General features: G+C 73.0%; 50 protein-coding genes (1 of these 50 running past the window's edge). 37 read left to right on the top strand and 13 right to left on the bottom strand.

Annotated features, from left to right (window positions below):
- The first annotated feature begins 334 nt into the window (after positions 1-334).
- Positions 335-1201 carry a tetratricopeptide repeat protein gene (locus J7F03_RS08005; protein WP_214948303.1) on the top strand — a complete coding sequence of 289 codons (867 nt, stop codon included), beginning with the start codon at positions 335-337 and terminating at the stop codon, positions 1199-1201.
- 53 nt (positions 1202-1254) lie between these two features.
- On the opposite strand, the gene J7F03_RS08010 is transcribed toward J7F03_RS08005, so the two are convergent.
- The gene (locus J7F03_RS08010; protein WP_214947964.1) at positions 1255-2526 is read right to left on the bottom strand and encodes a DUF1015 family protein; all 1272 of its coding nucleotides are present in this window, start codon (positions 2524-2526) and stop codon (positions 1255-1257) included.
- Positions 2527-2641: 115 nt separating this feature from the next.
- Here J7F03_RS08010 and J7F03_RS08015 point away from each other — a divergent pair, with 115 nt between their 5' ends.
- The 4 genes from J7F03_RS08015 (at position 2642) to J7F03_RS08030 (ending at position 6771) form a co-directional block, all read left to right on the top strand.
- Positions 2642-3736, top strand: coding sequence for an HAD-IIA family hydrolase (locus J7F03_RS08015; protein ID WP_214947965.1), 1095 nt, complete (start codon positions 2642-2644; stop codon positions 3734-3736).
- 85 nt (positions 3737-3821) lie between these two features.
- A complete protein-coding gene (locus J7F03_RS08020; protein ID WP_251071616.1) occupies positions 3822-4865 on the top strand; it encodes an iron chelate uptake ABC transporter family permease subunit in 1044 nt (347 codons plus the stop codon).
- Positions 4862-5938 carry a FecCD family ABC transporter permease gene (locus J7F03_RS08025; RefSeq protein ID WP_374104285.1) on the top strand — a complete coding sequence of 359 codons (1077 nt, stop codon included), beginning with the start codon at positions 4862-4864 and terminating at the stop codon, positions 5936-5938. The genes J7F03_RS08020 and J7F03_RS08025 overlap by 4 nt, the downstream gene beginning before the upstream one ends.
- Positions 5935-6771 (top strand): ABC transporter ATP-binding protein, encoded by an 837-nt coding sequence (locus J7F03_RS08030; protein ID WP_251071594.1) that lies wholly within the window; start codon positions 5935-5937, stop codon positions 6769-6771. The genes J7F03_RS08025 and J7F03_RS08030 overlap by 4 nt, the downstream gene beginning before the upstream one ends.
- A 109-nt stretch (positions 6772-6880) precedes the next feature.
- On the opposite strand, the gene J7F03_RS08035 is transcribed toward J7F03_RS08030, so the two are convergent.
- A complete protein-coding gene (locus tag J7F03_RS08035; protein WP_214947967.1) occupies positions 6881-7228 on the bottom strand; it encodes an SCP2 sterol-binding domain-containing protein in 348 nt (115 codons plus the stop codon).
- Between the two features lie 64 nt (positions 7229-7292).
- Between J7F03_RS08035 and J7F03_RS40900 the strand changes: the two genes are divergently transcribed.
- The 5 genes from J7F03_RS40900 to J7F03_RS08060 all read left to right on the top strand — a co-directional run bounded on the left by J7F03_RS40900 (position 7293) and on the right by J7F03_RS08060 (position 12581).
- The gene (locus J7F03_RS40900; RefSeq protein ID WP_251071595.1) at positions 7293-7613 is read left to right on the top strand and encodes a hypothetical protein; all 321 of its coding nucleotides are present in this window, start codon (positions 7293-7295) and stop codon (positions 7611-7613) included.
- A 7-nt stretch (positions 7614-7620) separates the two neighbouring features.
- The gene (locus J7F03_RS08045) at positions 7621-8436 is read left to right on the top strand and encodes a TlyA family RNA methyltransferase (protein ID WP_214947968.1); all 816 of its coding nucleotides are present in this window, start codon (positions 7621-7623) and stop codon (positions 8434-8436) included.
- On the top strand, positions 8433-9404 hold the full coding sequence (locus tag J7F03_RS08050; RefSeq protein WP_308379218.1) for an NAD kinase: 972 nt from the start codon (positions 8433-8435) through the stop codon (positions 9402-9404). The genes J7F03_RS08045 and J7F03_RS08050 overlap by 4 nt, the downstream gene beginning before the upstream one ends.
- A gap of 221 nt (positions 9405-9625) precedes the next feature.
- Entirely contained in the window at positions 9626-11353 is a 1728-nt protein-coding gene (gene recN / locus J7F03_RS08055; RefSeq protein ID WP_214948308.1) for a DNA repair protein RecN, read from the top strand.
- A gap of 154 nt (positions 11354-11507) precedes the next feature.
- A complete protein-coding gene (locus tag J7F03_RS08060) occupies positions 11508-12581 on the top strand; it encodes a glycosyltransferase family 4 protein (protein ID WP_308379220.1) in 1074 nt (357 codons plus the stop codon).
- Positions 12582-12716: 135 nt separating this feature from the next.
- On the opposite strand, the gene J7F03_RS08065 is transcribed toward J7F03_RS08060, so the two are convergent.
- Entirely contained in the window at positions 12717-14336 is a 1620-nt protein-coding gene (locus J7F03_RS08065; protein WP_214947969.1) for a PucR family transcriptional regulator, read from the bottom strand.
- Between the two features lie 304 nt (positions 14337-14640).
- On the opposite strand from J7F03_RS08065, the gene J7F03_RS08070 reads away from it, so the two are divergent.
- A complete protein-coding gene (locus J7F03_RS08070) occupies positions 14641-16074 on the top strand; it encodes an APC family permease (RefSeq protein ID WP_251071619.1) in 1434 nt (477 codons plus the stop codon).
- Between the two features lie 15 nt (positions 16075-16089).
- A complete protein-coding gene (locus tag J7F03_RS08075) occupies positions 16090-17730 on the top strand; it encodes an NAD(P)/FAD-dependent oxidoreductase (protein WP_214947970.1) in 1641 nt (546 codons plus the stop codon).
- Between the two features lie 32 nt (positions 17731-17762).
- Here the strand turns inward: J7F03_RS08075 and J7F03_RS08080 are convergent, their stop codons facing one another.
- Together J7F03_RS08080 and J7F03_RS08085 are read right to left on the bottom strand one after the other, a co-directional pair.
- Positions 17763-19145 (bottom strand): FAD-binding oxidoreductase, encoded by a 1383-nt coding sequence (locus J7F03_RS08080; protein ID WP_214947971.1) that lies wholly within the window; start codon positions 19143-19145, stop codon positions 17763-17765.
- Between the two features lie 204 nt (positions 19146-19349).
- Positions 19350-21155 (bottom strand): glycoside hydrolase family 15 protein, encoded by a 1806-nt coding sequence (locus tag J7F03_RS08085; protein WP_214947972.1) that lies wholly within the window; start codon positions 21153-21155, stop codon positions 19350-19352.
- A gap of 460 nt (positions 21156-21615) precedes the next feature.
- Between J7F03_RS08085 and J7F03_RS08090 the strand changes: the two genes are divergently transcribed.
- The 13 genes from J7F03_RS08090 (at position 21616) to J7F03_RS08150 (ending at position 36560) form a co-directional block, all read left to right on the top strand.
- A complete protein-coding gene (locus J7F03_RS08090; protein WP_214947973.1) occupies positions 21616-23268 on the top strand; it encodes a CTP synthase in 1653 nt (550 codons plus the stop codon).
- Positions 23269-23378: 110 nt separating this feature from the next.
- Complete coding sequence (locus J7F03_RS08095; RefSeq protein WP_214947974.1) at positions 23379-24011, top strand: NUDIX domain-containing protein; 633 nt, start codon at positions 23379-23381, stop codon at positions 24009-24011.
- 139 nt (positions 24012-24150) lie between these two features.
- A complete protein-coding gene (locus J7F03_RS08100) occupies positions 24151-26115 on the top strand; it encodes a tetratricopeptide repeat protein (protein WP_308379224.1) in 1965 nt (654 codons plus the stop codon).
- A gap of 152 nt (positions 26116-26267) precedes the next feature.
- Entirely contained in the window at positions 26268-27383 is a 1116-nt protein-coding gene (gene ald / locus J7F03_RS08105) for an alanine dehydrogenase (RefSeq protein WP_214948312.1), read from the top strand.
- Positions 27384-27751: 368 nt separating this feature from the next.
- Positions 27752-28870 carry a ParA family protein gene (locus J7F03_RS08110; protein WP_214947975.1) on the top strand — a complete coding sequence of 373 codons (1119 nt, stop codon included), beginning with the start codon at positions 27752-27754 and terminating at the stop codon, positions 28868-28870.
- Positions 28855-29355: a hypothetical protein gene (locus J7F03_RS08115; RefSeq protein ID WP_214947976.1), complete on the top strand. Its 501-nt coding sequence runs from the start codon at positions 28855-28857 to the stop codon at positions 29353-29355. The genes J7F03_RS08110 and J7F03_RS08115 overlap by 16 nt, the downstream gene beginning before the upstream one ends.
- Positions 29356-29523: 168 nt before the next feature.
- Positions 29524-30699, top strand: a complete 1176-nt coding sequence (locus J7F03_RS08120) for a ScpA family protein (protein WP_214948314.1) — start codon at positions 29524-29526, stop codon at positions 30697-30699.
- Positions 30696-31373: an SMC-Scp complex subunit ScpB gene (gene scpB, locus J7F03_RS08125; protein WP_285440419.1), complete on the top strand. Its 678-nt coding sequence runs from the start codon at positions 30696-30698 to the stop codon at positions 31371-31373. Before J7F03_RS08120 ends, scpB begins: the two co-directional genes overlap by 4 nt.
- Positions 31373-32899, top strand: coding sequence for a pseudouridine synthase (locus J7F03_RS08130; protein WP_214947977.1), 1527 nt, complete (start codon positions 31373-31375; stop codon positions 32897-32899). The genes scpB and J7F03_RS08130 overlap by 1 nt, the downstream gene beginning before the upstream one ends.
- Before the next feature lie 142 nt (positions 32900-33041).
- The gene (gene pnuC / locus J7F03_RS08135) at positions 33042-33650 is read left to right on the top strand and encodes a nicotinamide riboside transporter PnuC (protein ID WP_214947978.1); all 609 of its coding nucleotides are present in this window, start codon (positions 33042-33044) and stop codon (positions 33648-33650) included.
- A complete protein-coding gene (locus J7F03_RS08140) occupies positions 33647-34798 on the top strand; it encodes an AAA family ATPase (RefSeq protein ID WP_308379226.1) in 1152 nt (383 codons plus the stop codon). Before pnuC ends, J7F03_RS08140 begins: the two co-directional genes overlap by 4 nt.
- A complete protein-coding gene (locus J7F03_RS08145; RefSeq protein ID WP_214947979.1) occupies positions 34795-35544 on the top strand; it encodes an NUDIX domain-containing protein in 750 nt (249 codons plus the stop codon). The genes J7F03_RS08140 and J7F03_RS08145 overlap by 4 nt, the downstream gene beginning before the upstream one ends.
- Positions 35541-36560: an ADP-ribosylglycohydrolase family protein gene (locus J7F03_RS08150; protein ID WP_214947980.1), complete on the top strand. Its 1020-nt coding sequence runs from the start codon at positions 35541-35543 to the stop codon at positions 36558-36560. The genes J7F03_RS08145 and J7F03_RS08150 overlap by 4 nt, the downstream gene beginning before the upstream one ends.
- Positions 36561-36567: 7 nt before the next feature.
- Here J7F03_RS08150 and J7F03_RS08155 read toward each other — a convergent pair whose 3' ends face one another.
- The 3 genes from J7F03_RS08155 to J7F03_RS08165 all read right to left on the bottom strand — a co-directional run bounded on the left by J7F03_RS08155 (position 36568) and on the right by J7F03_RS08165 (position 38198).
- The gene (locus J7F03_RS08155; protein WP_214947981.1) at positions 36568-37275 is read right to left on the bottom strand and encodes a DNA polymerase beta superfamily protein; all 708 of its coding nucleotides are present in this window, start codon (positions 37273-37275) and stop codon (positions 36568-36570) included.
- 28 nt (positions 37276-37303) lie between these two features.
- Positions 37304-37774: a Rieske (2Fe-2S) protein gene (locus J7F03_RS08160; RefSeq protein WP_214947982.1), complete on the bottom strand. Its 471-nt coding sequence runs from the start codon at positions 37772-37774 to the stop codon at positions 37304-37306.
- Between the two features lie 82 nt (positions 37775-37856).
- Positions 37857-38198, bottom strand: a complete 342-nt coding sequence (locus J7F03_RS08165; protein WP_214947983.1) for a DUF952 domain-containing protein — start codon at positions 38196-38198, stop codon at positions 37857-37859.
- Between the two features lie 137 nt (positions 38199-38335).
- Between J7F03_RS08165 and J7F03_RS08170 the strand changes: the two genes are divergently transcribed.
- The 5 genes from J7F03_RS08170 to der all read left to right on the top strand — a co-directional run bounded on the left by J7F03_RS08170 (position 38336) and on the right by der (position 43038).
- Positions 38336-38785, top strand: coding sequence for a YidB family protein (locus J7F03_RS08170; RefSeq protein ID WP_214947984.1), 450 nt, complete (start codon positions 38336-38338; stop codon positions 38783-38785).
- A 123-nt stretch (positions 38786-38908) separates the two neighbouring features.
- Entirely contained in the window at positions 38909-39997 is a 1089-nt protein-coding gene (locus J7F03_RS08175) for a prephenate dehydrogenase (protein ID WP_214947985.1), read from the top strand.
- Positions 39998-40150: 153 nt separating this feature from the next.
- Positions 40151-40858 (top strand): (d)CMP kinase, encoded by a 708-nt coding sequence (gene cmk / locus J7F03_RS08180; protein WP_214947986.1) that lies wholly within the window; start codon positions 40151-40153, stop codon positions 40856-40858.
- Positions 40859-40914: 56 nt separating this feature from the next.
- On the top strand, positions 40915-41502 hold the full coding sequence (locus tag J7F03_RS08185; protein WP_214948316.1) for a 1-acyl-sn-glycerol-3-phosphate acyltransferase: 588 nt from the start codon (positions 40915-40917) through the stop codon (positions 41500-41502).
- 75 nt (positions 41503-41577) lie between these two features.
- Positions 41578-43038 (top strand): ribosome biogenesis GTPase Der, encoded by a 1461-nt coding sequence (gene der, locus J7F03_RS08190; RefSeq protein ID WP_214947987.1) that lies wholly within the window; start codon positions 41578-41580, stop codon positions 43036-43038.
- 16 nt (positions 43039-43054) lie between these two features.
- Here the strand turns inward: der and J7F03_RS08195 are convergent, their stop codons facing one another.
- A complete protein-coding gene (locus J7F03_RS08195) occupies positions 43055-43537 on the bottom strand; it encodes a hypothetical protein (RefSeq protein ID WP_214947988.1) in 483 nt (160 codons plus the stop codon).
- Between the two features lie 212 nt (positions 43538-43749).
- Positions 43750-44544 carry a hypothetical protein gene (locus J7F03_RS08200; RefSeq protein ID WP_214947989.1) on the bottom strand — a complete coding sequence of 265 codons (795 nt, stop codon included), beginning with the start codon at positions 44542-44544 and terminating at the stop codon, positions 43750-43752.
- Between the two features lie 285 nt (positions 44545-44829).
- On the opposite strand from J7F03_RS08200, the gene J7F03_RS41965 reads away from it, so the two are divergent.
- Both J7F03_RS41965 and J7F03_RS08210 read left to right on the top strand, forming a co-directional pair.
- Positions 44830-45552 carry a transglycosylase family protein gene (locus J7F03_RS41965; RefSeq protein WP_214947990.1) on the top strand — a complete coding sequence of 241 codons (723 nt, stop codon included), beginning with the start codon at positions 44830-44832 and terminating at the stop codon, positions 45550-45552.
- 100 nt (positions 45553-45652) lie between these two features.
- On the top strand, positions 45653-46645 hold the full coding sequence (locus tag J7F03_RS08210) for a YafY family protein (RefSeq protein ID WP_214947991.1): 993 nt from the start codon (positions 45653-45655) through the stop codon (positions 46643-46645).
- Positions 46646-46937: 292 nt separating this feature from the next.
- On the opposite strand, the gene J7F03_RS08215 is transcribed toward J7F03_RS08210, so the two are convergent.
- Together J7F03_RS08215 and J7F03_RS08220 are read right to left on the bottom strand one after the other, a co-directional pair.
- Positions 46938-48023: a phosphatase PAP2 family protein gene (locus J7F03_RS08215; protein ID WP_214947992.1), complete on the bottom strand. Its 1086-nt coding sequence runs from the start codon at positions 48021-48023 to the stop codon at positions 46938-46940.
- A 263-nt stretch (positions 48024-48286) separates the two neighbouring features.
- Positions 48287-49402 (bottom strand): glycosyltransferase family 39 protein, encoded by a 1116-nt coding sequence (locus J7F03_RS08220; protein ID WP_214947993.1) that lies wholly within the window; start codon positions 49400-49402, stop codon positions 48287-48289.
- A 326-nt stretch (positions 49403-49728) separates the two neighbouring features.
- Between J7F03_RS08220 and J7F03_RS08225 the strand changes: the two genes are divergently transcribed.
- Positions 49729-51447, top strand: a complete 1719-nt coding sequence (locus J7F03_RS08225) for an MFS transporter (RefSeq protein WP_214947994.1) — start codon at positions 49729-49731, stop codon at positions 51445-51447.
- A 164-nt stretch (positions 51448-51611) separates the two neighbouring features.
- Positions 51612-52781 (top strand): acyl-CoA dehydrogenase family protein, encoded by a 1170-nt coding sequence (locus tag J7F03_RS08230; RefSeq protein WP_214947995.1) that lies wholly within the window; start codon positions 51612-51614, stop codon positions 52779-52781.
- 46 nt (positions 52782-52827) lie between these two features.
- Here J7F03_RS08230 and J7F03_RS08235 read toward each other — a convergent pair whose 3' ends face one another.
- Positions 52828-53280, bottom strand: a complete 453-nt coding sequence (locus J7F03_RS08235; RefSeq protein ID WP_214947996.1) for a cell division protein SepF — start codon at positions 53278-53280, stop codon at positions 52828-52830.
- A gap of 283 nt (positions 53281-53563) precedes the next feature.
- Here J7F03_RS08235 and J7F03_RS08240 point away from each other — a divergent pair, with 283 nt between their 5' ends.
- The 3 genes from J7F03_RS08240 to J7F03_RS08250 form a co-directional block, all read left to right on the top strand.
- Entirely contained in the window at positions 53564-54712 is a 1149-nt protein-coding gene (locus tag J7F03_RS08240; RefSeq protein WP_214947997.1) for a DUF5685 family protein, read from the top strand.
- 151 nt (positions 54713-54863) lie between these two features.
- The gene (locus tag J7F03_RS08245) at positions 54864-55679 is read left to right on the top strand and encodes a DUF1684 domain-containing protein (protein ID WP_214947998.1); all 816 of its coding nucleotides are present in this window, start codon (positions 54864-54866) and stop codon (positions 55677-55679) included.
- Between the two features lie 193 nt (positions 55680-55872).
- Positions 55873-56686 carry the 5' portion of a S1 family peptidase gene (locus J7F03_RS08250; protein ID WP_214948317.1) on the top strand. Its footprint extends 11 nt past the window's final position, so 814 of the gene's 825 nt are visible here — the first part of the coding sequence; it begins with the start codon at positions 55873-55875; its stop codon lies beyond the right edge, outside the window.

Here is a 56686-nt window from a genome sequence, read left to right on the forward strand (position 1 = left end):
TGACGAGCGTGGTGGCTTCCGCGGCGGTCGTGATGACCGTGGTGGGGACCGTCCGTCGTTCCCGCGCCGTGACGATCGTGGTGGGGACCGTCCGTCCTTCCCGCGTCGTGATGACGAGCGTGGTGGCTTCCGCGGTGGCCGTGACGACCGTGGTGGCGACCGCCCCTCGTACCCCCGTCGTGACGACCGGGGTGGCGACCGCGGTGGGTTCCGCGGCCGTGACGACCGTGGCGGCGACCGCGACTTCCGCGCGGACCGGGATCCGGTCAAGCGGCTTCCGATCGACGACGACGTCACCGGCTTCGAGATCGACTCCGACGTTCGCCAGGAGCTGCTGAGCCTGCCGAAGGGTCTGGCGGAGGAAGTCTCCAAGAACCTGGTCATGGTGGCCCGGCTGATCGACGAGGACCCGGAGCAGGCGTACGCGTACTCGCGCATCGCCCTGCGTCTGGCCTCCCGTGTCGCCGCCGTGCGCGAGGCCGCCGGCTTCGCCGCGTACGCCACGCAGAAGTACGCCGAGGCGATCGCGGAGTTCCGCGCCGCCAAGCGGATGACCGGTTCGGTCGAGCTGTGGCCCGTCATCGCCGACTGCGAGCGCGGCCTCGGCCGTCCGGAGCGGGCGCTGGCCATGGCCGGCGAGCCCGAGGTGCAGAAGCTGGACAAGGCCGGCCAGGTCGAGATGCGACTCGTCGCGGCCGGTGCCCGGCGGGACATGGACCAGCTCGACGCCGCCATCGTGACCCTGCAGAGCCCGGAGCTGGCCTCCAGCTCCGTGCAGCCGTGGACGGCGCGCCTGCGGTACGCCTACGCGGACGCCCTGCTGGCGGCCGGCCGTGAGGACGAGGCGCGCGAGTGGTTCGCCAAGACCCTCGAGGCCGACAAGGACGGGGCCACGGACGCCTCCGACCGGCTCGCCGAGCTGGACGGTGTCGAGTTCGTCGACGCCTCCGCCGACGACGAGGACGGGGCCGACGCCGGCATCGACGCCGATGACGACCTCGATGAGGACGACGACGCGAACGACCCCGAGGTCATGGCGGCGGAGCGTGCCTCCGACCAGGCCGAGTACTACGACGAGGACGACGAGGAGTACGAGGGCGACGCCGAAGTCGACGCCACCGACGAGATCGTCGTCCTGGACGAGGACGAGGACGAGGACGGCCGCGACCGCGATGAGGACCAGGACCGCGACAAGGCCTGAGTGAACTGAGAAAGGGCGGTACCCCACCGGGGGTACCGCCCTTTTTTTGTCCCTCAGTCCAGGCTGCGCAGTACCAGGCCGGTGGCCGGCTTCGGGCCGAAGGAGGTGGACTTGCGGGGCATCGTCACGCCCTGGCGGGCCAGCTCCCGGACGATGGCCTCCCGTACGGGATGCAGCAGGACCGCCGTGCCGCCGTTGCGCTCGGCCATCTCGACGGTGGCCTCGGTGTCGTGGATGTACGTGATCTGGTCCGCGGTGTCGGGGATGTCCCAGAGGGTGTCCAGCAGCGTCGCGTGGAGCACGGTGGCGTCCAGCCGGCGCCAGGCCTCCGGTCGGTCGTGGCGGACCGTGCGGTCGATGAGGGCCGGGTCGGGGTCGGTGACCAGGTGGAACGTGCCATCGCCGGCGAGGAGGAAGGCGTTGCCGCGCTCGGCGGCGTCGTCCAGGGCCTCCATGGCCAGTGGCAGCGGGCCGTCGACCGCTCGGACCCGGAAGTGGCCGTCGAGGGCGGCCAGGGCCTCGGCGAGCGGCAGGCGGCGGAGCATCCGGTGGATGGCGCGCACCTGGAGCGGATAGCGGGCCGTGTCCACGAGGAGGACCAGGCCGAAGTCCCACGCGGTGGGGGAGCCGTGCTCCTCCTGGAGGCGCAGGTACGTCGCCCAGCGGTGGTGTCCGTCGGCGATCAGGGCCTGGCGGTGGCCCAGGTCGGCGGTGATCGCCGCCAGGTCGGCGGGGTCCGTGACGGCCCACAGCCGGTGCCGGAACCCGTCCTCGGTGGTGGTGGCGAAGAGTGGAGCGCTCCGGGACGTGCGCTCGACGACGGCCGTGGCGCCGGCCGCGGGGTCGTCGCCGAGGTAGGTGAGGAGGAGCGGCTCGAGATTGGCCGAAGTGGCTCGCATCAGGCCGGCGCGGTCGGTGACCACGTGGGGCATGACGTCCTCGTGGGGGAGGACGATGCCGGCGTCGGCGGTGGAGAGGGCGAGGGCGCCGATGATGCCGCGCTGGAGCAGGCCGCCCTTGCACTGCTCGTAGACGTAGAGCGCGGGCTCGGGGTCGGCGCTGAGGATGCCGTCGGCGAGCCAGTCGCGCAGGGTGTGCGCCGCCTGCCGGTTGCGCGCGTCGGGGGTGTCGGCCTGCGGAAGGATCAGGCGGACGATGTTGTGCGGGTCGGCGGACTCCAGGTGGTTGAGTCCGTCGGGGCGCACGACCACGTCGTACGGCGGCGAGGTGACGGCGGCCAGGCTGCCGACACGCTCGGGGACATAGCGCAGGCCATGGAACGGGATCAGGCGCAGTCCATGGTCCGCGGTGCCAGATGTGGTCATTGGTGCATCGTAAGACGCGTCTCGCCATGCGGGATGATCGGGGGAGTACGGAAACCGGACAAGATCGATCTCCCCCAGCTACCGCTGGGAGGGGCCCCCAGGAGGAGCGGACACCATGACCCGGCAGAGCAGGACCAGTCCCGCGGGCAGTGAGCGCAGTCTGCACCAGGCGTACGACACGGCCCTGCTGGACCTCGACGGGGTGGTGTACGCGGGCGGGGAGGCCATCGCGCACGCCGTGGACTCGCTCGCCGCGGCCCGGGCCGACGGGATGCGACTCGCGTACGTCACGAACAACGCGCTGCGCACTCCGGACGCGGTCGCGGAGCATCTGAGCGAGCTCGGGATCCCGACGGAGGCGGGCGAGGTGATCACCTCCGCGCAGGCGGTGGCCCGCCTCATCGCCGAACAGGTGGAGCCGGGGTCGAAGGTGCTGGTGATCGGCGGCGAGGGGCTGCGGGTCGCGCTGCGCGAGCGCGGGCTGGTGCCGGTGGACTCCGCCGAGGAGGAGGGCCTCGCGGCGGTCGTCCAGGGGTACGGGGGGCCCGACCTGCCGTGGGGGCGGTTCGCGGAGGCCTCGTACGCGATCAACCGCGGGGTGCCGTGGTACGCCTCGAACACCGATCTGACGATTCCGGGGGCACGGGGGATCGCGCCGGGCAACGGGGCGGCGGTGGAGGTCGTACGGATCGCCACGGGCGCGGAGCCGCAGGTGGCGGGCAAGCCGCTGCCCCCGATGCACCGCGAGACCGTGCTGCGGACCGGGGCGAAGCGGCCGCTGGTGGTCGGGGACCGGCTGGACACCGACATCGAGGGCGCCTTCAACGGGGAGGTGGACTCGCTGCTCGTGCTGACCGGGGTGACCGACGGGGCGCAGTTGCTGCGGGCCGAGCCGAAGTACCGGCCGACGTACGTGGACCGGGACCTGCGGGGGATGCTGACCGGGCAGCCGGAGGTGGTGGCGGCCGGCGAGGGGACCGACGGCGCCGACGGGGGCTTCCGCTGCGGGCGCTGGACCGCTGCGGTCCTCGACGGACGGTTGGAACTGACGCGGGTGCTCACCGTCACGCCGGAGGGGAAGGCCGTGGACGGGCCGGCCGGGGATCCGCTCGACGGGCTGCGGGCGCTGTGCGCGGCGGCGTGGACGCACGCCGGGGACGGCTCTTGCACGCTGGACGCGAGCAAGGCCCTTGACGAGCTGGGTCTGTAGCCGGCGGGCCCGGGCCTTCGGCGGGGCGGTACGGGCCGTTCGCGGGAATCCGGCGGGTAGAGGGTAGGCTAACCTAACTTTCGTGTTGGTCGAGAGTCCCCCCGAACAGAGCGCGGCGCCGGCCGCCGCCACCCGCTCGCGCCACGGCGCGCGAGCCGCCGGTCTGCTGGCCGCCTTCGGCGTGCTGGCGCTGATCGCGGTGGCGAGCATTGCGGTCGGCGCCAAGCAGATGCCGATCGAAGAGGTCTGGCACGGCCTGTTCCACTACTCGGGGACGACCTCCGACGTCGTCGTGCGCGACCTGCGGGTCCCGCGCACCCTCCTCGGACTGCTCGTCGGCCTCGGCCTCGGCCTGTCCGGCGCCGTGATGCAGGCGCTGACCCGCAACCCGCTGGCGGAGCCCGGCATCCTCGGCGTCAACGCCGGCGCCGCGGCCGCCGTCGTATCGGCCATCAGCTTCCTCGGCGCCGACTCGCTGAGCGAGTTCGTGTGGTGGGCCTTCCTCGGCGCCGCCGTCGTCTCGGTCGTCGTGTACGTCCTCGGCGGCAGCCGCAGCGCCACGCCCGTGCGCCTCGCGCTCGCCGGTACGGCGGCCAGCGCGGCCCTGCTCGGCTACATCAACGCCGTGCAGCTGATGGACAGCAAGGCGCTGGACAAGCTCCGCTTCTGGACGGTGGGTTCGCTGGCCTCCGCCAACATGGAGACGGTCAAGCAGGTGGCGCCCTTCCTGCTCGTCGGCGCCGTGCTCGCGCTCACGCTGGGCCGGCCGCTCAACGCCATGGCCATGGGCGACGACACCGCGCGGGCGCTCGGCGCGAACCTGACGCGGACCCGGGTCGGCGCGATGATCGCCATCACCCTGCTGTGCGGGGCCGCGACCGCCGCCTGCGGGCCGATCGTCTTCGTCGGCCTGATGATCCCGCACCTCGTACGGGTCTTCACCGGTCCGGACATGCGCTGGGTGCTCGCGTACTCGGCGGTGCTCTCGCCCGTGCTGCTGCTCGGCGCCGACGTCATCGGCCGGGTCGTCACCCGGCCCGCCGAACTCCAGGTCGGCATCGTCACCGCCCTCATCGGCGGACCCGTCTTCATCTACCTCGTCCGGCGCAAGAGGATGGCCCAGCTGTGACAGTGACCGACGCACCCGGCAAGGCACGCCCCGGCCGGGCCGGGCCCCGGCCGGTGCACCTGCCCGGCGGGATATCGCTGCGGGTGGAGCGGCGGGCGCTGGGCGTGGGGGTGCTCCTGCTGGTGCTCGCGCTGGCGCTGGCCGTCCTGCTCATCGGCACCGGCGACTTCGACATCGCGCCGTGGGACGTCGTACAGACCCTGCTGGGCAACGGCACGCCCGCGCACGACTTCATCATCAACGACCTGCGGCTGCCCAGGGTCCTGGTCGCCCTGCTCGTCGGCGCGGCCCTCGGCATGGCCGGCGCCGTCTTCCAGTCCGTCTCGCGCAACCCGCTCGGCTCCCCGGACCTGCTGGGCTTCGGCTACGGCTCGGCGGTCGGCGCGCTGGTCGTCATCATCCTGTTCAACGGCGGCGCAGGCCAAGTGGCCGTCGGGGCCCTGCTGGGCGGTCTGGTGGCCGGCCTCGCCGTCTACCTGCTCGCCTACAAGCAGGGCATCCACGGGTACCGCCTGGTGCTCGTCGGCATCGGCGCCTCCGCGATGCTGATCGCCGTCATCCAGTACCTGCTGACGAAGGCGCAGCTGGTCGAGGCCACCCGCGCGATGGTCTGGCTGACCGGCTCGCTGGCCGGCCGGGACTGGGCGCAGGTCTGGCCGCTGCTCGGCGTCTGCGCGGTGCTCTTCCCGCTGGCCCTCGGCCAGAGCCGGGCCCTGCGGATGATCGAGATGGGTGACGACGCGGCGTACGCCCTCGGGGTGCGGGTGGAGCGGACCCGGCTGCTCCTGATGGTGGCGGCGATCCTGCTGACCACCGCGGCGAGCGCCGCGGCCGGGCCGATCAGCTTCGTCGCGCTCGCCGCGCCGCAGCTGGCACGCCGGCTGACCCGGTCGCCCGGGGCCGGCCTGCTGACCGCCGCGCTGATGGGCGCCGTACTGCTGCTGGTGTCCGACTGGGCCTCGCAGCGGGCCTTCGGCGCCGACCAGCTGCCGGTGGGCGTGGTGACGGGCCTGGTCGGCGGCGTCTACCTGCTCTGGCTGCTCGTCACCGAGCGCAAGGCGGGACGTATATGAGCAACCAGAGGAGCAGGCAAGTGCAGCGGCTGACCGCGCAGAACGTGACCCTCGGCTACGACCAGCGGGTCATCGCCGAGAACCTGTCGGTGGAGATCCCGGACAACTCCTTCACCGTGATCGTCGGCCCCAACGCCTGCGGCAAGTCCACCCTGCTGCGCGCCCTGTCGCGGATGCTGAAGCCCTCGCAGGGGCGGGTGCTGCTGGACGGGCAGGCCATCGGGTCGATGCCGGCCAAGAAGGTCGCCAAGACGCTGGGCCTGCTGCCGCAGTCCTCCATCGCGCCCGACGGGATCACGGTCGCCGACCTCGTCTCGCGCGGCCGCTACCCGCACCAGGGGATGCTGCGGCAGTGGTCGGGGGAGGACGAGCGGATCGTGAGCGAGTCGATGGCCTCCACCGGAGTCGGCGAGCTCGCCGACCGGGCCGTGGACGAGTTGTCGGGCGGGCAGCGCCAGCGCGTGTGGATCGCGATGGCCCTGGCCCAGCAGACGCCGTTGCTGCTGCTGGACGAGCCGACCACGTACCTCGACATCCAGCACCAGATCGACGTCCTGGACCTGTGCGCGGAGCTGCACGAGAACCAGGGACGGACGCTGGTGGCCGTGCTGCACGATCTGAACCACGCCGCCCGCTACGCCACGCACCTGATCGCGATGCGGGGCGGGAAGGTCGTCGCCGAGGGGCCGCCGGCAGAGGTGGTCACGGCGGAGCTGGTGGAGCGGGTGTTCGGGCTGCGCTGCCAGATCATCGACGACCCGGAGACGGGTACCCCGCTGGTGATCCCCGCCGCGCGGGTGGGCCGTGCCCGTGCGGCGGCTCGCGCCGAGTAGCGGGGGGCGGAGCTGTTCGCCGGGGCTCCGCCCCGGACCCCGCGCCTCGAACGCGGGCGGGGCCGGAGGTGCCCGGCGGGGTTGGATCCGCTCCGCGGGGCCGTTCTTCCTACAGCAGGCTCTTGAGCCGTAGGAGGTCGCGGAAGCCGGCCTCGAGGCGGATCCGGCCGGAGGCCCAGGCCTTGGCGAACTTCAGCTCGCCCGCCACCAGCGAGACCAGGTCGTCGCCGGTCAAGGCGAGCCGGATCTCGGCCTTGGCGGGCGGTGGCCCGGGGACCACCACGTCCACCCGGATCCGGCCTGTGTCGAGGCGGCCCGTGAACGTCCGGTCCAGGTCGGTGATGTGGCAGCTCAGCGAGCGGTCGAGCGCGGTCGCACCGCGCATGTCGCCTTCGGCGCGCGCCAGATTGTCGGAGAGTCGGTCGAGTGCCGCACGGCACTCCTCGGTCGTAGCCATCGTGATCACGACCGTACCGCAGAGCCGTGCGTGGTCGCGGCGCGCTACGGGGTAGCGTCGGGGCATGACCGACGAAGTGCCCGACGCGCCACAGGACCCGCCCGCGCGGGCCGCCGCCGAAGCCTCCGAGTCCGCCGGGACGGCCGCCCGCACCGAGGTCCCGGACGCAGCCGCCGAGTCCGCCGGGCCGGCCGCGCTGGGCGTCGTACGCACCCCCACCGGGCACGCCGAGGTGGACGCCGGGCTGGAGCGGCTGGCGGACGCGGACCACCTCCCGGCGCACGGACACGTCGAGGTGTACGAGGATGTGCACAGGGGGCTGCGCTCCGCGCTGACCGCGCTGGACGCGCCCACCTGCCCCCGTCGTGACGAAAACAGGAGCTGAACCGAACGTGGCAGGAGTGGCACGCCGCCGCCTGGACGCCGAACTGGTACGCCGCAGCATGGCCCGCTCGCGCGAGCACGCCGCGCAGCTGATCGCCGCCGGCCGGGTCACGGTGGGCGGCAATACGGCGACGAAGGCGGCCACCCAGGTCGAGACCAGTGCGGCCCTCGTCGTCCTCAAGGACGACAGCGACCCCGACTACGTCTCACGGGGCGGCCACAAGCTGGCGGGCGCGCTGGCGGCCTTCCAGCCGCGGGGGCTGCTCGTCGAGGGCCGCCGGGCGCTGGACGCGGGCGCGTCGACCGGCGGTTTCACGGACGTGCTCCTGCGCGCGGGCGTCGCCCACGTGATGGCCGTCGACGTCGGTTACGGGCAGCTCGCCTGGTCGCTGCAGAGCGACGACCGGGTCACCGTCAAGGACCGTACGAACGTGCGCGAGCTGACCGTCGAGCAGCTCGACGGGGTCCCCGTCGACCTGGTCGTCGGCGACCTGTCCTTCATCTCGATCGGCCTGGTGCTGCCGGCGCTCGTACGCTGCTGCGCGCCGGGCGCGGACCTGGTGCTGATGGTCAAGCCGCAGTTCGAGGTGGGCAAGGACCGCCTCGGCAGCGGCGGCGTGGTGCGCAGTACGGAGCTGCGGGCCGAGGCCGTACGGGACGTCGCGGCGCAGGCCTGGAAGCTCGGCCTGGGCGTGGTCGGGGTGACCGCGAGCCCGCTCCCCGGCCCCTCGGGCAACGTCGAGTATTTTCTGTGGCTGCGGGCGGGGGCACCGGCACTCGACCCGGCGGATGTTGACCGTGCAGTGGCGGAGGGGCCGCAGTGACCAGGCTTTCGAGGGATTCAGCACAGTCGGGGGAACCAGCACAGTCGCAGGACCCGGAGCAGTCGGGACCGTCAGGGGTCCGGACCGTCTTCCTGCTCGCGCACACCGGACGGCCGGCGGCCATCCGCAGCGCCGAGCTGGTCGTACAGGGTCTGCTGCGCAGCGGACTGGGCGTACGGGTGCTGCGGCAAGAGGCGGTGGACCTGCCGCTGCCGCCCGAGGTGGAGCTCGTGGCCGAGTGCACGCCGGCCGTGCTCGACGGGTGCGAGTTGCTGATCGTGCTGGGCGGTGACGGGACCCTGCTGCGCGGCGCGGAGTTCGCGCGGGGCTCGGGGGTGCCGATGCTCGGCGTCAACCTGGGCCGGGTGGGGTTCCTCGCGGAGGCCGAGCGGGACGACCTGGACAAGGTCGTGGACCGGGTCGTGACGCGGGACTACGAGGTCGAGGAGCGGATGACCCTCGACGTGGTCGTGCGGACCAACGGGGACGTGGTGCACCGGGACTGGGCGCTGAACGAGGCGGCCGTCCAGAAGGTGTCCCCGGAGCGGATGCTGGAGGTGGTCCTGGAGATCGACGGGCGCCCGGTCTCCGGCTTCGGCTGTGACGGGATCGTCTGCGCGACGCCGACGGGCTCGACGGCGTACGCCTTCTCGGCCGGCGGGCCGGTGGTCTGGCCGGAGGTGGAGGCGCTGCTGATGGTGCCGATCAGCGCGCACGCGCTGTTCGCGAAGCCGCTGGTGACCTCGCCGGACTCGGTGCTGGCCGTGGAGGTGCAGACCGGGACCCCGCACGGGGTGCTGTGGTGCGACGGGCGGCGGACCTTGGAACTGCCGGCCGGGGCGCGGGTGGAGGTCCGGCGCGGGACGGTGCCGGTGCGGCTCGCGCGGCTGCACCACGCGTCGTTCACGGACCGGCTCGTCGCCAAGTTCGCGCTGCCGGTGTCCGGGTGGCGCGGGGCGCCGCACTAGCCGGTGTGGCGGCTGCGGGGCCGGTCGTCGTGCCGGTCGTCGAGCCGGTCGCCGCGGATTGTCGCGGGTCGTCGCGGGTTCGCGCGGGTCGTCGCACCTGTGGGCACACGGGTTCCGTACCTCGGGTGTACGTAAATAGCATGATTGTTCGACTGGCTCTGGGCGGGTGACGTCACATGGCACCCGTGAAACCTCGGTATCGTCGTCCCGTGCTTGAGGAGATGCGGATACGGTCGCTCGGGGTCATCGACGACGCGGTGGTCGAGCTGTCGCCCGGTTTCACCGCGGTGACCGGCGAGACCGGCGCGGGCAAGACGATGGTCGTCACCAGCCTCGGGCTGCTGCTCGGCGGGCGCGCCGACCCGGCGCTGGTACGGATCGGGGCCAAAGCGGCGGTCGTCGAAGGCCGCATCGTCATGCGCCCGGACGCCCCCGCCGCGCTGCGCGCCGAGGAAGCCGGCGCCGAGCTCGACGACGGCGCCCTGCTGATCAGCCGGACCGTCTCCGCCGAGGGCCGCTCGCGCGCCCACGTAGGCGGCCGCTCCGTACCCGTCGGACTCCTCGCCGAACTCGCCGAGGACCTCGTCGCCGTCCACGGCCAGACCGACCAGCAGGGCCTGCTCCGGCCTGCCCGGCAGCGCCAGGCCCTCGACCGGTACGCGGGCGACGCGGTCGCCGTCCCGCTGGAGAAGTACGCCGCCGCCCACCGGCGGCTGCGCGCGGTCTCCGCGGAGCTGGAGGAGATCACCACCCGGGCCCGGGAACGCGCCCAGGAGGCCGATCTGCTGCGCTTCGGGCTCGACGAGATCGCCGCCGTGGAGCCGGTCGCCGGTGAGGACGTCGAGCTGGCGGCGGAGGCCGAACGCCTCGGCCATGCCGAATCCCTGGCCTCGGCCGCGCAGGTCGCGCACGCGGCCCTCGCCGGCAACGTGGAGGACCCCGAGGGCGTCGACGCGGGCGCGCTCGTCGCCGGGGCGCACCGCGCGCTGGAATCCGTACGCTCCCACGACCCGGCGCTCGGCGCGCTCGCCGAGCGGATCGGGGAGCTGGGCATCCTGCTCGGGGACGTGGCCGGGGAGCTGGCCGGATACGCCGACGACCTGGACGCCGACCCGCTGCGGCTGGCGGCCGTCGAGGAGCGGCGGGCGGCGCTGACCCAGCTGACGCGCAAGTACGGCTCCGCGGACAACACGGTCGACTCCGTACTGGAGTGGGCCGAGCGGGGCTCCGTACGGCTGCTGGAGCTGGACGGCGACGACGAGCGGATCGACGAGCTGACCGCGGAACGCGACGGGCTGCGGACGGAACTCTCCGCGCTGGCCCAGGCGTTGACCGACGCGCGGGGCGAGGCGGCGACCCGCTTCGCGTCGGCGGTCACCGAGGAGCTGGCCTCGCTGGCGATGCCGCACGCGCGGGTCACCATCGACATCCGCCAGACCGAGGACCCCGACGGGGTCGAGGTCGGAGGGCGGCTCGTCGCGTATGGGCCCTCGGGCACCGACGAGGTCGAACTGCTGCTCGCCCCGCACCCCGGGGCCCAGCCCCGGCCGATCGCCAAGGGCGCGTCGGGCGGTGAGCTGTCCCGGGTGATGCTGGCCGTCGAGGTCGTCTTCGCGGGCTCCGACCCGGTGCCCACGTACCTCTTCGACGAGGTCGACGCCGGCGTCGGCGGCAAGGCCGCCATCGAGGTCGGGCGGCGGCTCGCGAAACTGGCCAAGTCGGCGCAGGTGGTGGTCGTCACCCACCTGCCGCAGGTGGCGGCCTTCGCGGACCGGCAGCTGCTGGTCGAGAAGACCAACGACGGTTCCGTGACGCGGAGCGGCGTCACCGTCCTGGAGGGCGAGGACCGGATCCGCGAGCTGTCGCGGATGCTGGCCGGCCACGAGGACTCGCTGTCGGCGCGGGCGCACGCGGAGGAACTGCTCGCGGCCGCGCAGGGCTCGGCGTAGTCGTCAGGCTGATGCCCCGCTAGCCCGTGTGGGTGAGGATCGGGGGTGCGGAGCGTATCTCCTACGGGATCCGCACCCGTATGGTCCCGGAACGCGCGTGCGGACTGGCATTCTGGGCGACGTCTCTGCCTCCCTCACCCTGGAGCTTCGGCCCGTGAGCAGCTCCCCGGTATCCGTCCCCGTCCTTCGCACCGTCCAGGTACTCGCGGGCGCGAGCGGTGGCGCGCACGTGCGGTCACTGGCCACCGGGCTCGCCGCGCGGGGCGTACGGGTCACCGTGTGCGCCCCCGTCGAAGCGGAGGGGGAGTACGACTTCACCAGCGCCGGAGCGCGGTTCACCCCGGACGCGGTGAGCGCGCTGCGGGCCGCCTGCGTCGAGGCCGACGTCGTGCACGCGCACGGCGTACGGGCCGGCATGCGGGCGGCGCTCGCCCTGCGCGGGCGGCGGGTCCCGCTGGTCGTCAGCTGGCACGGTGCCGGCCCCGGCGCCGGCCGGCTGAGCCTGCTGCTGGAACGGCACGTGGCCCGGGCGGCGGCCGTCGTCCTCGGCACCTCCTCGACGCAGGTCGACCTGGCCCGGCTGCGCGGGGCCCGGGACGCGCGGCTGGCGGCGGTGGCGGTGCCGGAGGGGCCGGCGGGGCCCGCGACCGTTTCGGACCCGGGTAAGACCCGGGCGGAACTGGGCGTCGTGGGGCGGCCGTTGCTGATCGCGGTCGGGAGCCTGGTGCCCCGGCGCGGGTACTCCGTACTGCTGGACGCGGCGCGGGCGTGGCGGACGCTGGACCCGATGCCGCTGCTGGTGATCGCGGGGGAGGGCCCGATGCGGGCGGAACTCACGCGGCGCATCCACGAGGAGGGCCTGCCCGTACGGCTGCTCGGGCGCCGGCGCGATGCCGCGCGGCTGCTGGCGGCGGCGGACGTGGCAGTACTGCCGAGCCGGTGGGAGGCGCGGTCCCCGCTGGCGCAGGAGGCTCTGCGGGTGGGAGTGCCGCTGGTGGCGACGGCGGTGGGCGGTGTCCCCGAGCTGGTGGGGGAGGCGGGTGTGCTGGTGCCGTACGGCGACGCGGGGGCGCTGGCCGCGGCGGTCTCGGGGCTGCTGGCGGATCCCGCGCGGCGGGCGGCCCTGGCTTCGGCGGGGCGCGCGCAGGCGGCGACGTGGCCGTCGGAGGACGACACGGTCGCGCAGGTCCTGTCGGTGTACGACGAACTGACGTCGCGTCGCCGTTAGCCTTCGGGCCGGAGCCGGGGTGGGGCCTTGCCGGTCCGGCCCGGTCCGGCCGGACCGGACCCGCGGGGTGCGCCGCTGCGCGGTGCGCGACCCTCCCCGCCCTTCCCCCGTACCCCGGGCCTGCGCCCGGACGCGTCAAGAAGTGGTGTGGCGGCGGGCGCGGAGGGCCAGGCTGAGGGAGAGGACCGTTTCCGGGTCGTCCAGGTCCGCGCCCAGGAGCTCCGAGATGCGGGCCAGGCGGTTGTACAGGGTCTGGCGGTTCAGGTGGAGCTCACGGGCCGTCTCCGCCTTGCGGCCCGCGTGGGCCAGGTACGTCTCCAGGGTGGGGAGCAGCGGTGGCCGGGAGACGGTGTCGTGCACCCGCAGGGACCCGATCGCGCGGTCCACGAACGCCGCCAGGTCGGGGTGTTCCCGTAGCCGCCACAGCAGCAGGTCGATGTCCAGGCGCCGCGCGTCGTACCAGGGCCGGGCGGGAAGCCCGTGCGCCGCCGTGGCCGTCTCCGCCGCGTGGCGCAGGCCCGCCGAGGCCGCCGCCCAGCTGCCGCAGACGCCGACGACCACCGCCGGCGGAGCCCCCGCCCGATCCAGGCCCGCCCGTTCGACACCGGCCCGTAGCGCCGCCGCCACCCGGTCCGCCACGGTCGTGCGTTCGGCGTCGGTGCGCAGGGAGACCAGCAGGGGCACCCGGCCCTCCACCGGGCGGACCCCGAGGAGGACGGGGACGCCGACCGAGGAGAGTTCCTCCAGGACCGCCCGGGCCAGTACCGCCCAGTTCCCCGACGGGGCCAGCTCCGAGGACAGCCGCATGACGACGGGCAGCAGGGGGCCGGATCCCGGTTTGAAGCCCAGGACGCGGGCCTGGGCGGGGGCGTCCTCGGCCGAGATCCGGCCCTCCGCCAGGTCGGTCAGGAAGTCGCCGCGGCCGCGCGCCGCGAGCTCGTCCTCCTGGCGGGCCTGCATCAGGACGACGGCCAGTACGCCCGCCGTCCGTTCCGCCGCCATCCCGTGCACGGGCAGCAGCGGGGACGACACGCCCAGCAGGACCAGCCGGGCCCGGACCGACCCCGTGCCGTGGCCGCCGCCGGGTACGTCGATCACCACGGCGTTGGCGGACGGGTCGGCCGGGTTCTGGCCGCGCAGGCCCTCCCACACCTGGAGCGGATCCGCGGCGGCCTCGCCCGAGGCCGGTCCGGCGGCGTAGAGCAGCTGTCCGTCGGGAGTTTCCAGGAAGACCGGATTCGCGGTGAAGTCGGCCAGGATGTGCAGGACTTGGGGGATCCCGCCGCCGCCGAGGAGGGCTTCCGTGCAGCGCCGGTGGATCTCCTCGGCCCGCTGGAGCAGGGCGTAGTGGTGGTTGACGATCTCGGTGTGGACCTCCTCCGTGACGGTCACGAAGGGGACTTCCCGGTGCAGCTGGACGAGGGGGAGTCCGACCGCCCGCGCCGTCTCGACCAGCGTCGCCGGGAGCCGGGTGAAGCGCGGGCCCAGTTCGACGACCAGTGCGGCGATCCCGCGGTCCGCGAGGCGGCGTACGAAGGCGCGCTGCTCGGCGGGCCGGGTGCCGAGGCCGAGGCCCGTGGTCAGCAGCAGCTCGCCGCCCTTGAGCAGGGACGCGATGTTGGGGACCTCGCCGGCGTGCACCCAGCGCACGGTGCGGCCCAGCCGGTCGGCGCAGGCCACGACCTCCGGCAGTCCGCTGCGCAGCCCCGGCAGTTCCAGTGCCCGCTGAACCGTGATCCCGCCCTGGTTGTCCATATCGCGGACGGTACCGGCCGCCTTGTTCCCGGCACATCACCGGGCGGTTACGGAGCCCGATGTGTCCCCATCCGGCCCGACAACTCGTCGGCCCGGCAAGGCGATTATCGGACCACATGCCGATTGTGGCGTGCGTCACGCGAGGAGAGAGTGGCGCCCTCACGAACAGGAACGAGGAGCCATGAGCGCAGATACCAGCCAAGGCACGAGCGGGGATACGGCAGGCACCACCTCCGGGGCTTCGGGAGCCCCGGGGGTCCAGCGGCTCAAGGCCAATTCGGTCGGTCTGGTCGGCGTCGTGTTCATGGCGGTCGCCACCGCCGCCCCGATCACCGCCATGACCGGGAACCTCCCCATCGCCGTCGGCTTCGGCAACGGCGTCGGGGCTCCCGCCGGCTACCTCTTCGCGACCGTCGTCCTCACCGTCTTCGCCGTCGGCTACGTGGCCATGGCCAAGCGGATCACGGCCGCCGGCGCCTTCTACGGCTACATCTCGCACGGCCTCGGCCGGATCGCCGGCATGGCCTCCGGCATGCTCGCGGTCCTCGCCTACATCGTCTTCGAGGCCTCGATCGTCGGCGTCTTCTCCTACTTCGCCAAGACCACCGTCCACGACCAGCTCGGCGTCGACCTGCCCTGGATCGTCTACGCGGCCGGCATGCTCGCGATCACCGCCGCCCTCGCGCACTTCGACATCAACTTCACCGCCAAGGCACTCGGCGTGATGCTCGTCGCCGAGATCGCCGTCCTCTTCGCCGTGGCCACCGCCGTACTGATAGCGGGCGGCGGCCCGGACGGCATCCCGGTCGAACCCGTCAACCCGAAGAACGCCTTCACCGGCACCTCCGCCGGGCTCGGCCTCTTCTTCGCCTTCTGGTCCTGGGTCGGCTTCGAGTCCACCGCCATGTACGGGGAGGAGTCCCGGAACCCGAAGAAGGTCATCCCCAAGGCGACCCTGATCTCCGTGGTGGGCGTCGGCCTCTTCTACATCTACGTCTCCTGGATGACCATCGCCGGCAACGGCCTCGCCGAGTCGGTGGAGCTCTCCGCCTCCGCGAGCCCGCTCGACCTGTTCTTCGCGCCCACCGAGACCTTCATCGGCGCCTGGGCCGTCGACGCCTTCCAGTGGCTGCTGCTCACCGGCTCCTTCGCCTGCGGCATGGCCTTCCACCAGTGCGCCGCCCGCTACCTGTACGCCATCGGCCGCGAGGGCTTCCTGCACCCGGGCCTGGGCCGGACGCACGCCAAGCACGGTTCCCCGTACGTCTCCTCCCTGGTGCAGACGGCCATCGCCACCGCCCTGGTCGCGCTGTTCTGGCTGACCGGGCAGGACCCGTACATCCACCTGTACACGCTGCTCGCGATCCTCGGCACGATGGCGATCCTCATCGTCCAGACCCTGTGCTCCTTCGCGGTGATCGGCTACTTCCGCAAGAACCACCCCGAGGACCGGCACTGGTTCCGCACCTTCACGGCACCGCTGCTCGGCGGGATCGCCATGGCCGCCGTGGTCGTCCTGCTGCTGGTCAACATGAAGACCGCGGCCGGGCTCGCCGCCGACTCGTTCTTCTTCACGCTGATCCCCTGGATCGTCGGAGCCGTGTTCTTCGGCGGGCTGGGACTCGGCCTGTGGCTGAAGTACAAGGCCCCCCAGCGCTACGAGATCATCGGCCGCGTCGTCCTGGAGGACGCCGCCGAGCGCACCGAAGAGCCCGCCGCCTCCATCGCGAACGTCTGAGAAGGAGCCACCGCCATGGCCCGTACGCCACTGATGCACGCGCTGCGCCGGCTCGCCGCCGAACACGCCGCCGCCCGCCGGCTCGGCCTGCCCGTCGCTGAGGTGCGCGGCTCCACCCGCCGCCAGCTCCTCGGCCGGGCCGCCGCCCTAGGCCTCGGCACCGCCCTCGCCTCCTCCGCGGGCGCCGCCGCGAGCGCCCACGCCGTGGAGGCCGCCCTCCCCGACAAGAAGCCCGTGACCCCCGCCCGCGTGGCGATCGTCGGCGCCGGCATCTCGGGGCTGACCGCCGCCCTCACCCTCAAGGACGCGGGTGTCGCCTACACGCTCTACGAGGCCAACCCGAGCCGCGTCGGCGGCCGGATGTGGAGCCAGCGCTCCCTGTGGGCGTACGGGCAGACCTCCGAGATCGGCGGAGAGCTGATCGACACCAGCCACAAGAAGATCCTGGAGCTGTGCCGCCGCTTCGGCCTGTCCGTCGAGGACTTCCTCGGCGGCGGCCCGAACGGCGCGGAGGAGGTCCTCTGGTTCGACGGGTCCTACTACTCGCGCACCCAGGCCGACGAGGACTTCAAGGCCGTCTACCAGGCGCTGCGCCGCGACCTCCAGGAGGCCGGCGAGGTCTCCTGGAACTCCTCGACCCCGTCAGGCACCGCCCTCGACAACATGACGCTGCACGAGTGGATCGAGACCCGGATCCCCGGCGGCCACGGCTCGCAGCTCGGCCGCTTCATCGACGTCGCGTACAACGTCGAGTACGGGGCCGACACCGATCAGCAGTCCGCCCTCGCGCTGGTCCTGCTGATGGGCTACCAGACCAACCCCGGCAACTTCAACGTCTGGGGCCTGTCCAACGAGCGCTACCACATCACCGGTGGCAACGATCAGCTGCCGAACGCCATCGCCCAGGCCCTCCCCGCCGGCTCCCTCGTGATGGGCCGCGAGCTGGTCGCCGTACGCGTGTCCGCCGACGGCACGCAGACGCTGACCTTCAACGACGCGGGCGCCACGCGCACGGTCGTCGCCGACCACACCGTCCTGTGCCTGCCGCTGCCGATCCTCCAGCGGATCGACATCAGCGGGGCCGGCTTCGACCCGCTGATGCGGAACCTCCTGCGCGATGCCCGGATGGGCTACTGCACCAAGCTCAACATGCAGTTCACCAGCCGCCCCTGGCGCGGCACCGGCCCCTGGCCGGGGGTCTCCGCCGGGGACTGCTTCACCGACACCGACGTCCAGCAGACCTGGGACACCACCAAGATCCAGTCCGGCAACGCGGGCATCCTGCTCCAGTACGGCGGCGGCGGCCTGGCCGGCTCGCTCACCCCGGGAAGCCCCTTCGCCACCGACTCGGACCCCTACGTACGCGCCCTCGCGGGCCGGATGCTCACCGGGATCGACGCCTTCTTCCCCGGCACCAAGGCGGCCTGGACCGGGCGGGCGCAGCTGTCGGCCTGGCACCGCAACCCGTACTCGCTCGGCGCGTACTCGTACTGGCCGACCGGCTACCTGCACAAGTACGCCAAGTACGAGGGCACCGCGCAGGGCCGGATCCACATCGGCGGCGAGCACTGCAGCTACGACTTCCAGGGCTTCATGGAAGGCGGGGCGACCGAGGGGGAGCGGGCGGCGAAGGAGGTGATCACCGCCCTGAGCTGAGCTGAGCTGGGCCGGGGCCGGGGACGGGGCGGCTACGCGGGCTCGATGTTGTGGTTGAAGCGGAAGACGTTGTCCGGGTCGTACCGTCGCTTCAGCCCGCCCAGCCGCTGGATGTTCTCGGCGCCGAGGCCCGCGACCACCCGGTCCTTGCCCTCGTCCCCGGTGAAGTTGAGGTAGACCGCGCCGGTGCTCCACGGCTGGACGTCGGCGCGGACGTCCTTGACCCACTGGCGGCACCGGTCGTCGTCGGCGGGGTTTTCCCACGCGCCGAAGGGGTGCACCGCCCAGGGCGCGTCGCGGAAGGGCACCGGGTAGTCCTTCGGCCCGTCGGCGATCGCGCCGCCCTGGGGCCAGACGACGTGCTGGGTGCCGGACGGCACCGGCATCGAGTCGGCGCGCGCGCAGAAGACGTCCACGAACTCGTCGGGCACACCGGTCAGGTACTCGGCCGACCAGTAGTTCCGCATCCCCGGCGGGTCGTCGAGCATGGACTGCAGGCCGGCGTACGGGATGGCCGTGACCATCTCCACCTCGTGCGGGATCGCCAGCAGCGGCTCGACAAGTCTGCGCATCTCCTCCTCGGGGCCCGCGTACGTCAGGAGGGCGCCGGCCAGCAGCCGGCCGACCAGTTGCGGCGGGACGAATTCCTCGGGCGGCCCGGTCAGGTACATGGCCGCGCCGCTCGCTTCGCGCGGCGCCACCGCGATGACGTCCCGGTACGTACGGACCACCTCGTGCCCGTGCTCCGGCAGGTACATCACGAACGCGATCGACATGGCCGGCAGGTCGTGCAGCCGCAGGGTCAGCGAGGTGGCGATACCGAAGTTCCCGCCGCCGCCGTGAAGCCCCCAGAACAGCTCGGGGTTGTCCTCCGCGGTCGCGTGGACCTGGTCACCGTCCGCGGTGACCAGGTCCACGCCCAGCAGGTTGTCCACCGCCAGCCCGAACTTGCGGTCCAGCCAGCCGGAACCGCCACCCAGGACGAAGCCGCCGACGCCGGTGGTGGAGACCCGGCCGCCGGTGGTGGCCAGCGCGTAGGGTTCGCAGGCCCGGTCCAGGTGGCCCATGGTGGCCCCGCCCCCGACGTACGCGGCCTTGGCGGCCGGATGGACCGTCACCTCGTTCATCCGGCGCATGTCCACGACCAGGCCGCCGTCGTTGAGGGACATCCCGGCCACACTGTGCCCGCCGCCGCGCACCGCGATCTTCAGGTCCAGGTCCCTCGCGAACCGCACGGCGGTGACCACGTCTGCCACGCTCTCGCACTGGGCGATGACCGCGGGCCTGCGGTCGATCATGCCGTTGTAGAGGGCCCGGGCCTCGTCGTACCCGGGATCCTCCGGGGTGAGGACCCCACCGGCCAGATCTTCGCGGAGCGCGGTCAGGGCCGCGCCCGCCTTCGAGAGGGGAGCCATGGCTGACCCCATTCCGCGCGGGGGCATAGGACCCCTCCAGCCTAGGCGCGCACGGGGAAGGGGGCGCGGCGGGACGGGGAACGCGGTGAGTCGGCGCGGCGCGGCGTGACGGCGGTGAGGCGGGACGGCGGTGAGGCGGGACGGACGGCCGTGCGGCGGCGCCGGTGCCGGGGGAGCGGGCCCCCCGGCACCGGGCGTACTCCGTCAGCCCCCGTACGCCCCGCTCGCCGTCAGTCGCAGGGCCGTGTCGATCAGGGGCACGTGACTGAAAGCCTGCGGGAAGTTGCCGACCTGCCGCTGGAGCTTCGGATCCCATTCCTCCGCCAGGAGGCCCAGGTCGTTGCGGAGCGACAGCAGCTTCTCGAAGAGGCGGCGGGCCTCGTCGACGCGGCCGATCATCGCCAGGTCGTCGGCCATCCAGAACGAGCACGCGAGGAAGGCCCCCTCGTCGCCCTCCAGGCCGTCCACCCCCGCCTCCTCGCCCGCCGTCGGATAGCGCAGGATGAAGCCGTCCTGGGTCGACAGCTCGCGCTGGATCGCCTCGATCGTGCCGATCACCCGCTTGTCGTCCGGCGGCAGGAAGCCCATCTGCGGGATCAGCAGCAGGGAGGCGTCCAACTCCTTCGACCCGTACGACTGCGTGAAGGTGTTGCGCTCCTTGTCGTACCCCTTCTCGCAGACGTCCTGGTGGATCTCGTCGCGCAGCTCGCGCCACCGCTCCAGCGGACCGTCCGCGTCCCCGCTCTCGATCAGCTTGATCGTGCGGTCCACGGCCACCCACGCCATCACCTTCGAGTGCACGAAGTGCCGGCGCGGGCCGCGCACCTCCCAGATGCCCTCGTCGGGCTGGTCCCAGTGGGTCTCCAGGTAGCGGATGAGCTTGAGCTGCAGCAGCGAGGCGTAGTCGTTGCGCGCCAGGCCCGTCATGTGGCCCAGGTGCAGGGCCTCGGTGACCTCGCCGTACACGTCGAGCTGCAGTTGGCCGGCGGCGCCGTTGCCGACCCGGACCGGGCGCGAGTTCTCGTACCCGGGGAGCCAGTCCAGCTCGGTTTCGCCGAGCTCCCGCTCGCCCGCGATCCCGTACATGATCTGCAGGTTCTCCGGGTCGCCGGCGACCGCGCGCAGCAGCCAGTCCCGCCAGGCGGAGGCCTCGTCGCGGTAGCCGGTGCGCAGCAGCGAGGAGAGGGTGATGGCGGCGTCGCGCAGCCACGTGTAGCGGTAGTCCCAGTTGCGGACGCCGCCGATCTCCTCCGGGAGGGAGGTGGTCGGCGCGGCGACGATCCCGCCCGTGGGGGCGTACGTCAGCGCCTTGAGGGTGATCAGCGAGCGGATCACCGCCTCCCGGTAGGGCCCGTGGTACGTGCACTGCTCGACCCAGTCGCGCCAGAACTCGGTGGTGGAGGCCAGCGCGGCCTCGGCGTCGGGAGTCTCCGGAGCACCCCGGTGCGAGGGCTGCCAGCTGATGCTGAAGGTCATCCGGTCGCCGGGCCCGACGGTGAAGTCCGAGTACGTCGTCAGGTCCTTGCCGTACGTCTGGGCCTCGGTGTCCAGCCAGACCGAGTCGGGGCCCGCGACGGCCACCGTGCGGCCGTCGACCTTGTGGACCCAGGGCACGACGCGCCCGTAGCTGAAGCGCATGCGCAGGGCCGAGCGCATGCGGACGCGACCGCTGACCCCCTCCACGATGCGGATGAGCTGCGGTGCGTGGTCCTCGCGGGGAGGCATGAAATCGATCACACGGACCGTGCCGCGCGGGGTCTCCCATTCCGACTCCAGCACCAGCGAGTCACCGCGGTAGCGGCGCCGGGTGGCGCGGGGGGCTTCCGTGCCCGCCGGGAACGCCGGGCCGACCCGCCAGAAACCGTGATCTTCGGTACCGAGGATGCTCGCGAACACGGCATGGGAGTCGAAACGGGGCAGACACAACCAGTCCACAGCCCCGTCCCGGCAGACCAACGCCGCCGTCTGCATGTCCCCGATCAGTGCGTAATCCTCGATGCGCCCTGACACGTTGCATCTCCAGTCCGAACGGCCACGTCCGCCCCGAGGGGCGCTTGCATTGCGCGGTGGCGCGGTCACCCGTGGGTGGGGATCTCGCGTCGAGCCCATGATTCCGCATACGGCTCGGGTAGGCCGGTTGACGGACTGCCCGGGAGCGGAATTCGCAATATCCGAGCAGGATATGTCGGCACCCTAGTGAGCTCCCCAAGCCTGCGAAGAATGTGGCTCGACCAAACGGGTGAGCAGCCGAAACGCCGCCGCGACACTCCGGCGCGCACGGTCGGGGGGCGTGGCCGGAGGCGGACCGGCCCGGGCGCTGATAGGCTGGTACCCCGTGGACCGGTGGTCTGCCTGTGCGAATCAGGAGCCCCGAAACCGCAGCTTCGGCGCCCCCTGAGACCCTTCCGGATCGACGGAGACCGGCGCCGGACGCACCTCACTTCGCGACCACGGGAGCCCCCTCTTGGCGATGCCGCCCAAATCCATGACGACCAAGCACATCTTCGTCACCGGGGGTGTCGCTTCCTCCCTCGGCAAGGGTCTGACCGCCTCCAGCCTGGGTGCGCTGCTGAAGGCCCGCGGCCTGCGGGTCACGATGCAGAAGCTCGACCCGTACCTGAACGTCGACCCCGGCACGATGAACCCGTTCCAGCACGGCGAGGTGTTCGTCACCAACGACGGCGCCGAGACCGACCTGGACATCGGCCACTACGAGCGCTTCCTCGACGTCGACCTCGACGGCTCGGCCAACGTCACCACCGGCCAGGTCTACTCGCAGGTCATCGCCAAGGAGCGGCGCGGCGAGTACCTCGGTGACACCGTGCAGGTCATCCCGCACATCACCAACGAGATCAAGCACCGCATCCGCCGCATGGCGACCGACGACGTCGACGTCGTCATCACCGAGGTCGGCGGCACCGTCGGCGACATCGAGTCGCTGCCGTTCCTGGAGACCGTCCGCCAGGTCCGCCACGAGGTCGGCCGCGACAACGTCTTCGTCGTGCACATCTCGCTGCTGCCCTACATCGGCCCCTCCGGCGAGCTGAAGACCAAGCCGACCCAGCACTCGGTCGCCGCGCTGCGCAACATCGGCATCCAGCCCGACGCGATCGTGCTGCGTGCCGACCGTGACGTCCCCACGTCCATCAAGCGCAAGATCTCGCTGATGTGCGACGTCGACGAGGAGGCCGTGGTCGCCGCGATCGACGCCAAGTCGATCTACGACATCCCGAAGGTCCTGCACACCGAGGGCCTGGACGCGTACGTCGTGCGCAAGCTCGACCTGCCCTTCCGCGACGTCAACTGGACGGTGTGGGAGGACCTGCTGGACCGCGTCCACAACCCCGACCACGAGGTCAAGGTCGCGCTCGTCGGCAAGTACATCGACCTTCCCGACGCGTACCTGTCGGTGACCGAGGCGCTGCGCGCCGGCGGCTTCGCCAACAAGGCCCGCGTCGAGATCAAGTGGGTCACCTCCGACGACTGCAAGACCCCGGCGGGCGCCGCCGCGCAGCTGGCCGACGTGGACGCGATCTGCGTGCCCGGCGGCTTCGGCGACCGCGGTGTCAACGGCAAGGTCGGCGCGATCACCTACGCCCGAGAGAACAAGATCCCGCTGCTCGGCCTGTGCCTGGGCCTGCAGTGCGTGGTCATCGAGGCCGCGCGCAACCTGGCGGGCATCGAGGACGCGAACTCCACCGAGTTCGACGCCTCCACCCCGCACCCGGTGATCTCCACGATGGAGGAGCAGCTCGCCTTCGTCGAGGGCGCGGGCGACCTGGGCGGCACCATGCGCCTGGGCATGTACCCGGCGAAGCTCGCCGAGGGTTCCATCGTGCGCGAGGTCTACGGCGACCAGGCGTACGTGGACGAGCGCCACCGCCACCGCTACGAGGTCAACAACGCCTACCGCGGCGAGCTGGAGAAGAAGGCGGGCCTCGTGTTCTCCGGCACCTCCCCGGACAACAAGCTGGTCGAGTACGTCGAGTACCCGCGCGAGGTGCACCCCTACCTGGTGGCCACCCAGGCCCACCCGGAGCTGCGCTCGCGCCCGACGCGCCCGCACCCGCTGTTCGCGGGCCTGGTCAAGGCCGCCGTGGAGCGCCAGCAGGCCGCGAAGTAGCCGCAGGGCGTCCGGCGGCGCGGAACGCGTGACGCCGACCGCATAACGTAGACAGCCGGGGTACGGAGATCCGTACCCCGGCTGTCGCGCGTTGTGGAGGGCTTCGGGGCATGGACATCAAGGACACGGCGGAATCCTGGGAGACGGTGTCGACGGGGCGGCCGTTCCAGGGCGCGAAGACGGCGGTGGCCTCCGACGAGGTCCGGATGCCGGACGGGTCCGTGGCCCGCCGCGACTACCAGGTGCACCCGGGATCGGTGTGCGTGCTGGCCCTGGACGACGAGGGGCGGGCGCTGGTGCTGAGCCAGTACCGCCACCCGGTGCGCCGGCGGCTGTGGGAGCTCCCGGCGGGGCTGCTGGACGTCGTGGGGGAGAACCCGCTGCACGGGGCGCAGCGCGAGCTGTACGAGGAGGCGCACGTCAAGGCCGAGGACTGGCGGGTGCTGGCCGACTTCTACGCCTCGCCCGGCGGATCGGACGAGGCGATCCGGATCTTCCTCGCGCGGGGCGTCTCGGACGCGGACGGCGAGCGGTACGCGGAGTCCGGGTCGGAGGAGGCCGACATGGAACTGGCGTGGGTGCCGCTCGCGGAGCTGGTGCGGGGCGTACTGGCGGGCGAGCTCGGCAACCCGGGGATGGTGACCGGCGTCCTGGCCCTGTCGGCGGCCCTCGCCGCCGAGAACGGCCTCGACTCCCTGCGCCCGGCCCAGGCCCCCTGGCCGGCCCGCCCCTACGAGGCGTAGGAGCCAGGGCGGGGCCGAACGAGGCCGTGGTGTGACCATCCGCTGATCCGATCGGGCGATTTGTCCGCCGCGCTCCACCCTGCCCGTCGCTCTGCGTGAACTACGCTCGCAATCCGAAGGCAGCGAGAGGAGCGGATCCGTGGCGGATTTCGTCGGGCGGCGGCGTGAGCTCAAGGAGCTGCGCGAGGACATCGCGCGGACCGGGCTCGACACCCTCTCCGGTCGCAAGGCCAAGGCGCCGCGCGCCCGCGTCCTGCTCGTCGCCGGGCGGCCCGGTTCGGGCCGGACCGCCCTCGCCGAAGCACTGGTGCGCGAGATCGCCGACGACTACCCCGACGGCGTGCTCCGGGTCCGGCTCAGCACCCCCACCGGCGAGGGCGTCCCCACCGACCGGGCCGTGCGCACCCTCCTGGAGGCGCTCGGGCTGCCCACCCCGCCCGGCGCCGCCGAGGACGAGCTCAGCTCCGACCTGCGCGCGGCCCTCGCCGGGCGGCGGGCCGTCCTCCTGGTCGACGACGCCCTCGACCCCCACCAGGTCGACGCCCTGCTGCCCGACACCCCCGAGTGCCTGGTCGTCGTCACCTCCGAGGGCCCCCTGACCGGGATTCCGGATGTCCGCCCCTGCACCCTCGGCGGCCTCGACACCCCCTCCGCCGTCCGCATGCTCGTCCATCGCATCGGCGACATCCGCGTCGCCAACGACCCCCGCGCCGCCGAGGCCCTCGCCGAGGAGTGCGGCGGCCAGCCCGCCGCCCTGAGCCTGGCGGGCGGTTGGCTCGCCGCCCGGCCCAAGGCCTCCGTCGCGGACGTGGCCAAGCAGCTCCACGACATGCCCGCCGCCACCAGCGGCCCGCTCGCGCGCACCTTCCGGCTCGTCTACGAGTCCCTCCCGCAGCCCGCCCAGCGGACCCTGCGGCTGCTTCCGCTTGCTCCGGCCGGCCTCGTCGACTCGCACACCGCCTCCGCGCTCGCCGGCTGCTCCGTGGCCGCCGCCCAGTCGATCCTGGAGGACTTCGCGGCGCTGGGCCTGCTGCGGTCGGCCTCCGACGGGCTGTTCCTGCTCCCCGGCTGCCTCACGCCCCTGCTCCAGGCCCTGTTGGAGGCCAAGGAGCGCCCCGCGGAGGTGCAGCTGGCGCGGGCCCGGATGCTGGAGCGCGCCGTACGGCTGCTGGTCTCCTGCCGGGCGATGACCGAGGAGGACGAGGACCTCGTACGGGAGAAGCTGGACGGGCTGCCGCGCACCATGCGCTTCGCCGACCGGCGGGCCGCCGCCACCTGGCTGGACACCCGGCTGCCCGCACTGTCGGCGGCGGCCACCCTGGCCGTCGCCGACGGGGAGCTCGACACCCTGGCCCGCCGCTTCGTCGCAGCCCTCGCACGGGCCCTCTCCGACCACCGGGGCACCGCCGGGGCGGCCCCCGAGCTGTACGGGCTGCACCGGCTCGTCCTGGACGTGGCCGAGCGGCGCGATCTGTACCGGGAACAGGCCGCCGCGCTGCTGAACCTCGCCGATCTGGACGCCGAGACCGGCCGCACCCAGGAGGCGCTGGAGCGCTACCGGGCCGCGCTGGACGCCGGAAGGGCGGCGAACGATCCGTACGCGGCGGGCCGCGCGATGGAATCCGTAGGCGGCGCGTACCAGGAGCTCGCCGACTGGCACCGGGCCTCCGACTGGTTCGGCCGGGCCCTGTCCCACGCCCTCGCGCGCGGGGAGCGCGCGGACGAGGCGCGGCTGTACGGGCGGCTCGGGAACGTGCACACCTATGCCGGCCGGTACGGGGACGCGCTGCGGAGCTGGCGGGCCGCCTCGGCCGGCTACCGGAAGCTGGCCGATGTCCCGGGCCAGGCAAAGGCGTTGAGCGAGATGGCGCGGATCCAGGAGTACGCGGGGCGGCCCGAGGAATCGCTGCACACCTGCCGGGAGGCGGTGGAGATCGCGCGCAAGGCCGGAGACCTGCGGCTTCAGGCCGCACTGCAGGTGCGCCTCGCGGACACGCTCGACCGGCTCGGCGACCCCGCGGCCGCCAGGCTGCACAGGTCCGCGGCCGACAGATTGCTGGGAGATGACCCCGCAGCCTGCGAAATCCGTAGTGGTTCCGACTGAGATTATTGCTTTGCAAGGCTAGACAGCGACTCATCCTTCATTAGACTGGCTTCACCAGGTCATCCCCTGGTGCATCCCGTTGCGTGTTCTTGTAAACGGGTTTGTATGGAAGTACCCCGAAACATTCCCTGAGCCAAGGACCGTGAGTGACGATGAAGGTCGGCATCCCCCGCGAGGTCAAGAACAACGAGTTCCGGGTCGCCATCACGCCCGCCGGCGTGCATGAGCTGGTCCGGGGCGGCCACCAGGTCTTCATCGAGCAGAACGCCGGTGTGGGCTCCTCGATCACGGACGCGGAGTACGTCTCCGCCGGTGCCGAGATCCTCGGCACCGCCGACGAGGTCTGGGCGACCGCGGACCTGCTGCTGAAGGTCAAGGAGCCCATCGCGGAGGAGTACCACCGCCTCCGCAAGGACCAGACCCTCTTCACCTACCTGCACCTCGCGGCCTCCCGCGAGTGCACGGACGCCCTGCTGGAGTCCGGCACCACCGCCATCGCGTACGAGACGGTCGAGCTCGCCAACCGCGCGCTCCCGCTGCTCGCCCCGATGTCCGAGGTCGCGGGCCGCCTCGCCCCGCAGGTCGGCGCCTACCACCTGATGCGCTCGGTCGGCGGCCGCGGCGTCCTCCCGGGCGGCGTCCCCGGCACCCACGCCGGCGAGTGCGTCGTCATCGGCGGCGGCGTCTCCGGCTGGAACGCCGTGCAGATCGCCGTCGGCATGGGCTTCCACGTGACCCTGCTGGACCGCGACATCAACAAGCTCCGCGAGGCCGACAAGATCTTCGGCACGAAGATCAAGACGATCGTCTCCAACGCCTTCGAGCTGGAGAAGGCCGTCATCGAGGCCGACCTCGTCGTCGGTGCGGTGCTGATCCCGGGTGCGAAGGCCCCGAAGCTGGTCACCAACGAGCTCGTCGCCAAGATGAAGCCCGGAAGTGTCCTTGTCGACATTGCGATCGACCAGGGCGGCTGCTTCGAGGACTCCCGTCCGACCACTCACGCCGAGCCGACCTTCCAGGTCCACAACTCGGTCTTCTACTGCGTCGCCAACATGCCGGGCGCGGTGCCGAACACCTCCACCTACGCGCTGACCAACGCCACGCTGCCCTACATCGTGCAGCTCGCGAACCTCGGCTGGGTCGAGGCGCTGCGTCGTGACCCGGCGCTCGCGCTGGGCCTCAACACCCATGACGGGCAGGTCGTTTACGGTCCCGTCGCCGAGGCCCACGGCCTCGAGACCCTCGAGCTGAGCACGCTGCTCGGCTAAGGCGTCAACGACTGACGTCAATCTCACGTATCCGGCCGGACCTTGCCCGCAAGGTCCGGCCGGACGCGTTCCCGGCGTGCCCGGAGGGGCCGTTCAACTCGCCTCGAACGTAACCCTTTAACCCTTTCGCACACCCGCGAAACTTCCCGGCGACAGCTCGGACGCCCTTGACAGCGAGGTGTTCGGTTGCCGACACATCGTGCCGGGTCCGACGGATTGTGTTGCCGCTGGGCGGTGACACGCCATAGAGTCGCCAACCGTCGGCATGGTGCCACGCTGACCTATCGATAAGTGTCCTGGTCACGTCCGAGGAGGTAAGACGACTTGTGAATGAGTCGACATTTGCTCCTGGGGGTGGTCGAGCAGGAGTGCCTGCGCGGGGTCAAAGCCCTGCCGGAATCGAAGCGGTCGGCTCCGTCGCAGTCCGCACCTTCGCAAACCACCAGCACATGACGACGCCCCGAAAGAGCATGGACGGCCTAGACGTGAACTCCAGGGCCGGCGACCCGAGCGGCGACAAGCCCGTGGGTTTCGCCGACTACGACCAGGTGCCCGAGGGGCACTTCTACGACCCCGACGCGGAATACGAGCCCGACCCCGAGTACGCGGCCACTCTCGCCCCCGACGCTGCCCGCCAGCGCCGAGAGCGGATCGGTCCGACCGGACGGCCGCTGCCGTACTTCCCGATCCCAGGTCCGCTGACCGACCACGGTCCGGCGAAGATCATCGCGATGTGCAACCAGAAGGGCGGCGTGGGCAAGACCACGTCGACCATCAACCTGGGTGCCGCGCTCGCCGAGTACGGGCGCCGCGTGCTGCTCGTCGACTTCGACCCGCAGGGCGCACTGTCCGTGGGTCTCGGCGTGAATCCGATGGAGCTCGACCTGACGGTCTACAACCTGCTCATGGAGCGGGGCATGTCGGCCGACGAGGTGCTGCTCAAGACGGCGGTCCCCAACATGGACCTGCTGCCGAGCAACATCGACCTGTCCGCTGCCGAAGTGCAGTTGGTCAGCGAGGTCGCGCGCGAGTCGACCCTGCAGCGGGCACTGAAGCCCCTGATGGCCGACTACGACTACATCGTGATCGACTGTCAGCCCTCGCTCGGTCTGCTGACCGTGAACGCCCTGACGGCGGCTCACAGGGTCATCGTTCCGCTGGAGTGCGAGTTCTTCGCGCTGCGCGGTGTGGCCCTGCTGACCGAGACCATCGAGAAGGTGCAGGAGCGGCTCAACCCGGAGCTGGAGCTCGACGGCATCCTCGCCACGATGTACGACTCCCGTACGGTGCACAGCCGTGAGGTGCTGGCGCGCGTCGTCGAGGCCTTCGACGACCACGTCTACCACACGGTCATCGGCCGCACGGTGCGCTTCCCGGAGACCACGGTCGCCGGCGAGCCGATCACCACGTACGCCTCCAACTCCGTCGGCGCCGCCGCCTATCGCCAGCTGGCCAGGGAGGTGCTCGCCCGGTGTCCCGCCGAGTGAGTCTGCCCGGAGCCGACGAACTGTTCCGTACGACCGGGGGGATGGCGCTGACGTCGTCGTCGGCGTCCTCGGCTTCCTCGGCGCGGGGCGTGGAGCACGCGGCGACAGCCGCGGAGGGCACGGCGGGTGAGGGCCGCAGCCGGGAGGCTGGGGCCGGTACGGAGCCGGGCGTGGGCGCGCAGCGGCGGTCGCAGGAAGGTTCCGGTGGCGCGGTCCCGGCCCCGGCCCCCGGCCGGGGCAAGGGGCAGGGCCGGGGTGCCAACCGGCGGCCCAGCGGGCGCGAGCGGCACGACGAGAAGATCACGGTCTACGTCTCCGCCGAGGAGCTCATGGACCTGGAACACGCGCGGCTGGTGCTGCGCGGGGAGCACGGCCTCGCGGTCGACCGCGGCCGGATCGTCCGTGAGGCGGTCGCCGTGGTCCTGGCGGACCTGGAGTCCCGCGGCGACGCGAGCATCCTGGTGCGCCGCCTGCGCGGCCGCTGACCGAGCGCGGGCGCACGGACCGGCAGCCCCGGCCCGGCCGGCCTGCGGTCGGCTCCGGCCGGACCCCGGGCCCGCCCGGGGCGGGTCCCCGCGCCGCGGCAGGGGCCGCGCGTGGGAGCCTTGGCCCTGGCCCTGCCGGCCGCTCCCTCCGTACCACCCTGGACCGCGATGCCCTCTCCCGCCGAACCCGGCCTTCCCCAGACTCCGTCCGGGGGGACCCCCGGGTCCCGTCGCCCGCTCGGCCGCGGCCCGGGTGTCCCCGTACCGGTGGAGGAGGGGGCGTCATCCGTTCCCGGTCCCGTTCCCGGTCCCGTCCCCGGGCCTCCGGCCGGGGAGAGCGCCCCACCCGCGGCCGTAACGGCCCCGGAGGGCGCCGAAGGCCCCGTACCGCCCCACGCGGCCGCACCGGCCCCGGAGGGCGCCGAAGGCCCCGTACCGCCCCAGGAGGGCCCTGACGCGCCCGAGGGCGCCCCCAGGGCGCCCGGCGCGCGGGAGCGGGCCCAGGGAGCGCCCGGGGCGTCCGGGCGGGCCCACGGGGCGCCTGGGGGCGACGGGCGGTTCACGTTGCGGCTGGACAACTTCGAGGGCCCCTTCGATCTGCTGCTGCAGTTGATCTCGCGGCACAAGCTCGACGTGACCGAGGTCGCGCTGTCGCAGGTCACCGACGAGTTCATGGCGCACATCCGCTCCATGGGGCCCGACTGGGACCTCGACCAGACGACCGAGTTCCTCGTCGTCGCCGCCACCCTGCTCGACCTGAAGGCCGCCCGGCTGCTGCCCGTCGCCGAGGTCGAGGACGAGGCCGACCTCGCGCTGCTGGAGGCCAGGGACCTGCTCTTCGCGCGGCTGCTGCAGTACCGGGCGTACAAGCGGATCGCCGAGATCTTCCAGGAGCGGGCCGAGACCGAGGGGAAGCGCTACCCGCGCACCGTGGGCCTGGAGGCCCACCTGGCAGAGCTGCTGCCCGAGGTGGTCATCGGCATCGGCGGCGACGGACTGGCGAGGCTCGCGGTCAAGGCCATGCAGCCCAGAGCGACGCCCCAGGTGTACGTGGACCACATCCACGCGCCGCTCGTCAGCGTCCGGGAGCAGGCCGGGCTGGTCGTGGCCCTGCTGAAGGCGCGCGGCGAGGCCACCTTCCAGGAGCTCACCGAGGACGCCGGCGACACCCTGACCGTCGTGGCGCGCTTCCTGGCCCTCCTGGAGCTCTACCGGGAGAAGGCGGTGGTCCTGGACCAGGAGGAGGCCCTGGGGACGCTCACCGTGCGCTGGAGCGGCGGGGACGGGGACGGCATGCCGAGGGTGACGGACGAGTTCGACCGGATCGTGGAGGTCAAGGAATGAGCGGGACGCGGGCTCACACGGAGGCGCAGCCGCAGCCGCGGGCGCGGGCTCAGGCGACGGAGGTGGCCGGGCTGGCCCTGAAGCCGGCCCTGGAGGCCGTCCTCATGGTCGTGGACGAGCCGGCGACCGAGGCGCACCTCGCCAAGGTGCTGGAGCGGAGCCCGAGGGAGATCGCGGACGCGCTGCGCGAGCTCGTGGACGAGTACGACCTTCAGGGCCGCGGATTCGAATTGCGGCTCGTCGCGGGGGGCTGGCGGTTCTACAGCCGGGGGGACTTCGCCCCGGCCGTGGAGGCCTTCGTACTGGACGGCCAGCAGGCCCGTCTCACCCAGGCGGCGCTGGAGACCATGGCCGTCGTCGCGTACCGCCAGCCGGTCAGCCGGTCGAGGGTCTCGGCGGTCCGCGGAGTGAACTGCGACGGGGTCATGCGCACCCTCCTCCAGCGGGGTCTGGTGGAGGAGGCGGGGACGGAACCCGAAACAGGTGCGATCCTGTACAGGACGACGAACTACTTTCTGGAGCGGATGGGCCTGCGTGGCCTGGACGAGCTCCCGGAGCTCGCGCCCTTCCTCCCCGAGGCGGACGCGATCGAAGCCGAGACGCAAGAGGGTGTTCCGTCGTTCGATCCGGATGCACCGGATACCGATGAAGACGACAAGACGACGGAACTTTGATGCGAAGCAGCGGCAACGGCAACGGTGGCGGCAACAGGAACAGCGGCGGCGGTGGCGGCGGCGGGCGTGGTAATGCCCGCGGCGGCAGCTCCAGCGGCGGCGGTGGCTACCGCGGTGGCGGCTCCGGCGGTGGCAGCGGCTCCGGCGGCGGCTACCGCGGCGGCAGCTCCAGCGGCGGCTCCGGCGGCTCCGGCGGCGGCGGTGGCTACCGCGGTGGCGGCTCCGGCGGCGGCAGCTCCAGCGGTGGCTACCGCTCGGGCGGCAGCGGCTCGGGCGGCAGCTCCGGCGGCGGCTACCGCAGTGGCGGCTCCGGCAGCGGCGGCTCCGGCGGCGGCTACCGCTCCGGCGGCTCCGGCAGCGGTGGCGGCTACCAGGGCGGCGGCTCCGGCGGTGGCTACCAGGGCGGCGGCTCCGGCGGCTACCAGGGTGGCGGCTCCGACCGCGACCGCGAGCCCGCGCCCCGCATCCGCAACCCCCGCCCCGAGGAGCGTCGCTACGACGTGGGTCCCGAGGGCGAGCGCAACGGTCGCGGTGGCGCCAAGGCGGGCGGCGGCGGTGCCCGCGGCGCGGCCGACGGCAGCCGCGGCGGTGCCCGCGGTGACGCGGCGCGCGGTGGTGCCAAGGGCGGCCCCAAGAGCCCCAGGACCCCCGGCATCGGCGGAGCCGGCGGCCCGCGCCGCGGCCCCGGCAGCCGCAGCGGCCAGTCCAAGCCGCGCGAGCTGGAGGCGCGGATCGAGGAGCGCGTGCGCGACCGGTACGCCGACAAGCCCGTGATCAAGACCCCGAAGACCTTCCCCGGCGCGGAGGAGGAGGGCGAGCGTCTGCAGAAGGTCCTCGCCCGGGCCGGCATGGGTTCGCGCCGTGCGTGCGAGGAGCTCATCGAGCAGGCCCGTGTCGAGGTCAACGGCGAGATCGTGCTGTCGCAGGGCAAGCGCGTCCTGCCGAAGGACGAGATCAAGGTGGACGGCCTGACCGTCGCCACCCAGTCGTACCTGTTCTTCGCGCTGAACAAGCCCGCCGGCGTCGTCTCCACGATGGAGGACCCGGACGGCCGCCAGTGCCTCGGCGACTACGTCACCAACCGTGAGACGCGTCTCTTCCACGTCGGTCGGCTCGACACCGAGACCGAGGGCATCATCCTGCTCACCAACCACGGTGAGCTGGCCCACCGCCTCACGCACCCGAAGTACGGCGTGAAGAAGACCTACGTCGCCGCCATCACCGGCCCGCTGCCGCGCGAGATCGGCAAGCGCCTCAAGGACGGCATCGAGCTGGAGGACGGGTACGCCCGCGCCGACCACTTCCGCGTCGTCGACCAGGTCGGCAAGAACTACCTGGTCGAGGTGACCCTCCACGAGGGCCGCAAGCACATCGTCCGCCGCATGATGGCGGAGGCCGGCTTCCCCGTCGAGAAGCTCGTCCGGACCGCCTTCGGCCCGATCGAGCTCGGCGACCAGAAGTCCGGCTGGCTGCGCCGCCTGACCAACACCGAGGTCGGCATGCTCATGCGCGAGGTCGGTCTGTAAGGACCGGCTGCTCCTCCTCGTACGACTCCTCGTACGACCGAAACCCGCGGTGCCCTTCGGCACCGCGGGTTTTCGTGCTTGTGCCGACCCCTGGTCTTCTTTATAGTCAACCTGACTATAAAGAGAGCGAGGGGTCGTCATCATGGGGTGGCAGACGAGCTGGACCGAGGTCCTCGGATTCGCCACGGGGGCGCTGTGCGTCTGGCTGGTCGCCCGGCAGCACATCGCCAACTGGCCGATCGGCATCGCCAACAACGTCTTCTTCATCGTGCTCTTCGCCCAGGCCGAGCTCTACGCCGACGCCGGGCTGCAGATCGTCTTCATCGCCCTCGCCGCGTACGGCTGGTGGTCCTGGACCCACGGGGGTGGACCAGGAACCGCCGAGGCACTGCCGGTGCGCCGCACGACGGCCGCCGAGTGGGCCGCGCTGGGCGCGGCGGGGGCGGTGGGGGTGCTCGGCCTGACGCTCCTGCTGAGCCGGGCCACCGACTCCACCGTCCCGTTCTGGGACGCGGCGACCACCGGACTCTCGCTCATGGCCACCTACGGGCAGTGCCGCAAGCTCCTGGAGTCCTGGTGGCTGTGGATCGCCGCCGACCTCGTCTACATCCCGCTGTACGTCTACAAGGGGCTCTACCTCACCGCCCTGCTCTACGCCGTCTTCCTCGCCCTGTGCGTGGCCGGACTGCTCGGCTGGCGCCGGGCGCTCCCCGCGCGCGGCACCCGCGAGGCCCTGGGAGCGACGGCGTGAAGCGCCACGGAGGGGCGAAGTACGGGCACGGCCTGGTGCTCGGCAAGTTCTATCCGCCGCACGCCGGCCACCACCACCTGGTGCGCACCGCCCAGGACCAGTGCGAGCGGCTGACCGTGCTGGTGTGCGCCGCCTCGGTGGAGTCGGTGCCGCTGGCCGACCGGGTCGCCTGGATGCGCGAGGCGCATCCCGGCGCCGACGTGGTCGGCGCGGTCGACGACATCCCGGTCGACCTGCGCGACCCGGAGATCTGGGAGGCCCACATGGCGGTCTTCCGGGGCGCGGTGCGCCGACGGGTCGACGCCGTCTTCACCTCGGAGGCCTACGGGGGCGAGCTCGCGCGGCGGTTCGGGGCCGAGGAGGTCTGCGTCGACCGGGAGCGCACCCTCTTCCCGGTGTCCGGGACGGCGGTACGGGCGGACCCGGTCGGGAACTGGGAGTTCCTGGGACCCGCCGTACGGGCCGCCCTGACCCGGCGGATCGTCGTACTCGGCGCCGAGTCCACCGGGACGACGACGCTGTCGCGGGCCCTGGCGGCCCACTGGCGGCGGCGCGGCGGGGTGTGGGCGAAGACGGGCTGGGTGGCGGAGTACGGCCGGCAGTACAGCGAGGAGCGGCTCGCGGCGGCGCGCGCGGCGGACCCCGCGGCGACGTGGGCCGACGTGAGCTTCACCTCGGCCGAGTTCCCGGTCATCGCCCGGCGCCAGGACGCGCAGGAGGATCGGGCGGCCCGGCTGGGATCGCCGGTGCTCTTCTGCGACACCGACTCCTTCGCCACCGGCATCTGGCACGAGCGGTACACGGGCGGGCGCAACGAGGAGGTCGAGCGGATCGCCGCCGGCACGCACCGGGACCTGTACCTGCTCACCGACCACGCGGACGTGCCCTTCGAGGACGACGGGCTGCGCGACGGAGAGCACCTGAGGCCGTGGATGACCGCGCGGTTCCGGGAGGAGCTGGAGCGGACCGGGAGACGCTTCCTGGTGGTGCGCGGGGACCGGGAGGCCCGGCTGGCGGCGGCCGTGTCGGCCGTCGACGCACTGCTCGCGGAGGGCCGGCACTTCGCGGACCCGCTTCCGGAGCGGGTACGGGGTCCGCTGCCGGAGCAGGCCTCGGAGCCGGACCGCGTACGGGAGCAGGGCCGATGAGTGACGCCGGACAGGACTACGACCCGTACGCGTTCGAGCCGTTCGCGGTGACCGTCGACCTCGCCGTCTTCACCGTCCGCGGCGGGACCCTGCACGTGCTGCTGATCCGGCGCGGGCAGGAACCGTACGCGGGCGCCTGGGCGCTCCCCGGCGGCTTCGTACTGCCCCGGGAATCCGCGGAGACGGCCGCCCGGCGCGAACTGGCCGAGGAGACCGGCCTGTCGGCGGACGTGATCGCCGCCCTGCACCTGGACCAGCTGCGCACCTACAGCGAACCGGACCGGGACCCCCGGATGCGGGTCGTCTCGGTGGCCTTCACCGCGCTCGTCCCCGACCTGCCCGAACCGGCGGCCGGGGGCGGCGGAGACGCCGACCGGGCCCGCTGGGTGCCGGTGGGGGAGGCGGGCCCGTCGGCGGGCCTCGCCTTCGACCACGCGGTGATCCTGGCGGACGCCCGGGAGCGGGTCGGCGCGAAGCTGGAGTACAGCTGCCTGGCCACCGCCTTCTGCCCGCCCGAATTCACCCTCGGCGAGCTCCAGGCCGTCTACGAGACCGTCTGGAACACCGCCCTGGACCGGCCCAACTTCCGGCGCAAGGTGCTGGCCACGCCCGGATTCGTCGAGGCCGTGCCCGGCGCCGCCCGGCTCACCGGCGGCCGCGGGAAACCGGCCGCGCTGTACCGGCCCGGGCCCGCCACCACCCTGCACCCGCCCCTGCTCCGCCCCTCGGAAGGACACACACGATGACGACGACCACGAAGCGGGCGGCTACGGGCGCCCTGCTCGGACTGGCCCTGGGAGACGCCCTGGGCTTTCCCACGGAGTTCAACGACGTGCCGGGGATCCTTGCCAAGACCGGCCCCTGGCGGTCCATGGCCCTCCCCCGCCCGGCGATCGTCACGGACGACACCCAGATGACCCTGGCCTTCGCCCGGGGCATACGGACCGCCGCCGACCGCGGCCGGGTGGGCCCCCTGCGCCTGGCCCGGCCGGTCCGGGAGGAGTTCGTCGACTGGTACCACTCCCCGGAGAACAACCGGGCCCCGGGCAACACCTGCCTGAAGGCCTGCAGCCTGCTGAACCTGCCCGAGCGGGACTGGCGCGACGCCAGCCAGCTGGGCTCCAAGGGCTGCGGCGCGAACATGCGGGTGGCGCCGGCCGGACTGGTGCCCGGCTGGACGGAGGAGGAGCGGGCCGGCGCGGCCCAGCTCCAGTCGGCCCTCACCCACGGCCACCCGACGGCGCTGGCCGCCTCCGACCTGACGGCCCGTGCGGTGTTCCTGCTGGCGCGGGGCACGGAGGTGACCGGCCTGGTCGGGCAGCTGCGCTCGTACGCCCTGGAGAACCGCACCCGCTACCACGAGCGCTGGCTCGGCGACCTGTGGACGCGTACGTCGTCCGACGCCTCGCCGGAGTCCTTCATCGCACGCGGCTGGGACGAGTGCCTGGGCGTCCTGGACCGCCTGGCCGCGGCCCTGCGCTCGCCTTCCCCGGAGACGGACCCCTGCCTGACGACGGGCGACGGCTGGATCGCCGAAGAGGCCCTGGCCACGGCCCTGCAGTGCTTCCTGCTCTTCCCGGAGGAACCCCTCCTCGCCCTGCGCCGCGCGGCCTGCACGAAGGGCGACTCCGACTCCATCGCCTGCCTCGCCGGCGCCTTCGCGGGCGCCCACCTCGGCGCGGACGCCTGGCCCCGCGACTGGGAGGGCCGCATCGAGTACCGCGCCGAACTGCTGGCCTTCGGCGCCCTCTGGGACGCCTGACCCATACTCAGCCGAGGGCAGAGGCGCGGCGGGTGCGGAGGAGGAAGTCCTCCACTCGGGGAAGGTCCGCGGTCTCGGGGAGGGGGGTCGTCGACAGGGCGGACTCGGACTGGGTCATCAGGCGGGTCATCCAGGCGTCGACCTCGTCCCAGGTGAGTTCGCCGCGGCGCACTGCCAGGAGGCGGTCGCGGTAGGGGCCCGCGTCGATGACCAGGTGTCCCGTGCGCAGCAGGTCGCGGCAGGACAGGAGCAGGCGCAGCAGGTGCATGGCGTGCTTCCAGCGCGGGACGCCGTGGTTGCGGAGGTCCCCGAGGAGCTTGCCGCGCTGGGAGATCGCGTACCGGCTGAAGGTGGTGTGGGCCTGGCGGGAGAGGAACGCCCCGCGGAGCGCGAGGAGTTCCTCTCCGGCCGGGGTGAGGTGTTCCACGACGGGGGAGTGGAGGCACTCCAGGATGTTCGGGTTGGCGCGCAGGGCGAGCTCGCAGAAGCGCTCCAGCTCCCAGGAGAACTCCTCCTCCCGCGGCCCGTCCACGTGCGTCGGGGGCTTGGCGAGGCCCCAGAACAGAGGCGTCGGGGCGAGGTAGACACCGCGCCGGTCGGTGTCGCTCGCCTCCGTGGCCAGGCCGAACGCCCTCGAACCCATCACGCACGAGTAGATCGTGTGGTCCCTGACCAGGGTGAGTTCGAGCGGCTCGGGCGTCGGCTTGTCGTTCATCCGGGGAGCCTAGGCGGGCGGCCCGCGGCTACGCGAGCGAGATTTCGCCCGTCGGGGAGACGGTGATCTTCTTCTCCGCGAGCGGCTTGGTGGCCGGGCCGTGTGCCACCGCGCCGTCGGCCACCTTGTACTTGCTGCCGTGGCACGGGCAGTCGATGGTGCCGGCCTCCACCTTGTTCACGAGGCAGCCCTGGTGCGTGCACACCGCCGTGAAGCAGCGGAAGTTGCCGGCCGTCGGCTGGGTGACCACCAGCTTCTCGTCCTTGAGGACCGTGCCGCCGCCCACGGGTACCTCGGAGGACTTGAGCAGGGCCTTCTGGGTGGACGAGGCGGGCGGGGACACGGGCGCCGACCCGGAGGTCGGCGCCGTGGGCGCGCTCCCCCCGGTCTCCGGCTTCTTCTCTTCGGCTCCGCCGCACGCGGTGAGCACACCGCCTGCCAGGGCGCTCGCTCCGGCCGTGAGTACCGTGCGCCGGGCGGTGCGGATGGGGTCGCTCATGAAATCTCCTCGGGTGATCGTCGGGATGGCGAGAGGCATCCTGGCGTTTGACGGGCCTCAGGCAAACCCGCCACGCGTGTTCTCAGCCCTCCGGCGGCCAGGGGATGAGTCCCTCCGGGGCGCCGGGGGCGCGTACGACCTCCCACACGCGGATGACGGCGTCCCGGTTCAACGGCCCGTGGACATGCGGGTAGCGGGCCCCGGATTCACCCTCCCGGCGGACCTCCGCGGTCAGGGCGAGCTCGTCGAGTTCCACGGCGAGCAGGGTCCCCCGTACGCCGCCGTAGTGGGAGCCGGCGATCGCGAGGGCCGTCTCCCGGTCCGCCGAACAGTGCACGAAACCCTCGGAGTCGAGGGAGGGCGGGGTGTAGGGGAGGTCGGGCGCGGCGGTCCAGTCGGCGAGCGGTACGAGGTGGAAGATCATGCCGATCGTTCTACCGCAGCGGCCGCGCGGTGCTGCGCCAGGTGGCAGACGCGCCCCGATTGGGTGACATTGTCCGTGTCTCGAAGCCGGGTGGCCGCTTTCCGTGCGCCCCCGGTCCCTCTTCGAAAGGCAGCACCATGGCGGGTAACGACCTCGGCTCCCTTCTCGGCGGCCTCCTCGGTGGCGGCAGCGGCGGACAGGGCGGCAGCGGCGGTGGCGGCAACATCCTCGGCTCCCTTCTGGGCGCGCTCATGGGCGGCGGTGGCGCCGGCGGCGCCCAGGCGGCCGGCGGCGCGCGGAACAACCCGCTGGGCGGACTGATGGACATGCTGACCAAGTCGGGCCTGGTCGACCAGGCCCAGTCCTGGGTGGGCACCGGCGAGAACAAGCCGGTCACGGGTGCGCAGATCGCCGAGGCCCTGCCGGACGAGACGCTGCAGAAGGTCGCCGCGCAGGCGGGAGTCTCCCCGGAGCAGGCGGTCGACGAGATCGCGCAGCAGCTGCCGCAGGCCGTGGACAAGCTGAGCCCCCAGGGCTCGCTGCCGAGCGGCTCGCTGGAGGACATCATCAAGCAGCAGCAGCTGTAACGCGGAACCCGCCTACACCGAGGGCCCGGCCGCCCGTCCCACCGGACGGACCGCCGGGCCCTCGCGCCGTCCGCGCTGGCTACCCTGAGGCAGCACCGCCGTCGCACACCCCTGGAGCACCCCGTGAGAACCGCCGTCGTCATCGGAACCGGACTGATCGGCACCTCCGCGGCGCTCGCCCTGTCCGCCCGCGGCATCGCCGTCCACCTGGCCGACCGCGACCCGGGACAGGCCCGTACGGCCGCCGCGCTGGGCGCCGGCACGGAGGAGGCCTACGAGGGCCGGGCCGACCTCGCGATCATCGCCGTTCCGCCCGCCCACGTGGCCGCCGCCCTCGCCGACGCGATCGGCCGGGGCCTGGCGCGCGCCTACGTGGACGTCGCCAGCGTCAAGGGCGGACCGCGACGGGAGCTGGACGCGCTCGGCGTGGACACCAGGGAGTACATCGGCACGCACCCGATGGCGGGCAAGGAGCAGTCCGGGCCGCTCGCCGCCTCGGCGGACCTGTTCGAGGGCCGGCCGTGGGTGCTGACGCCGACCCGTGAGACCGGCCACGAGGTGCTGAACCTGGCGCTGGAGCTGGTGGCGCTGTGCCGGGCCGTCCCGGTGGTCATGGACGCCGACGCGCACGACCGCGCCGTCGCACTGGTCTCGCACACCCCGCAGCTCGTCTCCAGCATGGTCGCGGCCCGGCTGGAGGAGGCCGACGAGACCGCGGTGCGGCTGTGCGGGCAGGGCATCCGGGACGTGACGCGGATCGCCGCCTCCGACCCGAGAATGTGGGTGGAGATCCTCTCGGCGAACCCGGGCCCGGTCGCGGACGTGCTGGCCGGGATCGCCGCCGACCTGGACGAGACCGTACAAGCCCTGCGGGGCCTGCAGTCCGCCGACGAGGGCAAGCGCCGGGGCGGGGCGGCCGGCATCGAGGACGTGCTGCGCCGCGGCAACGCCGGCCGGGTCCGGGTGCCGGGCAAGCACGGGGCTGCGCCGACGGCGTACGAGACGGTGGCCGTGCTCATCTCCGACCAGCCCGGGGAGCTCGCGCGGATCTTCGCCGACGCCGGGCGGGCCGGGGTCAACATCGAAGACGTACGGATCGAGCACGCGACGGGACAGCAGGCGGGCCTGGTCCAGCTGATGGTCGAGCCCCGGGCGGTGGCGGGCCTCCAGGCCGAGCTGCGCGAACGCGGCTGGGCACTGCGCCAGTCATAGGCCCGGGCCGTCACGGCGGGGCCCGGCCCTCGGACGCCGGGACGCGGGCGGCCCGGCCGCCCGGCGGGCGGCGGCGAAAAGCCCGGTAACCTGGGGGAGGGGCGCTATTGGCGCGCCCGGACACGTACGCGCAACCAGGAAGGTGCCCGCACCGTGGAAACCGTAGCTCCGTCCGCCGTGATCGTCGCCATCGACGGTCCCTCCGGCACGGGCAAGTCCAGCACTTCCAAGGCCGTGGCCGCCAAGCTCGCGCTGCGCTACCTGGACACCGGTGCCCAGTACCGGGCCATCACCTGGTGGATGATCACCAACGGTGTCGACACCGACGACCCGCAGGCCATCGCGCTCGCGGCGGGCAAGCCGGCCATCGTGTCCGGCACCGACCCGTCCGCTCCCACCATCACCGTCGACGGCCTGGACGCCTCCGGCCCGATCCGGACCCAGGAGGTCACCTCCAAGGTCAGCGCCGTGAGCGCCGTCCCCGAGGTGCGCACCCTGATCACGGAGCTCCAGCGGTCCATCGCCGCCGAGGCGGCGGAGGAAGCCGGCGGGATCGTCGTCGAGGGCCGGGACATCGGCACCACCGTCCTGCCCGACGCCGACCTCAAGATCTTCCTCACCGCCTCCGCCGAGGCCCGCGCCGCCCGCCGCAGTGGCGAGCTGCGCGGCAAGGAGGCCGCGGACCTCGCGGCCACCAGGGAGGCGCTGATCAAGCGCGACGCCGCCGACTCGGGCCGCAAGACCTCCCCGCTGGCCAAGGCCGGCGACGCGGTCGAGGTGGACACCACCGAGCTCAGCCTCGACCAGGTCATCGAGTGCGTCGTGACCTTGGTGGAGGAGAAGCGGGCGGGCCGCAAGTGAGCGGTACGCCCTCCCTCAAGGGTGCGGCGGTCGGCCGGCGGATCGGCATCGGGCTCATGTACGGCCTCTGGCGGCCGCGCGTGCTGGGGGCCTGGAAGGTCCCCGCCGCCGGCCCCGTCATCCTGGCCGTGAATCACTCGCACAACATCGACGGGCCCATGGTCATGGGCACCGCCCCCCGGCCGCTGCACTTCCTGATCAAGAAGGAGGCGTACGTCGGCCCGCTCGGCCCCTTCCTCGAAGGGATCGGGCAGGTGAAGGTGGACCGCTCCGGCGCCGACCGGGGCGCCATCAGCCGCGCGCTGGGCGTCCTGGAGAACGGCGGAGCCCTGGGGATCTTCCCCGAGGGCACCCGCGGCGAGGGCGATTTCGCCTCGCTGCGCGCGGGCCTCGCGTACTTCGCAGTCCGCGCCGGCGCGCCCATCGTGCCGGTCGCCGTCCTGGGCAGCACCGAGGGCCGGGGCCGCGTCGTCAAGGCGCTGCCGCCGCTCAGGAGCAGGGTCGACATCGTCTTCGGCGATGCCTTCGACGCCGGGGACGGCAGTGGCCGCCGTACCCGTACCGCGCTGGACCAGGCCACCGTACGCATCCAGGACCGGCTGACCGCCCACCTGGCCGATGCCAAGCGCCTCACCGGGCGCTGAGCGAGACTTGACCTAGTAGTGGAACCGCGCTGCGCGGGCCCCACCGATCACCACGAACGACGAGGAACGGACTTCATGAACGACCAGCACGACCACGGAGCACTTGGCGATGCCGAGTACGCGGAGTTCATGGAGCTCGCCGCGGAAGAGGGCTTCGACATCGAGGACGTCGAAGGCGCGATCGAGGAAGCCGGCCACGGTCCGCTGCCCGTTCTCGCCGTCGTCGGCCGGCCGAACGTCGGCAAGTCGACCCTGGTGAACCGGATCATCGGCCGCCGCGAGGCGGTCGTCGAGGACAAGCCCGGCGTCACCCGCGACCGCGTCACCTACGAGGCCGAGTGGGCCGGCCGCCGGTTCAAGGTCGTCGACACCGGCGGCTGGGAGCAGGACGTCCTCGGCATCGACGCCTCCGTCGCCGCCCAGGCCGAATACGCCATCGAGACCGCCGACGCGGTCGTCTTCGTCGTGGACGCCAAGGTCGGCGCCACCGACACCGACGAGGCCGTCGTCCGGCTGCTGCGCAAGGCCGGCAAGCCCGTCGTCCTGTGCGCCAACAAGGTCGACGGCCAGAGCGGCGAGTCCGACGCGGCCTCCCTGTGGTCCCTGGGCCTCGGCTACCCGCACCCGGTCTCCTCCCTGCACGGCCGCGGCACCGGCGACATGCTCGACGCCGTCCTGGAGGCCCTCCCGGAGGCGCCCGCGCAGACCTTCGGCACCGCCGTCGGCGGCCCGCGCCGGATCGCGCTCATCGGCCGCCCGAACGTCGGCAAGTCCTCCCTCTTGAACAAGGTCGCCAAGGAGGACCGCGTCGTCGTCAACGAGATGGCCGGCACCACCCGCGACCCGGTCGACGAGCTGATCCAGCTCGGCGGGGTCACCTGGAAGTTCATCGACACCGCGGGCATCCGCAAGAAGGTCCACCTCCAGCAGGGCGCCGACTACTACGCCTCGCTGCGTACGGCCGCCGCCGTGGAGAAGGCGGAGGTCGCGGTCATCCTGATCGACACGACCGAGAACATCTCCGTCCAGGACCAGCGCATCATCACCATGGCCGTCGAGGCGGGCCGCGCGATCGTGATCGCGTACAACAAGTGGGACAACCTCGACGAGGAGCGCCGCTACTACCTCGAGCGCGAGATCGAGACCGAGATGCAGCAGGTCGCCTGGGCGCCCCGGGTGAACGTCTCGGCGCTCACCGGCCGCCACATGGAGAAGCTGGTCCCAGCGATCGAGACCGCGCTCGCGGGCTGGGAGACGCGTGTCCCGACCGGCCGGCTGAACGCCTTCCTCGGCGAGGTCGTCGCGGCCCACCCGCACCCGATCCGCGGCGGCAAGCAGCCCCGCATCCTGTTCGGCACCCAGGCGGGCAGCAAGCCGCCGCGGTTCGTCCTCTTCGCCTCGGGCTTCCTGGAGCACGGCTACCGGCGCTTCATCGAGCGCCGCCTGCGCGAGGAGTTCGGCTTCGAGGGGACCCCGATCCACATCTCGGTGCGGGTGCGCGAGAAGCGCGGCGCGCAGCACAAGCGAAAGATGTAGTGGCGGTACGCCGGGGCTAGTAGCCCCGGCGCGGAGCGGGCGGCAGGGCCGCCGGGACGTGCTGCGTCCCGGTCTGGTGCTGGCGCCCGTTCGCGTATCCGGTGCCGGTCGAGGCGCCCGCGTACGAGTACTGCGGCTGCGGGGTGTAGGAGGGCTGCCAGGCGTCCGCCGGCTGCCACGAGGAACCGTTCCAGCCGGCGGCGTAGGAGGCCCCGGCGCCGACGCCGTAGGTGCCGGAGCCGGTCGGGTACGCGCCGGAGCCGATGGGGTACGTGCCCGTGGCGTACGCGCCGCCGTAGGAGAAGGCCGTGAAGCCGAGGTCCTCCTCGCCCGTGCGGTCGCCCGGCAGGGCCCGGAAGGCGCGCAGGTACTCCGAGTACAGCGTGTCGTAGATCGGGGTGTGTGAGGCGGCCGGAGCGCGGCCCAGCTCCCGTGCGGGGCGCATCGGGGGGACGCTGCTCGGATGGGACGGGGCGCGGGAGACATCGTAGGAATGCACGTATCGCCCAACGAACCCGGCGCCCCACGGATGCGGGGTCGCGGGGCGCAAAACGCAGATCGCCGGGGGTGCGCGGGACGGACCGCGCACCCCCGGCGCACGCCGCCCGGCCCCCTGGACGGGGAGCGGACGGCCGTTCCTGGGGACGGAAGGGTGTCAGGGCTTTCGCGGGCTCTCCGGGGCCCTGGGGCCTTCGGGGGACCGCGGGGGCGTCAGGCGCCCGGGGTGCCCGCCAGCGGCATCGAGGCGGCCACCAGCTTGCCGTTGCGCGCGGCCTTGTCCAGGGCGTCGCGGAGCAGGTCCTCGCGGGGCTGCTGGCCGATGGAGTCGACGGGGGCCGCGTAGACCAGGACGCGCTGCGTCTTGTTGACGGCGGCCCGCCAGCCGTCGGTGACCGACAGCGGCCGGTGCGCCTGCCACCAGGCGACCTGGCCGGGCTGGAGCACGGAGTGCAGCTGGCCGGCGGCGAGCAGGATCGACCAGCCGCTCAGCGGGGACGGGACCTCGTCGGTGTCGGTGACGGGGATGAAGCCCTGCTCGATGAGGAGCGGGAGGAAGTCGTCGCCGGGACCGGTGGTGCCGGGGCGGGCGATGGGCGCGGTGGGCTCCACGACCAGGGCGGGGTGCAGCTCCCCGTTGATGAGGATCAGGCCGCTCGTGATGCCGAGGACCGCCTGGCCGCCGGGCACGGACTGCGGTACGTCGCCGGCCGGGGAGGCCGGGGCGGGGCTGTCGCCGGTGATGGAGCGGACGGCGCCCTGGAGTTCGGCCTCGGGGACGGAGACGACCTGCGAGGGGATGCAGCCGGCGTGGGCGAAGGCGAGGACGGCGGTCTCGTCGCCGACGAACAGCACGGTGCTGGTCTGCTCGCGCTCGGAGTCGCCGGGGGTGCGGCAGGAAGTGCAGTCGTAACTGCCCGGGGACCCGTCTCCGGCGAGCAGCCGCTCGGCCTCCTCGTCGCCGATCTCGGCACGTACCTCATCACTGACTTCGAGCATGCGCGGCACGGGGTGGCTCCTCGGACTAGGCGTGCGGGGCCGGGGGGTTCCGGCTCGCCGGGCTCAACGGGGGAGCGGCGGCCGGGGTCACGCCGTTTGAGGGAACGGAATCGAACCGGACCCCCGAAGGAGTGAACGGTCCGACCGGGTCGTTGTTTTCGTGCCAACTGTTTTTTGGTTGTGCGCAGTTGCTGGTCGGTGCTGGTCGTTTGGCCGGTGAGCCGAGCGGGTGGGCGCGCGCGGCTCGCGGTGTGGCGGGCCGGGGGCCGCTTCGGGGCTGCGTAGCGTGACGCGATGCGCGACTTCGGGGTTCCGGGTGGGGTGGGCGCGGCAGCGCTGCTGCTCGTGCTGGCGGCGGCGGGGCCGGGGGCGGCCGCGGCGGGCGCGCCGCCCCCTCCCAGGCCGGGTGCGGCCGGGCGGGCCGTGGACTGCGGGCCCGGAGGGAAGTGGCCGTGGGACTGCCTGGCCGACTGCGAGAGCGGGGGCCGGTGGGCGGTCGACACGGGCAACGGCTTCTACGGGGGCCTGCAGTTCTGGCAGCCGACGTGGGAGGAGTACGGCGGTCTGCTGTTCGCGCCGAGGGCGGACCTGGCCACGCGGGAGCAGCAGATCAGGGTGGCCGAGGACCTGTTGGGCAGCCAGGGCTGGGAGGCCTGGCCGGTGTGCGCGACGCGGTACGGGCTGGCGGGACGGGCGCACGTGGTGCGGGCCGGGGACACGCTGGTCGGGATCGCGCGCAGGCACCGGGTGAAGGGGGGCTGGCAGGCGCTCTACGCGGCGAACCGGACGGTGATCGGCGCCCGGCCGGAGGCCTTGGAGATCGGCATGTTCCTGACCCTGCCGCCCGCGCTCCCCGCCCCGGCACCGGCACCGGTACCGGTACCGGCCGGCCCTGCCCCGGTCCCGGCCCCGTCCGTTCCGACGCCGGCTCCGTCCGCCCCGGCTCCGGCCATCCCGGTCCCGGCGCCGTCCGCACCGCTCGCGGCGCCGGTCCCGGTCCCGACTCCGTCGCGCTGACCCGGCGCCCGGTCGGCGCCCGGTCGGCGCCCGGTCGGCGCCCGGTCGGGGTGCGGGGAGCCGGTTCGGGGGACCGCCCCGCTACCGGCAGACTGCGGGGATGCTTGAGACCTCCGCGCGGCTGTTGCGCCTGTTGTCGCTGTTGCAGGCCCACCGGGAATGGACCGGGGCCGATCTGGCCGATCGGCTCGGGGTGACGCCCCGCACCGTGCGGCGGGACGTGGACCGGCTGCGGGAGCTCGGCTACCCCGTGAACGCCAGTCCGGGGACCGGGGGCGGCTACCAGCTGGGGGCGGGGGCCGAGCTGCCGCCGCTGCTGCTCGACGACGACGAGGCCGTCGCGGTGGCCGTGGGGCTGCGCACCGCCGCCGGCAACGGCGTCGAGGGGATCGGGGAGGCCTCCGTACGGGCCCTGGCCAAGCTGGAGCAGGTGCTGCCGTCCCGGCTGCGGGGGCGGGTGTCGGCCCTGAACCGGTTCACCGTGCCGCTGCTGAGGGGCCCGGGGTCGACCACGGTCGACCCCGGCGTGCTGACCGAGCTCGCCGTCGTCTGCCGCGACGCCGAGCGGCTGCGCTTCGGGTACCGGGACCACCGGGGCACCGTCACCCGCCGGACCGTCGAGCCGCACCGGCTGGTGTGCACCGAGCGCCGCTGGTACCTCGTGGCGTGGGACCTGGACCGGGGGGACTGGCGGACCTTCCGGGCCGACCGGATCGAGCCCAGGCCACCGCACGGCCCGCGCTTCACCCCTCGCCCGCCGCCCGCCGAGAACCTCGCCGCGTACGTGTCCGAGGGCATCGCGCAGCGCGTGTACGCGGCCCGGGCCGTGGTGCGGCTGCGGGTGCCGGCGGCGGAGGCCGCGCAGATCATCAGGCCGGCCGACGGGGTCCTGGAGCCCCTCGACGAGGAGAGCTGCCTCCTGCGGACGGGGGCGGTGAACCTCGATGTCCTGGTGATTCACATCATGCTGATCGGGTGTGAGTTCGAAGTCGTCGAGCCGGTCGAGCTGACGGACCGGATCAGGGCTGCGCGAGATCTCCTCGGAAGGTCCCTGGAACCTCGCGAAGGGGCCCCGGAAGTGAAGAAGATGTAAGGGAACAGAGGGGGGTCGGGCACCGGGTCCGGCCGGAATTCCGGGGAGTTAGAGGGGAATTCGAAAGAGAATTTACCCCGGGCGTGTCGCGGGCCGGGAAAGGAATGCGCCGCCGAACTCGGAGGCGGAACGACTGTCGACGACTCGTGACACAAGCGTGACCCGGTACGGAGGAATCCCAGGGCGCGCCGCTGACGGCGCGGACCCGCGGCGGCCGAGGGACGACGACGGCGGGCCCCGGTCGTCGACCGGGGCCCGCCGTGGACGCGGAGGGTGTGCGTACCGTCCGGGGTCAGCCGCCGGTGGCCGGGCGGGCAGCCGCGCCGCGCGAGGGGGCGCGCTCGGCGTGGGCCGGGCGGCGGCTGCCGACCGGGGTGGCCGGGGTCCGCTCGGACCGGATCAGGTGCTGACGGGCGGTGAGGTGGATGGCGGGCCGGGCCGCCGGGTGGTGTGCGGCCGGCAGGGACGGCGCCGCGGCCGGGGTGACGGGCTCCTGCGGCTCGGTGGGACCCGCGGAGCCGGCGGCCGGCTCGGCGGCGCGCTGGAGGCGCCACTTGCCGCCCGCGGAGAGCAGCGGGACGAGCAGGCCGGTGAGGGCCTCGGGCACCTGCCCGGCCTCCACGAGGGAGCGCAGCCGGGCGCGCGCCTCGAACACGTAGGCCTCGACCTGGGCGATGAGCGGCTCGCACCACGGCAGGGCCAGCAGCACGAGCAGACCGGCGGACCAGCCGAGCAGGACGTCGCTGACCCAGTGGGTGCCGAGGTACACGGTGGTGGCGCCGACGCTCAGCGAGACCACGGCGGAGACCACGGACAGCACGCGCCGGGTGACCACGGTGGAGGCCAGGTAGGCCAGGATTCCCCAGGTCACGACGGCGTTGGCGGTGTGGCCGGAAGGAAATATATCGCCGCCCGCGAAGAGTTCGGCGGAGCCGATCTGCGTCGCGTAGTGGGGGCCGAGCCGGCCGAGGCCGAGCTTCACGGCGCCGACGGTGATGTTGAGCAGCAGCAGCGCCACGCCGAGGGTGATCAGCGGGCGCAGGGTGTGCTGGCGCCAGGAGCGCCAGCCGAGCCAGGCGGCGACCATGACCGCGGTGGGTCCGCGCTGGCCCAGGACGACGAGGTAGTCGAGGAAGGCGTGCAGCTGCGGCCACTGCTCGTAGGGCCGGAAGAACATGACCTGCCAGTCCAGGCGGACGAGCCAGGAGGTGGTCAGGACCGCGACGACGATCGCGAGGTAGAAGCCGAGGGTCGCTCCGAGGAGCACGACGCGGTGCCGGCTCATCCGCGGTGTTTGCAGATGAGCCGGTCGCTCTGGTTCCCGGTCCAGCCGGGCGAACACCCGCTCCAGTCTGGGCAGGATTTGGTCGGTACGCACTCAATCGACGTTACCGCGCGCCGATGGGCACCCCGGTCGAATCGCGGGCTTTGTGATGACCATGTGATGTGGAGTTGGTCTCATGCGGGACTTAATTCCCGGTATTCGGACTTTGGTTGGAGCCGGTTCGGTCCCTTGGTCCGGTCCATTTCCCCGCATGGTTAGCGGGGATTTATCACCATGGGTCAATTCTTTTGCTCAAAGATGGAGCGGAATGATCCATTCCGTGATCTCGGCCTGCGAAGGCGTCCTGCGGAGGTGTCCTACGGAGGCCCCGAGCCGTTCAGCCAGAAGGCCCCGTACACCGCCGAGGCGACGGCGAGCGCGCCCAGCGCCGCGGCCGCCCGGCCCGTCCGCCACCGGGCGAGCGCCACCGCCGGCGGGATCAGCAGGGGGAAGGCGGGGAGCAGCAGCCGGGGCTTGGAGCCGAAGTACCCCGACGCGCACAGGGCCAGCGCCACCACGATTCCGCAGTACACCAGCAGCGGCACGGGCTGGCGCCGCCGTACGCAGAGCACGTACAGCCACAGCACCAGCGCGACCCCCGCGATCAGCCCGATCCCGGCGGGGAACGCCGGCGAGGCCAGCCGCGCACCGATGAACCGGGCGAAGGCCCGGCCGCCGTCGAAGCCGTTGCCCCAGCCGGCCTGGACGTCCAGGTAGCCGGCCGGGCCGCCGCCGGTGCGGGCGCCGACCCACAGGGCGTAGCCCGCCGCGCCGAGCGGGGCCAGCAGGGCTCCCGCCGCCGCCCGCCAGGAGCGCTCCCCGCGCCGCGCCGCCAGGGCGACGGCCACCCACACCGCCGCCACCACAGCCGCTCCGACCGGGCGGGTCAGCCCCGCCGCGGCCGCGAGCAGGCCCGCGCTCAGCCAGTGCCCGCGCAGGACCCCGTACAGGCTCCAGACGGCGAGCGCGGTGAACAGCGACTCGCTGTACGCCATCGACTGCACGATCGCGACGGGCAGCGCGGCCCAGAGCGCGACGGCGAGCACCGCGGCCCGGCGGCCGTGGAGCAGGTCGGCGACCGCGAAGATCCCCCAGGCCGCGGCGAGGCCGGCGAGCGCCGACACCACCAGGCCCGCCGATCCGTGGCCGAGTCCGGTGACGGCCGAGACGAGCCGCTCCAGCCAGGGCAGCAAGGGGAAGAAGGCCAGGTTGGAATGGACGTCGCCGTTCGGCAGGGCGATCTCGTACCCGTACCCCTCGGCGGCGATGCGGGCGTACCAGAGGGAGTCCCAGCGAGCCGAGAGCAGCGTGTGCGCACTGCTGCCGGCCACCGCCCCCCACACCGCGAGCACGGCCAGCCCGAACAGCCGGACCGCGGCGAAGACGGCCAGGGCGGGCGCGGCCCGACGGAATCCAAGATCTTTCACGGGCATGATTATCGACGGCGAGGCCGGGTCCGAGCGGGCGCGCCCGGCCGGGGACCGCCGGGCGCGAGCGTGCGAGTACGCGCGGGCGCGGACGCGCGTGCGCACCCGCGGGGAGTGATGGGGAGTGATGGGGTTGGCGTGAAACGAGTGGCGCACACCACAGTGCGGCCCGCGCCGGGATGAGAGCTTGACCACGTGTCGGACAGCCGAACTCGCGTACGCTGACCCTCCACTCGCGTGTCGACGCCGGACCCCGTAGGACGCCACCTTCCCCCCTTGTGGCCCGAAGACGCTGTCCGCCGAGTGCGAGGGACCACCTGGGAGGTACATGCATGTCGGGTACGAACGCGACCGGCGACAGGAACCCTTCCCCCTGGCAGCGACTGCGGCGACTCGGCGCGGCCTCCGGCGGGGCCAACCGCTGGGCCGTCCTGGCGGTCCTGTGCGTCAGCCTGGTGCTCGTCGCGCTCGACGCGACGATCCTGCACGTCGCCGTTCCCTCCGTCACCGAAGACCTGCGGCCCGGCTCGATGGAGCTGCTGTGGATCGTCGACGCCTACCCGCTCGTGTGCGCCGCCCTCCTGATCCTCTTCGGCACCCTCGGTGACCGCGTCGGCCGGCGCCGCGTCCTGCTCCTCGGCTACGGGCTCTTCGGCGCGGCCTCGGCCGTCGCCGCCCTCGCCGACAGCGCCCAGGTCCTCATCGCCGCCCGGGCCCTGCTCGGCGTCGGCGGCGCGATGATCATGCCGGCCACCCTGTCGATCCTGCGCCAGGTCTTCCCCGACCGGCGCGAGCGGGCGCTCGCCATCGGCATCTGGACCGCCGTCGCCGCCATCGGCGCGGCCGGCGGACCGGTCCTCGGCGGCTTCCTGGTCCAGCACTTCTGGTGGGGCTCCGTCTTCCTCATCAACATCCCGCTGATGATCCTGATCCTGCCGCTGGGCCGCTGGATCCTGCCCGAGTCCAAGGGATCCTCCGACGGGCCGTGGGACGTGCTCGGCGCGCTCATGGCCGCCGGCGGAGTGCTCGGCGCGGTCCTCGGCGTCAAGCGGATCGGCGTGGAGCGCCAGCTCGCCGATCCCGGTGCGCTGGTCCCGCTGCTGGTCGGAGTGGCGCTGCTGGTGCTCTTCGTACGCCGGCAGAAGCGGCGCGCGCACCCGCTGATCGACATGCGGATGTTCTCCCGGCCGGCCTTCACCACCTCGGTGGGCTGCATCGTCCTGGCCATGCTGGCGCTGGTCGGGCTGGAGCTGATCGCCGTCCAGTACCTGCAGCTGGTGCTGAACCTGAGCCCGCTGGAGACCGGACTGCGGCTGCTGCCGCTCACCTTCGCCGCGATGGCTGCGGGCGCGACCGGCTCGTACACGCTGGCCCGGACCGGGCCGCGCCGGATGGTCTCGCTGGGCTTCGTGCTCACCGCGCTCGCCGTGCTGCTGCTGACCCTCATGGGCCAGCACGACCGGCCGGTACTGCTGACGGTGGGCTTCATCCTGCTCGGCTTCGGGCTGCAGACCACGCTGTTCGCGGCCTACGAGTCGATGCTGAGCGAGGCGCCGGCGGCCACGGCGGGCGGCGCGGCCTCGATAGGCGAGACCTCGTACCAGCTGGGCGCGGGCATGGGCATCGCGCTGCTGGGCAGCGTGATGAACGCGGCCTACGCGCCCGGTCTGGCCCGGGTGCCGGGAGTGAGCGCCGCCGAATCGGCGGGCGCCGCGCACTCGCTGGGCGAGGCGTACCAGATCGCGGCGCGCCTCGGCGGGCCCGCCGGGGACTCGCTGTACTCGGCGGCCCGGCACTCCTTCGTGCACGGGCTGCACGTGACGCTGCTGGTGAGCGCGGTGCTGCTGTTCGCGGGGGCGGCGATGGCACTGAGGCTGCCGCGGGCGATGGAGTGCGCGGAGCCCGAGACCGGGCCCGAGGCCGGGCCGGTACGCGTGCCCGCGCGGCCGGGGGCCGAGGCGCCGGCCGCGGCGCCGGGCGGGGGCGCGCGGATTCCCGCCCAGTCCTCGGCCGAAGCCGACCGCGATCCGGCGGTCGGCCACCCGGCCTGACACCGCCGGGGATACCGCCGAAGACACCGGCGCGGGCGCCGGCCGGTGGCCGCCGGGGCCGCCGCCGGCCGGGCGGCCGCCGAAGCCGGGGGTGGACCCGGGGCCGGGGCACCGACAAACTTGCAGCGCTAGGTTTCACCGTCCGGCCTGCCAGGAGGCGCTTCGTGTCCTTCGTTCCCACCGATCCGCTCGGGCTCGACGAGCTCCTCACGCCCGAGGACCTCGCCATCCGCGACACCGTCCGCGGCTGGGCCGCCGACCGGGTGCTGCCCCACATCGCCGAGTGGTACGAGAACGGCGAGCTGCCCGGAATCCGGGAGCTCGCCAAAGAGCTCGGAGCGCTCGGAGCCCTCGGGATGTCGCTCCAGGGATACGGCTGCGCCGGAGCGAGCGCCGTCCAGTACGGGCTCGCCTGCCTGGAGCTGGAGGCCGCCGACTCGGGGATCCGCTCGCTGGTCTCCGTACAGGGGTCGCTCGCGATGTACGCGATCTGGAAGTACGGCTCCGAGGAGCAGAAGCAGCGCTGGCTGCCCGGCATGGCCGCCGGCGAGCTCATCGGCTGCTTCGGGCTGACCGAGCCGGACGTCGGCTCCGACCCGGGCGCGATGCGTACGTACGCGAAGCGCGAGGGCGGCGACTGGGTGCTCAACGGGCGCAAGATGTGGATCACCAACGGAAGCGTCGCGTCGGTGGCCGTGGTCTGGGCGCAGACCGACGAGGGGATCCGCGGGTTCGCCGTGCCCACGGACACCGCCGGCTTCTCCGCGCCCGAGATCAAGCACAAGTGGTCCCTGCGCGCCTCGGTGACCAGCGAGCTGGTCATGGACGACGTACGGCTGCCCGCCGACGCGGTGCTCCCGGGAGTGAGGGGCCTCAAGGGGCCGCTCGGCTGTCTCAGCCACGCGCGGTACGGGATCGTGTGGGGCTCCATGGGAGCGGCCCGTGCCAGCTTCGAGGCGGCTCTGGACTACTCGAAGACGCGCGAGCAGTTCGGCCGGCCGATCGGCGGGTTCCAGCTCACCCAGGCCAAGCTCGCCGACATGGCGCTGGAACTCCACAAGGGGATCCTGCTCGCCCACCACCTCGGCCGGCGCATGGACGCGGGCACCCTGCGCCCGGAGCAGATCAGTTTCGGCAAGCTCAACAACGTCCGCGAAGCCATCGAGATCTGTCGCACCGCGCGGACGATCCTCGGTGCCAACGGGATCTCGCTCGAGTACCCCGTCATGCGGCACGCCACCAACCTCGAATCGGTCCTCACCTACGAGGGCACCGTCGAGATGCACCAGCTGGTGCTGGGCAAGGCGCTCACCGGGCTCGACGCCTTCCGTTAGGCCAGGGAGGACCGGGAGAACCGGAGGCGGCCGGTGAGGGCCTCGCTCAGCTCTGGTTGAAGAAGTCGCGCGAGCGGCCGCCGGACTCGCCGCTCACGATCTGGGTGTCGGCCGGGGTCAGCAGGAAGACCCTGGTCGCCACCCGCTCGATCGAACCGCGCAGGCCGAAGGTCAGACCGGCCGCGAAGTCGACCACGCGCTTCGCGTCGCCCGGGTCCATCGACGACAGGTTCACGATGACCGGGACACCGTCGCGGAACAGCTCGCCGATGCCGCGCGCGTCACGGAAACCGTCCGGCGTGACCGTCGCGATGCGGCGGCCCTGCTCGACGGCGGACTCCGACGCCACCTTGACGCGCGGGTCGGTGACCCACTGCTCGCCGGGGCCGACCACCGAACCCCCCTGCGGGGCCTCCGCGTAGTCGTCGTCGTAGTAACGCTCGTCGTCGCTGTCCTCTACGAGACCCAGCCAGGCACTCGCCTTGCGCACCGAACCCATGGACGCCTCCTTTCATCGCGGTCAGTCTGTCTTCTCTTCCGCGTCCCTATCGTCGTCCATGATGCTGACAACGCGCCAAGTGGATAGTCGCCGCGCAGGGGTTTCGTGACGGTACTGGTGCAGAACATCCGTTGCACGGTCAAGGATCCTGGCGGCTACCGCTGCTGACTGAGTGAAAATACGACCAGTGCCGCCGTACGGGTGACCGAGGGGGACGTACGGGTGAAGGGCAGTGCTCGCTACGATGCCCGTCGAGCACGCGTATGACACACGGGGGATCACCATGTTCGGCATCGTCAGGCCCTGCACGCACCGGCTGGGGGAGCGGTTCAAGACGGAGTGGATGGCCCATCTGTGCGGGCTGTGCCTGGCACTTCGGGGGGACCACGGCCAGTTCGCGAGGATCGTCACCAACTACGACGGGCTGCTCGTCTCGGTCCTGACGGAGGCTCAGTCCGGACCCGCCGCGAGCGGCCGCCGCACCGCCGGCCCCTGTCCGCTGCGCGGGATGCGCACGGCGACGGTGGCCGAGGGCGAGGGAGCCAGGCTCGCCGCCGCCGTCTCGCTCGTATTGGCCTCCGCGAAGGTACGGGACCACGTGGCCGACCGGGACGGGCTGTTGGCCCGCGCTCCGATCGCCCTCGCCGCGCGCCGGGTGGCCCGGGGCTGGGACCGGGCCGGCGCCCGCACCGGGGCCTCGCTCGGCTTCGACACGGCCGTGCTCGTCGACGCCGTGGACCGGCAGGCGGGCATCGAGACCCTGGCCGGCCCCGGCACGCCGGTGCTCGTCGTGACCGAGCCGACCGAGACCGCGACGGCCGCCGCCTTCGCCCATACCGCGACCCTCGCCGCAAGGCCAGGCAACGCCCCCGCGCTCGCCGAGGCGGGCCGCTACTTCGGCCGGCTCGCGCACCTGCTGGACGCCGTGGAGGACCAGGCCCGCGACGCGGCGGCGGGCGCCTGGAACCCGCTGACCGCCACCGGGACCTCCCGCGCCGAGGCGCGCAGGCTCTGCGACGACGCGCTCCACGGCATCCGGCTGGCACTGCGCGAGGCGGAGTTCACGGACGCCGGCCTGGCCCACCGGCTGCTGGTGCACGAGCTGCGCACCTCGGTGGACCGGGCCTTCGGGACCGCGAGCTGCGCCCACACCGTGACGGACTCCGCCGGCCAGGGCGGCTTCGGCCCGCCCCCGATCGGCTTCGGCCCGCCGCCGCCCCCGCAGAAGCCGCGCCGCGACCTGCTGTCGGGCTGCGCGGTGGCCCTCGGGCTGTTCTGCACCTGCCAGCTCTGCTGCACGGACCACGAGGGCCCGTGGTCCCGTGAGAAGAAGGACGCGTGGTGCGACAACTGCGACTGTGGGGGCTGTGACTGCGGAGGCTGCGACTGCGGGTGCGGCGACTGCTGCTGCTGTCCCTGCGACGGCTGCTGAGGGACCTTCAGCTCCGCCGCGGCTCCACCGCGGCTCCACCGCGGCTCCACCGCGGCTCCACCGCGGCGCTCCGCCCCGCCGCCGATCCGCGCAGGTCCGGACGGCGTACCGGGCGGTTTCCGGCGGGGCGGGCGTGGAAGGGTTGAGCGGCATGAGCGCTGACGCAGACGACCCGGCCACCGCCTGGAAGCGGTGGCACGAGCACCGGGTTGCCACGGTGTCCGCCCCCTACGGTCCCCTCGCACTGACCGGGACCCACTGGCTCGCCGACTACCCGGAAGGTCGAATTCCGGCCGTTCCGGGCCGCTGGCTCGCCACGGGCGGCGGGGTGGCCCTGACCGCGGCCCGGGACGAGGGGATCAGCCTGGACGGCGAGCCCTTCGCCGGTGACGCCGTACTCGCCGCCGAGGAGGCCCCGCCCTCGCACTCCCGGATCGCCGCAGGGGACGTACGGCTCGTCGTGCTCCGGCGCGAAGGGGACTGGGCGGTACGCGTCTTCGACCCCGCCGCCCCGGGCCGCGCGGCCTTCACGGGGATTGAGGCCACCCCGTACGACCCGGCGTACGCCGTGCCCGGGCGCTTCCGCTCCTACGGCGAGGAGCGGACCGTCCAGGTGCAGAACGCCGACGGGCGCTCGCGCGGGCTCGGCCTCGGCGGCGAGCTGAGCTTCGCGTTCGAGGGCGCCCGCCACGCCCTCCGGGTCGCCGTGGACGAGGAGGACGGCAGCCTCTGGGCCGTCATCGGCGATGCCACCGGGGGCCGTTCCAGCTACCGCTTCCGTTTCCTGAAGCCCGGAACCCCGGCGGCCGACGGCTCGATCACCGTGGACCTCAACCGGGTCCAGCTGCCGCCCTGTGCCTTCGCGGACCACTTCGTCTGCCCGTTCCCGCCGCCCGGGAACACCCTGCCCTTCGCGCTCGCGGCGGGCGAGAGGCGGCTGAAAGGCGCCCTTGCTGCCGTCACCTGACGCCAGCACACTCCCGACAGCGTCTCTCGGGGCTTGTCAGGGGCACGTCGAACGGCATTGCGTTCGTCGTGCCCCCGGCCGCCCTCCACGGGCTCCGGCACCCCACTCCGGCCGGGCCCCCGATCCCCTCGGAGGACGATAAGTGAGGATCACCCGCATCATCCGTTCCAGGCTCTTCGCCGTGGCCACCGGCATGGCCGCCGTGGCCACGCTCGCGGCCCCCGTCACCGCGCACGCCGACGGCGGTTTCAGCGCCGACCGGCTCGCCTCCGTCGGCGCCTCGGTGCTGCGCGCCGACGTCGCCGGCACCGCCTGGCACACCGACCCCGCCACCGGGACCCTCGTGGTCACCGCCGACTCCACCGTCTCGGCCTCGGCCATCGCCAGAATCCGCCGCGAGGCCGGAGCGGACGCGGCCGCGCTGCGCATCGAGCGGACCCCCGGCAAGCTGACCAAGCTGCTCTCCGGCGGAGATGCCATCTACGCGTCCAGCTGGCGCTGTTCGCTCGGCTTCAACGTGCGCAGCGGCAGCACGTACTACATCCTCACCGCCGGTCACTGCACCGACGGCGCGGGCACCTGGTGGAGCAACTCCTCGCACACCACCGTCATCGGGTCCACGGTCGGCTCCAGCTTCCCGACCAACGACTACGGCCTGATCAAGTACGCGAGCAACTCCCCGGTGCCGCCCGGCACCGTCGGGAGCCAGGACATCACCAGCGCCATCAACGCCACCGTGGGCCTGTCCGTGAAGCGGCGGGGCTCCACCACCGGCACCCACAGCGGCTCGGTGACCGGTCTCAACGCCACCGTCAACTACGGCGGCGGCGACATCGTCTACGGGATGATCAGGACCAACGTCTGCGCCGAGCCCGGCGACAGCGGCGGTCCGCTCTACTCCGGCACCCGCGCGGTCGGCCTCACCTCGGGAGGCAGCGGCAACTGCTCCTCGGGCGGCACCACGTTCTTCCAGCCGGTCGTCGAAGCGCTCAACGCGTACGGGGTCA

Origin of the sequence: Streptomyces sp. ISL-43, from assembly GCF_018614195.1 — a bacterium.
Lineage (GTDB): Bacteria > Actinomycetota > Actinomycetes > Streptomycetales > Streptomycetaceae > Streptomyces.

Excerpts from the sequence above, each read along its gene's own strand:
- J7F03_RS08010 (WP_214947964.1), bottom strand. The coding sequence starts at position 2,526 with ATGACCACATCTGGCACCGCGGACCATGGACTGCGCCTGATCCCGTTC.
- J7F03_RS08015 (WP_214947965.1), top strand. The coding sequence starts at position 2,642 with ATGACCCGGCAGAGCAGGACCAGTCCCGCGGGCAGTGAGCGCAGTCTG.
- J7F03_RS08030 (WP_251071594.1), top strand. The coding sequence starts at position 5,935 with ATGAGCAACCAGAGGAGCAGGCAAGTGCAGCGGCTGACCGCGCAGAAC.
- J7F03_RS08035 (WP_214947967.1), bottom strand. The coding sequence starts at position 7,228 with ATGGCTACGACCGAGGAGTGCCGTGCGGCACTCGACCGACTCTCCGAC.
- J7F03_RS40900 (WP_251071595.1), top strand. The coding sequence starts at position 7,293 with ATGACCGACGAAGTGCCCGACGCGCCACAGGACCCGCCCGCGCGGGCC.
- recN (WP_214948308.1), top strand. The coding sequence starts at position 9,626 with ATGCGGATACGGTCGCTCGGGGTCATCGACGACGCGGTGGTCGAGCTG.
- J7F03_RS08065 (WP_214947969.1), bottom strand. The coding sequence starts at position 14,336 with ATGGACAACCAGGGCGGGATCACGGTTCAGCGGGCACTGGAACTGCCG.
- J7F03_RS08070 (WP_251071619.1), top strand. The coding sequence starts at position 14,641 with ATGGCGGTCGCCACCGCCGCCCCGATCACCGCCATGACCGGGAACCTC.
- J7F03_RS08075 (WP_214947970.1), top strand. The coding sequence starts at position 16,090 with ATGGCCCGTACGCCACTGATGCACGCGCTGCGCCGGCTCGCCGCCGAA.
- J7F03_RS08080 (WP_214947971.1), bottom strand. The coding sequence starts at position 19,145 with ATGGCTCCCCTCTCGAAGGCGGGCGCGGCCCTGACCGCGCTCCGCGAA.
- J7F03_RS08090 (WP_214947973.1), top strand. The coding sequence starts at position 21,616 with ATGCCGCCCAAATCCATGACGACCAAGCACATCTTCGTCACCGGGGGT.
- J7F03_RS08095 (WP_214947974.1), top strand. The coding sequence starts at position 23,379 with ATGGACATCAAGGACACGGCGGAATCCTGGGAGACGGTGTCGACGGGG.
- ald (WP_214948312.1), top strand. The coding sequence starts at position 26,268 with ATGAAGGTCGGCATCCCCCGCGAGGTCAAGAACAACGAGTTCCGGGTC.
- J7F03_RS08120 (WP_214948314.1), top strand. The coding sequence starts at position 29,524 with ATGCCCTCTCCCGCCGAACCCGGCCTTCCCCAGACTCCGTCCGGGGGG.
- scpB (WP_285440419.1), top strand. The coding sequence starts at position 30,696 with ATGAGCGGGACGCGGGCTCACACGGAGGCGCAGCCGCAGCCGCGGGCG.
- J7F03_RS08130 (WP_214947977.1), top strand. The coding sequence starts at position 31,373 with ATGCGAAGCAGCGGCAACGGCAACGGTGGCGGCAACAGGAACAGCGGC.
- pnuC (WP_214947978.1), top strand. The coding sequence starts at position 33,042 with ATGGGGTGGCAGACGAGCTGGACCGAGGTCCTCGGATTCGCCACGGGG.
- J7F03_RS08145 (WP_214947979.1), top strand. The coding sequence starts at position 34,795 with ATGAGTGACGCCGGACAGGACTACGACCCGTACGCGTTCGAGCCGTTC.
- J7F03_RS08150 (WP_214947980.1), top strand. The coding sequence starts at position 35,541 with ATGACGACGACCACGAAGCGGGCGGCTACGGGCGCCCTGCTCGGACTG.
- J7F03_RS08155 (WP_214947981.1), bottom strand. The coding sequence starts at position 37,275 with ATGAACGACAAGCCGACGCCCGAGCCGCTCGAACTCACCCTGGTCAGG.
- J7F03_RS08160 (WP_214947982.1), bottom strand. The coding sequence starts at position 37,774 with ATGAGCGACCCCATCCGCACCGCCCGGCGCACGGTACTCACGGCCGGA.
- J7F03_RS08165 (WP_214947983.1), bottom strand. The coding sequence starts at position 38,198 with ATGATCTTCCACCTCGTACCGCTCGCCGACTGGACCGCCGCGCCCGAC.
- J7F03_RS08170 (WP_214947984.1), top strand. The coding sequence starts at position 38,336 with ATGGCGGGTAACGACCTCGGCTCCCTTCTCGGCGGCCTCCTCGGTGGC.
- J7F03_RS08185 (WP_214948316.1), top strand. The coding sequence starts at position 40,915 with ATGTACGGCCTCTGGCGGCCGCGCGTGCTGGGGGCCTGGAAGGTCCCC.
- der (WP_214947987.1), top strand. The coding sequence starts at position 41,578 with ATGAACGACCAGCACGACCACGGAGCACTTGGCGATGCCGAGTACGCG.
- J7F03_RS41965 (WP_214947990.1), top strand. The coding sequence starts at position 44,830 with ATGCGCGACTTCGGGGTTCCGGGTGGGGTGGGCGCGGCAGCGCTGCTG.
- J7F03_RS08210 (WP_214947991.1), top strand. The coding sequence starts at position 45,653 with ATGCTTGAGACCTCCGCGCGGCTGTTGCGCCTGTTGTCGCTGTTGCAG.
- J7F03_RS08220 (WP_214947993.1), bottom strand. The coding sequence starts at position 49,402 with ATGCCCGTGAAAGATCTTGGATTCCGTCGGGCCGCGCCCGCCCTGGCC.
- J7F03_RS08225 (WP_214947994.1), top strand. The coding sequence starts at position 49,729 with ATGTCGGGTACGAACGCGACCGGCGACAGGAACCCTTCCCCCTGGCAG.
- J7F03_RS08235 (WP_214947996.1), bottom strand. The coding sequence starts at position 53,280 with ATGGGTTCGGTGCGCAAGGCGAGTGCCTGGCTGGGTCTCGTAGAGGAC.
- J7F03_RS08240 (WP_214947997.1), top strand. The coding sequence starts at position 53,564 with ATGTTCGGCATCGTCAGGCCCTGCACGCACCGGCTGGGGGAGCGGTTC.
- J7F03_RS08245 (WP_214947998.1), top strand. The coding sequence starts at position 54,864 with ATGAGCGCTGACGCAGACGACCCGGCCACCGCCTGGAAGCGGTGGCAC.